Source organism: Mycobacterium kyogaense (genome assembly GCF_003254575.1).
Classification (GTDB): domain Bacteria; phylum Actinomycetota; class Actinomycetes; order Mycobacteriales; family Mycobacteriaceae; genus Mycobacterium; species Mycobacterium kyogaense.
The window spans coordinates 171,370-213,595 of record NZ_QJUA01000005.1 but is presented as its reverse complement, the minus strand read 5'-3'; the positions used below and the strand labels follow the sequence as shown (position 1 = coordinate 213,595).

At 69.7% G+C, this 42,226-nt stretch carries 42 protein-coding genes and 1 pseudogene (1 of these 43 cut by a window edge); 8 read left to right on the top strand and 35 right to left on the bottom strand.

All coding sequences use genetic code 11. The annotated features are described in order from the left end of the window. The 3 genes from DMB80_RS06315 to DMB80_RS06305 all read right to left on the bottom strand — a co-directional run. The coding region (locus DMB80_RS06315) for a DUF2207 domain-containing protein (RefSeq protein WP_111509070.1) at positions 1 to 1,803 on the bottom strand (1,803 nt) is incomplete at its 3' end. Between the two features lie 5 nt (positions 1,804 to 1,808). After that, complete coding sequence (locus DMB80_RS06310) at positions 1,809 to 3,755, bottom strand: primosomal protein N' (RefSeq protein WP_111509069.1); 1,947 nt, start codon at positions 3,753 to 3,755, stop codon at positions 1,809 to 1,811. Between the two features lie 50 nt (positions 3,756 to 3,805). After that, positions 3,806 to 4,513, bottom strand: coding sequence for a lysoplasmalogenase (locus DMB80_RS06305; RefSeq protein WP_111509038.1), 708 nt, complete (start codon positions 4,511 to 4,513; stop codon positions 3,806 to 3,808). A 42-nt stretch (positions 4,514 to 4,555) separates the two neighbouring features. On the opposite strand from DMB80_RS06305, the gene DMB80_RS06300 reads away from it, so the two are divergent. After that, a complete protein-coding gene (locus DMB80_RS06300; RefSeq protein ID WP_111509068.1) occupies positions 4,556 to 5,473 on the top strand; it encodes an alpha/beta hydrolase in 918 nt (305 codons plus the stop codon). 1 nt (position 5,474) lies between these two features. Here DMB80_RS06300 and metK read toward each other — a convergent pair whose 3' ends face one another. From metK to pyrR, 12 genes are all read right to left on the bottom strand, one after another. Next, a complete protein-coding gene (gene metK / locus DMB80_RS06295) occupies positions 5,475 to 6,683 on the bottom strand; it encodes a methionine adenosyltransferase (protein ID WP_111509037.1) in 1,209 nt (402 codons plus the stop codon). Positions 6,684 to 6,800: 117 nt separating this feature from the next. Further along, a complete protein-coding gene (gene coaBC, locus DMB80_RS06290) occupies positions 6,801 to 8,045 on the bottom strand; it encodes a bifunctional phosphopantothenoylcysteine decarboxylase/phosphopantothenate--cysteine ligase CoaBC (RefSeq protein ID WP_111509036.1) in 1,245 nt (414 codons plus the stop codon). Between the two features lie 18 nt (positions 8,046 to 8,063). After that, positions 8,064 to 8,378 (bottom strand): DNA-directed RNA polymerase subunit omega, encoded by a 315-nt coding sequence (gene rpoZ / locus DMB80_RS06285; protein WP_043408498.1) that lies wholly within the window; start codon positions 8,376 to 8,378, stop codon positions 8,064 to 8,066. Between the two features lie 44 nt (positions 8,379 to 8,422). Then, entirely contained in the window at positions 8,423 to 9,034 is a 612-nt protein-coding gene (gene gmk / locus DMB80_RS06280; RefSeq protein ID WP_046365760.1) for a guanylate kinase, read from the bottom strand. A 10-nt stretch (positions 9,035 to 9,044) separates the two neighbouring features. After that, positions 9,045 to 9,362 carry an integration host factor, actinobacterial type gene (gene mihF / locus DMB80_RS06275; protein ID WP_003932123.1) on the bottom strand — a complete coding sequence of 106 codons (318 nt, stop codon included), beginning with the start codon at positions 9,360 to 9,362 and terminating at the stop codon, positions 9,045 to 9,047. A 367-nt stretch (positions 9,363 to 9,729) separates the two neighbouring features. Continuing rightward, positions 9,730 to 10,545: an orotidine-5'-phosphate decarboxylase gene (pyrF, locus tag DMB80_RS06270; RefSeq protein ID WP_111509035.1), complete on the bottom strand. Its 816-nt coding sequence runs from the start codon at positions 10,543 to 10,545 to the stop codon at positions 9,730 to 9,732. A gap of 3 nt (positions 10,546 to 10,548) precedes the next feature. Next, positions 10,549 to 13,887, bottom strand: coding sequence for a carbamoyl-phosphate synthase large subunit (gene carB, locus DMB80_RS06265; protein WP_111509034.1), 3,339 nt, complete (start codon positions 13,885 to 13,887; stop codon positions 10,549 to 10,551). After that, positions 13,888 to 15,012: a glutamine-hydrolyzing carbamoyl-phosphate synthase small subunit gene (carA, locus tag DMB80_RS06260; protein WP_111509033.1), complete on the bottom strand. Its 1,125-nt coding sequence runs from the start codon at positions 15,010 to 15,012 to the stop codon at positions 13,888 to 13,890. It abuts the gene before it with no gap. Continuing rightward, positions 15,009 to 15,512: a PH-like domain-containing protein gene (locus tag DMB80_RS06255; RefSeq protein ID WP_046365764.1), complete on the bottom strand. Its 504-nt coding sequence runs from the start codon at positions 15,510 to 15,512 to the stop codon at positions 15,009 to 15,011. The genes carA and DMB80_RS06255 overlap by 4 nt, the downstream gene beginning before the upstream one ends. Next, positions 15,509 to 16,792: a dihydroorotase gene (locus tag DMB80_RS06250; protein ID WP_111509032.1), complete on the bottom strand. Its 1,284-nt coding sequence runs from the start codon at positions 16,790 to 16,792 to the stop codon at positions 15,509 to 15,511. The genes DMB80_RS06255 and DMB80_RS06250 overlap by 4 nt, the downstream gene beginning before the upstream one ends. Beyond that, positions 16,789 to 17,736 (bottom strand): aspartate carbamoyltransferase catalytic subunit, encoded by a 948-nt coding sequence (locus DMB80_RS06245; RefSeq protein WP_111509031.1) that lies wholly within the window; start codon positions 17,734 to 17,736, stop codon positions 16,789 to 16,791. The genes DMB80_RS06250 and DMB80_RS06245 overlap by 4 nt, the downstream gene beginning before the upstream one ends. Next, positions 17,733 to 18,302: a bifunctional pyr operon transcriptional regulator/uracil phosphoribosyltransferase PyrR gene (gene pyrR / locus DMB80_RS06240; RefSeq protein ID WP_111509030.1), complete on the bottom strand. Its 570-nt coding sequence runs from the start codon at positions 18,300 to 18,302 to the stop codon at positions 17,733 to 17,735. Before pyrR ends, DMB80_RS06245 begins: the two co-directional genes overlap by 4 nt. A 113-nt stretch (positions 18,303 to 18,415) precedes the next feature. Between pyrR and DMB80_RS06235 the strand changes: the two genes are divergently transcribed. Genes DMB80_RS06235 through DMB80_RS06225 form a run of 3 tightly spaced genes read left to right on the top strand, consistent with a single transcriptional unit; the run spans position 18,416 to position 22,214 of the window. Beyond that, positions 18,416 to 19,621, top strand: a complete 1,206-nt coding sequence (locus tag DMB80_RS06235) for a serine hydrolase domain-containing protein (RefSeq protein WP_111509067.1) — start codon at positions 18,416 to 18,418, stop codon at positions 19,619 to 19,621. Between the two features lie 37 nt (positions 19,622 to 19,658). Then, positions 19,659 to 20,972: an HNH endonuclease gene (locus DMB80_RS06230; protein WP_111509029.1), complete on the top strand. Its 1,314-nt coding sequence runs from the start codon at positions 19,659 to 19,661 to the stop codon at positions 20,970 to 20,972. Between the two features lie 36 nt (positions 20,973 to 21,008). Beyond that, positions 21,009 to 22,214 (top strand): FAD-dependent monooxygenase, encoded by a 1,206-nt coding sequence (locus DMB80_RS06225; protein ID WP_111509028.1) that lies wholly within the window; start codon positions 21,009 to 21,011, stop codon positions 22,212 to 22,214. On the opposite strand, the gene DMB80_RS06220 is transcribed toward DMB80_RS06225, so the two are convergent. From DMB80_RS06220 to DMB80_RS06205, 4 genes are all read right to left on the bottom strand, one after another. After that, positions 22,174 to 22,923, bottom strand: a complete 750-nt coding sequence (locus tag DMB80_RS06220; protein ID WP_338043856.1) for an HpcH/HpaI aldolase/citrate lyase family protein — start codon at positions 22,921 to 22,923, stop codon at positions 22,174 to 22,176. The two genes, DMB80_RS06225 and DMB80_RS06220, sit on opposite strands and share 41 nt — an antisense overlap. A 192-nt stretch (positions 22,924 to 23,115) precedes the next feature. Further along, positions 23,116 to 23,640, bottom strand: coding sequence for a transcription antitermination factor NusB (gene nusB / locus DMB80_RS06215; RefSeq protein ID WP_111509026.1), 525 nt, complete (start codon positions 23,638 to 23,640; stop codon positions 23,116 to 23,118). Beyond that, positions 23,633 to 24,196, bottom strand: a complete 564-nt coding sequence (gene efp / locus DMB80_RS06210; protein ID WP_111509025.1) for an elongation factor P — start codon at positions 24,194 to 24,196, stop codon at positions 23,633 to 23,635. The genes nusB and efp overlap by 8 nt, the downstream gene beginning before the upstream one ends. A gap of 21 nt (positions 24,197 to 24,217) precedes the next feature. Further along, positions 24,218 to 25,303, bottom strand: coding sequence for a M24 family metallopeptidase (locus tag DMB80_RS06205; protein WP_111509024.1), 1,086 nt, complete (start codon positions 25,301 to 25,303; stop codon positions 24,218 to 24,220). A 33-nt stretch (positions 25,304 to 25,336) separates the two neighbouring features. Here DMB80_RS06205 and DMB80_RS06200 point away from each other — a divergent pair, with 33 nt between their 5' ends. Then, positions 25,337 to 25,948: a B-4DMT family transporter gene (locus tag DMB80_RS06200; protein ID WP_111509023.1), complete on the top strand. Its 612-nt coding sequence runs from the start codon at positions 25,337 to 25,339 to the stop codon at positions 25,946 to 25,948. On the opposite strand, the gene aroB is transcribed toward DMB80_RS06200, so the two are convergent. The 9 genes and pseudogenes from aroB to DMB80_RS06155 form a co-directional block, all read right to left on the bottom strand. Further along, complete coding sequence (gene aroB / locus DMB80_RS06195) at positions 25,945 to 27,030, bottom strand: 3-dehydroquinate synthase (protein ID WP_111509022.1); 1,086 nt, start codon at positions 27,028 to 27,030, stop codon at positions 25,945 to 25,947. The two genes, DMB80_RS06200 and aroB, sit on opposite strands and share 4 nt — an antisense overlap. 134 nt (positions 27,031 to 27,164) lie before the next feature. Next, positions 27,165 to 27,686 (bottom strand): annotated as a pseudogene (locus tag DMB80_RS06190) (shikimate kinase); the annotation flags it as partial. Next, positions 27,686 to 28,900 (bottom strand): chorismate synthase, encoded by a 1,215-nt coding sequence (aroC, locus tag DMB80_RS06185; RefSeq protein WP_111509020.1) that lies wholly within the window; start codon positions 28,898 to 28,900, stop codon positions 27,686 to 27,688. The gene aroC and the pseudogene DMB80_RS06190, both read right to left, overlap by 1 nt. A gap of 45 nt (positions 28,901 to 28,945) precedes the next feature. Then, the gene (locus DMB80_RS06180) at positions 28,946 to 29,389 is read right to left on the bottom strand and encodes a prepilin peptidase (RefSeq protein ID WP_111509019.1); all 444 of its coding nucleotides are present in this window, start codon (positions 29,387 to 29,389) and stop codon (positions 28,946 to 28,948) included. 9 nt (positions 29,390 to 29,398) lie between these two features. Beyond that, positions 29,399 to 30,208 carry a shikimate dehydrogenase gene (locus DMB80_RS06175; protein ID WP_111509018.1) on the bottom strand — a complete coding sequence of 270 codons (810 nt, stop codon included), beginning with the start codon at positions 30,206 to 30,208 and terminating at the stop codon, positions 29,399 to 29,401. A gap of 4 nt (positions 30,209 to 30,212) precedes the next feature. Further along, on the bottom strand, positions 30,213 to 31,460 hold the full coding sequence (locus DMB80_RS06170) for an endolytic transglycosylase MltG (RefSeq protein ID WP_046366158.1): 1,248 nt from the start codon (positions 31,458 to 31,460) through the stop codon (positions 30,213 to 30,215). Continuing rightward, positions 31,453 to 32,004, bottom strand: coding sequence for a Holliday junction resolvase RuvX (gene ruvX, locus DMB80_RS06165; protein WP_046366159.1), 552 nt, complete (start codon positions 32,002 to 32,004; stop codon positions 31,453 to 31,455). Before ruvX ends, DMB80_RS06170 begins: the two co-directional genes overlap by 8 nt. Before the next feature lie 5 nt (positions 32,005 to 32,009). Beyond that, a complete protein-coding gene (alaS, locus tag DMB80_RS06160) occupies positions 32,010 to 34,706 on the bottom strand; it encodes an alanine--tRNA ligase (RefSeq protein ID WP_111509017.1) in 2,697 nt (898 codons plus the stop codon). A 97-nt stretch (positions 34,707 to 34,803) separates the two neighbouring features. Continuing rightward, positions 34,804 to 35,193, bottom strand: a complete 390-nt coding sequence (locus DMB80_RS06155; protein WP_111509066.1) for a secondary thiamine-phosphate synthase enzyme YjbQ — start codon at positions 35,191 to 35,193, stop codon at positions 34,804 to 34,806. A 110-nt stretch (positions 35,194 to 35,303) separates the two neighbouring features. On the opposite strand from DMB80_RS06155, the gene DMB80_RS06150 reads away from it, so the two are divergent. Then, positions 35,304 to 35,621 carry a GlsB/YeaQ/YmgE family stress response membrane protein gene (locus DMB80_RS06150; RefSeq protein WP_111509016.1) on the top strand — a complete coding sequence of 106 codons (318 nt, stop codon included), beginning with the start codon at positions 35,304 to 35,306 and terminating at the stop codon, positions 35,619 to 35,621. A 247-nt stretch (positions 35,622 to 35,868) separates the two neighbouring features. After that, the gene (locus DMB80_RS06145; protein ID WP_240431033.1) at positions 35,869 to 36,375 is read left to right on the top strand and encodes an FBP domain-containing protein; all 507 of its coding nucleotides are present in this window, start codon (positions 35,869 to 35,871) and stop codon (positions 36,373 to 36,375) included. On the opposite strand, the gene DMB80_RS06140 is transcribed toward DMB80_RS06145, so the two are convergent. The 4 genes from DMB80_RS06140 to DMB80_RS06125 form a co-directional block, all read right to left on the bottom strand. After that, a complete protein-coding gene (locus DMB80_RS06140) occupies positions 36,372 to 36,842 on the bottom strand; it encodes an SRPBCC family protein (protein WP_111509015.1) in 471 nt (156 codons plus the stop codon). The two genes, DMB80_RS06145 and DMB80_RS06140, sit on opposite strands and share 4 nt — an antisense overlap. Further along, on the bottom strand, positions 36,839 to 37,153 hold the full coding sequence (locus tag DMB80_RS06135; protein WP_236693861.1) for an ArsR/SmtB family transcription factor: 315 nt from the start codon (positions 37,151 to 37,153) through the stop codon (positions 36,839 to 36,841). Before DMB80_RS06135 ends, DMB80_RS06140 begins: the two co-directional genes overlap by 4 nt. Before the next feature lie 98 nt (positions 37,154 to 37,251). Beyond that, on the bottom strand, positions 37,252 to 38,580 hold the full coding sequence (locus DMB80_RS06130) for a replication-associated recombination protein A (protein WP_111509013.1): 1,329 nt from the start codon (positions 38,578 to 38,580) through the stop codon (positions 37,252 to 37,254). 9 nt (positions 38,581 to 38,589) lie between these two features. Next, positions 38,590 to 39,423: a DUF3097 domain-containing protein gene (locus DMB80_RS06125; RefSeq protein ID WP_111509012.1), complete on the bottom strand. Its 834-nt coding sequence runs from the start codon at positions 39,421 to 39,423 to the stop codon at positions 38,590 to 38,592. 49 nt (positions 39,424 to 39,472) lie between these two features. On the opposite strand from DMB80_RS06125, the gene DMB80_RS06120 reads away from it, so the two are divergent. Beyond that, positions 39,473 to 40,051: a hypothetical protein gene (locus tag DMB80_RS06120; RefSeq protein WP_111509011.1), complete on the top strand. Its 579-nt coding sequence runs from the start codon at positions 39,473 to 39,475 to the stop codon at positions 40,049 to 40,051. 10 nt (positions 40,052 to 40,061) lie between these two features. On the opposite strand, the gene DMB80_RS06115 is transcribed toward DMB80_RS06120, so the two are convergent. The 3 genes in view from DMB80_RS06115 to DMB80_RS06105 are tightly spaced (each overlapping or abutting the next) and all read right to left on the bottom strand, a layout consistent with a single transcriptional unit that may run on beyond the window. Next, positions 40,062 to 41,147, bottom strand: a complete 1,086-nt coding sequence (locus tag DMB80_RS06115; RefSeq protein ID WP_111509010.1) for a zinc-binding metallopeptidase family protein — start codon at positions 41,145 to 41,147, stop codon at positions 40,062 to 40,064. Further along, entirely contained in the window at positions 41,140 to 42,039 is a 900-nt protein-coding gene (locus DMB80_RS06110; protein ID WP_111509064.1) for a transglutaminase family protein, read from the bottom strand. Before DMB80_RS06110 ends, DMB80_RS06115 begins: the two co-directional genes overlap by 8 nt. Further along, a protein-coding gene (locus tag DMB80_RS06105) for a circularly permuted type 2 ATP-grasp protein (RefSeq protein ID WP_111509009.1) crosses the window boundary here: on the bottom strand, positions 42,036 to 42,226 show its final stretch. It continues 2,443 nt past the right edge of the window; the window shows 191 of its 2,634 coding nt (coding positions 2,444-2,634); its start codon lies off the right edge, out of view — the gene reads right to left on this strand; the stop codon is at positions 42,036 to 42,038. Before DMB80_RS06105 ends, DMB80_RS06110 begins: the two co-directional genes overlap by 4 nt.

Below are 42,226 nucleotides of genomic sequence, written 5' to 3'. Positions count from 1 at the left end.
GCCCCCGCCGCCGCCACCGCCGCTGAAGCCGCCACCACCACCCGAGGAGGATGACGAGGACGACGACTGCGAGGCGGTGTAGGCGCCGATCGACGACGACAACGCCGATTCGAAACTGTCGAAGTTCGCGCCACCCGAGCTGCCCGCCGCCGAGTACGACGTCGACGGACTCGAGGAGACGTACCAATCAGGTTGCGGTGCAGCGGTGTTCGTGTAGGCCTGGTACTTCTTGGCCCACGCGGCCGCGACTCCGCCCGCGACCGCGAACGGGACGTACGCCGTGTAGAGATCACGCCGGGCCGCGAAATCGAAGCGGGTCTCGGCCGAGTCCGTCGCGAGCACGCGATGGAAGCCACCGGCGCGCGACCACAGTTCGCGCCCTGCCGCGGTGCGCCGGAAACCCACTCCGTCGCGCCACGACGCCGCGGTCAGCACGAAGAACACCGCGAAGGGCAACGCCCACAGCGTGATCGGGAAGCCCCAACGGAAGAAGCCGCAGAGCATCAGCAGGAACGCGACCGCGTTGGCCGCGCGCAGCCACAGCTCCTTCCTGCGTGCCACCAGCAGACCCCCATCGCGAGCCCACGCCAGCACGGCCTTCGTCATGTCTTCCTTGGCCTTGCTGAGCTTCTGCCCCGACGTCGCGGTCTTCTTCGCCGTGAACTCGCTACCGGAGTTCATCAGCTTCAACCGGGAGGCGACGGCCAGGGTGACAGGGTCGAGCCCCGACCACTGACCGGGCTCGGCGATGCTGCGCAGCCTCCATTCTTTGTCACCCAGCTGCTGCAGCGTGATGAGTTTGCGCTCGGCGAGGTAGAACAACGTCGCCGTCAGGCCGTTCTCGGGCACGGCCTCGGTGCGGATGTACTCGACCTGTACCGGCCCCAGCCCCGGCGGGGGCGCGTACTGCAGCGGGAACCCCGGCGACGGCTCGGTCACGCTGCGCAACCACAGCACCGCCCCCGCCCCGGCGGCGAGGGTGAGCCCGAGCAGCCACAGCGCGCCGGTGACCGACTGCCCGAGAATGCGGTCCCACGTGTAGGGCCACGGCAGTGTCGAGCGGAGAGGTGTCTGCACGTCCACGCCCGCGCGCAGGGTGACCGGTGTGCGCGGCGGGAGCTGTGACGCCGTCGCCACCACGGTGTCGCCGGAAGCACGCAGGTCATCGCATGCACGTCCGACGCCGGCGCCGACCGAACACTGCACCGCGCCGACCGCACCCGGCAGCCTCACGGAGATCTCCGCCCGGTCGATGCGGTTGTTCCACGACGGGGCGATGACGTTCCAGAAGAACACCGACGGCGAGCTTTCTTGCGCGCCGACGGTCTGGGCGAACCGGTGATCGGCCCCGGTGGCGCCCGGATCCAGTACCCCGCGGATGCGGTAGGCGATCTCGAAGACATGGCCACCGTCGGACAGTGTCCGATCGGGGTCACCGATCTTCGCGACACGGAAGCGTCTGCCGTCCTCCCACAGCATCTGATAGGGCACCGGTGCGCCGTCCAACGCGATGGAGGTGATCTCCGGCGGCTGGCGAAGGTGAGAGTCGTTGCGGTTGGCCATATCCCAGTACCGGAAGATGCCGTGCCGATCCGTGGTGTAGACCTGCGCGGTGATGGTCTCGACCGCGGTCATGTCCCCGGCCGCATCCACCGTGGCGGTCATGCGGTAGTCGCTGATCACCACGGGATCCTCGAGCGCCGGACCGTCGCCGCTCCCGCCGGTGAACAGCAGTGGCCACAGCAGCCCGAATGCGATGAGCAACAGCGGGATCGACGCCTTGATCAGCCGCCGCACGGACATGCGCATCACCCTATGTGCAACGGATCGATCTGGATACGTACCGGCTCGTGGTCGTGGCGCGCGCTGTGCACCGCGGTGGCCTTGCGCAGGGCCGCGGCCAATGCCAGGCCGTCGGACCGTGCCGCGCGCACCAGCATGCGGATCACCGGGTGCTCGGGTGCGACGCCGGGCGGCCGGCGCACGCCCACCGGAAGATCCACAGGCCCGAGCAGATCCGCACCCGCCGGCAGGGCGGCGCCGTCGAGCAGCGCGTGGACCGCGTCGGCGGCGCCGTCGACGGCGGCCATGTGCACCGCGGGCGGCAGCCCCACCTCCGCACGCCCTTCGAGTTCGTCGTCGGCGTGGCCGACCGGGTCCCAGCGGATCAGCGCCTGCACGGTCGGGATCGCGGACTCGGCGACCACGACCACGACTCCCCCGTCTCCGCGGCGGCGGACCAGCGCCGCCGCCGACATCCACCGGCGCAGCGTGTCCTCGGCCGCGCGCAGGTCCTGCCGGCCCAGCAGCGCCCAGCTGTCGAGCAGCAGGGCCGCTCCGTACCCGCCGGTGGCGACGGGCTCGACGCCCGGGGTGGCGACGACCACCGCCGCGCGCTGCGGCACGGACTCCACCACGGCCTCACCGCCGGAGGTGACCACCGCGATGCCCGGGAACGCCCGACCCAGTTCCTCGGCGGTGCGCCGGGCCCCGACCACCACCGCACGCACCGCGTCCGAGCCACACCGTGCGCAGCGCAGCGCGAGCTCTTCACGTCCACACCACCGGCACACCGCCCCGGCCGCGTCACGACTGGCCAGCGACAGCGGGCCGGTGCAGTGCCGGCAGCGCGCGACGGTGCGGCAGCGCGCGCACGACAGCGCAGGCACGTATCCGCGCCGCGGCACCTGCACCAGCACCGGTGCGTCGACTTTCAGGGCGGCGCGGGCGGCGTCGAGTGCGACCGACGGCAGCCGCGCCGTACGGGCGGCTGCGTCGCGCTCCTGCGCGTAGGCGCTGTCCTCGAGCGCGATCACCCGCGGCGAGCACGTCCGGACCGTCTGCCGAGGCGCGGTCAGATCGTGGGCCCACCCGCTGCGAACCAGCGCCTGCGCCTCGGCGGTGCGCGCGTGGCCACCGATGACCGCAGCGCAGCGCACCTGGTGTGCGCGCAGCATCGCGACCTCGCGGGCATGCGGATACGGAGCGCGCGGTTCGGCCAGCGAATCATCGCCGTCGTCCCACATCAGCACCAGGCCGAGGTCGACCACCGGCGCGAACACGGCACTGCGCGTCCCGATGACCACCCGGGCGTCGCCGCGCAGCACCGCGAGCCACCGGCGATACCGCTCCGAGGGGCCCAACCCGGCTGACAGCGCCACCACCCGCCGGGCGTCGACGAGTTCACCGCACGCCGCTGCGAGCCGGTCGACGTCGCGCTGATCGGGGACCACGGCGAGCACCGACCGGCCCGCGTGCACCGTCACCGCCGCGGCCTCGGCCAGCCGCGCCGCCCACGCATCGCCCGGCAGCGCCTGCCACACCGCGCGAGCGGCGCGGCCGTCCCGCAGCGCTCCGATGAACTGCGCGCCGCCGCTGTAGGCCGACCACGCGGCGGCGTCGACCTCGGCCGCGACCAAGGGGTCCAGCGGCACCGGCGGCTTCTTCTCGACGGTCGCGTGCCGCGGCGGGATCGCCAGCCGCAGCACGTCGGCGCGAGTGCCGGCGTACCGCGCGGCGACGGCGTCGACGAGCCGGCGCACGTCGTGCGTCAGCACCGGCTGCGCGGACACCACCTTCTCCAACCAGCCGAGCCGGCCGGTGTGGTCGGTCTCCGACCGGCGTTCCAGCACGAACGCGTCGACGAGTCGACCGTTGAACCGCACCTTGACCCGAACCCCCGGCTGGGCGTCGTCGGACATCTCCGCGGCGACCAGGTAGTCGAACTCCCGATCCAGGTGCGGCACCGTGAGCATCGGCAGCACCCGCGCGATGGGCTCGTGCTCGGCTGCCTGCCGTCCGACGGTCACCCCGCAGGTCTAGCAGAGGGCTCGGACGACCGGCCGAACAGCACACCCGCGCTGATCAGCAGCAGTGACGCCGCGTAGACCCACCAGATCGGCACCGCCAGCGTCTCGTCGCCGAGAACGAACCGGCCGATGCCGATCATCGCGTCGGACACCGCGAAACACACCGCGCCCATGGCGGTCCACGGGGTCGGTAGGTCGGCGAGCAGCGCCGTGCACACCATCGCGCCCAGCACCGCGATGTACGCCGTCACCGGCACCGCCATCCCGTCGGCCACCAGCCGCGGCCAGAACCACACCAGCAGGCCCGCGCAGGCCAGCACGGTCACCCCGGCCGCGGCCCCGCGGACCGGCGTGGCCCTCACGAGCGGCCACAGCGTGACCAGGAAGCACACGTGCGCCACCAGGAACGCAGCGAGCCCCAGCACGAACGACGGCTCCCACCACGGCATCGCCAGCAGGAAGTCACCCGCGGCGGAGAACAGCAGCGCCCCCACCAGCCAGCGCCGCTCGCGCGCGATCGGGTGGGTGAGCGCCGCGGCGGCGAGCAGGACCGCGGCCAGCGCCTTGACCGCAGGCTGGGCGCCGAACCGTCCCGTGAGCTCGGTACCGGCGGGGACCTGCGTCGCCGTGACGATCAGGAACACCCCGTACGCAGCGGCCACCGCGGCTGCGGCTCCCCACAGGGCGGTACGGCGAGTCGTCACAGGTGCGAACCTACTAAAACCGCGGCGGCTACCGTGTGGGCCATGGCTGACCTCGATCCCGTGCTCGCGAAGGTGCTCGACGCGGTGCCGTTCCGACTGACCACCGACGGCGGGCCGGAGTCCGCGCGGCGCCGTTTCGCCGAGCTGCCGCGGGCGGAGGTGTTCCCGGAGGTCACGACGACCGAGCAGAGCATCACCGGACCCGCAGGCCCGGTGCCCGTCCGCATCTACCGGCCGGCGACCGACGCGGCGGTGCTGCCGGTGGTGATCTTCATCCACGGCGGAGGGTGGTCGGTGGGTGACCTCGACACCTACGACGCGGCGGCGCGCCTGCACGCCGTGCGTGCCGAGGCGCTGGTGGTGTCGGTCGACTACCGGCTCGCACCGGAACATCCGTACCCGGCGGCGGTCGAGGACGTCTGGGCGGCCGCTCAGTGGGTGGCCGACCGGGCGGGCGACTACGGCGGCGACCCGTCGCGCGTCGCGGTGGCCGGCGATTCCGCCGGCGGCAACCTGGCCGCGGTGGTCGCCCAGCAGGCCCGCGACAGCGGCATCCCGCTGCGGTTCCAGCTGCTGTGGTATCCGTCGACGACCTTCGACACGTCGTTGCCGTCGTTCACCGAGAACGCCGATGCCCCGATCCTCGGGCTGGCCGAATGCAAGGGGTTCACCCGCTGGTACGTCGGCGACACCGACCTGACGCAGCCGCCCGCCACGCTCGTCCCCGCCCGGGGCGACCTCACCGGTCTGGCGCCGGCACACATCGTCGTCGCAGGCCACGACCCGTTACGCGACGACGGCGCCCGCTACGCCGAGCTGCTCACCGCCGCAGGGGTCGACGCCGAGCTGTACACCGCCGACACGCTGGTGCACGGCTTCCTCGGCTACTACGGCGTCGTGCCTGCGGCGACGGAGGTCACCGATCGGGCGCTGGACGCATTGCGCACAGCGCTGCAGTAGGTCAGACGGCGCTCTTCAAGTCGTCGACCTTGTTCAGCTGCTCCCACGGCAGATCGATGTCGGTGCGGCCGAAGTGGCCGTAGGCCGCGGTCGGCGCGTAGATCGGCCGCAGCAGGTCGAGATCGCGGACGATCGCACCCGGACGCAGGTCGAACACCTCGAGGATGGCCTTCTCGATCTTCACCGGGTCGACGGTCTCGGAGCCGAACGTCTCCACGAACAGACCCACCGGGGCGGCCTTGCCGATCGCGTAGGCGATCTGGACCTCGACACGCTCGGCCAGGCCGGCGGCGACGACGTTCTTGGCGACCCAGCGCATCGCATAGGCGGCCGAGCGGTCCACCTTGGACGGGTCCTTGCCGGAGAAGGCGCCGCCACCGTGGCGGGCCCAGCCGCCGTACGTGTCGACGATGATCTTCCGGCCGGTCAGGCCCGCATCGCCCATCGGTCCGCCGAGGACGAACTTGCCGGTCGGGTTGACCAGGATGCGGGGATTCGAGGTGTCCAGCGTCTCGTGGCCGAGCTCGGTCAACACCGCGTCGATCACGTGCTGCTTGATCTCCGGCGCGAGCTGGCTGTCCAGCTCGATGCCGTCCGCGTGCTGGGTGGACAGCACCACGGTGTCCAGGCGCACCGGAGTCGTTCCGTCGTACTGCACGGTGACCTGCGTCTTGCCGTCGGGACGCAGGTAATCGAGCGTGCCGTTCTTGCGGACCTCGGTCAGCTTGCGAGACAGGCGGTGTGCCAGGGCGATCGGCAGCGGCATCAACTCGGGGGTGTCGGCGATCGCATAGCCGAACATCAGGCCCTGGTCGCCGGCGCCCTGGGAGTCCAGCGGGTCGGCCGCGCCCTCGACGCGGGTTTCGTGGGCGGTGTCCACGCCCTGGGCGATGTCGGGCGACTGCGCGCCGATCCCGATGTTCACACCGCAGGTGGCCCCGTCGAAGCCCTTGTCGGAGTGGTCGTAGCCGATGTCGAGGATGCGAGCGCGCACGGTGTTGGTGATGTCGGCGAAGGCCTCCTTGGCCGTGGTCGTCACCTCGCCCACCACGTGCACCTGGCCGGTCGTGACCAGGGTCTCGACCGCCACACGGGACTTCGGATCGCCGGCCAGCAGTGCGTCGAGCACCGAATCGCTGATCGCGTCACAGATCTTGTCCGGGTGCCCCTCGGTCACCGACTCACTGGTAAACAGCCGAGCATCACTCACGTGCGATCCCTTTCAGTTCCACTGTCTGTGCTGGCACACGGCGGCGCCTTAAGCACCCAAGCGTGTCCCCCGGTGGCGCGCAACCCTTATGCGCACGCCTTGCCTGTCGTTCGCCGCTCACCTGCTCTGCAGGAAGCCGGCGATCGCGTCCACAATACGGCTCGCCATCACCGTCTTCGAACCGTGCTCCAGCGCGGCCTCCGTGCCGTCGGCGGACAGTAGCCAGCCGTCGTTGTGGTCGACCTCGAAGGCCCGGTTCTCGCCGACGGCGTTGACGACGAGAAGATCGCACCCTTTGCGGGCGAGCTTGGCGCGCGCGTGGAACAGCACGTCTCCGTTGGCGTCGCCGGTTTCTGCGGCGAAGCCGACGATGGCACGCATGTTGGGTAGTTGCCCGTCGTCGCGGGCGCGCACCGCGCCGGCGAGCACGTCGTCGTTGCGGATCAGCTCGATGGTGGGCTCACCCTCGCCGGCCGGGCCCTTCTTGATCTTGGTGAGCACCGGGTTGGCGGGCCGGAAATCGGCGACCGCCGCCGCCATCACCAGCACGTTGGCCGCCGCGGCATGCTTGGACACCGCGTCGCGGAGCTGGGTGGCCGACCCGACGTGCTCGACGTGCACGCCGGCCGGATCGATCAGCCCGGCGGTGTGCCCGGCGATCAGCGTCACGTCCGCGCCGCGCTGGGCCATCACGCGGGCCAGTGCATAGCCCTGTTTGCCTGAACTGCGGTTACCGATGAACCGGACGGGATCGATCGGCTCGCGGGTGCCGCCGGCGGTCACCAGCACCTTCACCCCGGCCAGGTCGTAGGGCAGCGCGTCGCCGCGCGCCAGGAGCAGCTGGGCCAGGGTGCTGATCTCCTCGGCCTCCGGTAGTCGGCCGGGACCGGTGTCGGCGCCGGTGAGCCGGCCCGACGCGGGTTCCATCACCACCGCGCCGCGGCGCCGCAGGGTCGCGACGTTCTCGACCGTCGCCGGGTGGAACCACATCTCGGTGTGCATCGCGGGTGCGTACAGCACCGGACATCGCGCGGTCAGCAGCGTCGCGGTGAGCAGGTCGTCGGCGCGCCCGATCGTGGCGCGGGCCAGCAGGTCAGCGGTGGCCGGTGCCACGACGACGAGGTCGGCACCCTGCCCGATCCGAACATGCGGGACTTCGTGGACGTCGTCGAAGACGCCCGTGTGCACGGGATTACCGGACAGTGCCTCGAAGGTGGCCGCGCCGACGAACTTGAGTGCGGATTCAGTGGGCACCACCCGTACGGAGTGGCCGGCCTCGGTGAGCTGGCGGACCACGGTCGCCGCCTTGTAGGCGGCGATGCCGCCGGCGACGCCGACGATGATCCGCTTGCGATCGGCCATGGTGGGCCGCAGCCGCTTCTACTCGCCCTCGGTGTGCTCGAGCAGGTCCTCGTGGATCTCGCGCATCGCGATCGAGAGCGGCTTCTCCTGCAGTCCCGGCTCGACGAGCGGGCCGACGTACTCGAGGATCCCGTCACCGAGCTGGTTGTAGTAATCGTTGATCTGACGTGCACGTTTGGCTGCGTAGATCACCAGCGCGTACTTGCTCGACGCGCGGTCCAGCAACTCGTCGATGGGCGGGTTGGTGATGCCCAACGGCGTGTCGTAGGCGCTGGCGGCGGACGGATCGAGGTCCACGGCGGCCAGCCGCGTGTCGGCGTGCGGGGTGCTCACGAAAAAGATCTCCTGGCGATTCGAATCGAGAAATTCACTACTGATCAAGACTGATCGGGACGCACCGGTGTGCGGGCCACCAGCAAGGATACCAACGCAGCGCACGCCGATTCCACTTCCGTGTTGACGACGACCTCGTCGAAGTCGCCCTGAGCGGCCAATTCGGTGCGGGCGGTCGCCAGTCGGCGGGCCATCACCTCGGCAGTCTCGGTGCCGCGGCCGGTCAATCGGTGCTCCAGTGCCTCCCAGCTGGGTGGCGCGAGGAACACCGTCAACGCCTCCGGCATGGCGGCCTTCACCGCCCGCGCCCCGGCCAGATCGACCTCGATCAGTACGGGACGGCCCTCCGCCGTGGCGGCGCGGACCGGGGCGGCCGGCGTACCGGAACGGTGTAAGCCGCCGTGGATCTCCGCCCACTCCAGCAGCTCACCATCGTCGATGAGCTGCTGGAATCGCTCGGGCGAGACAAACGAATAGTCGATGCCGTCGATCTCGCCCGGCCGCGGCGCCCGGGTGGTCACCGACACGCTGAAGTGCAGGTCGGCGACGCGATCCCGCACGCATTTCACGACGGTCGATTTACCGACGGCAGATGGGCCGGACAGCACCAGGACCGGAGCCCGTGGGTGCGTATCCGGCCCCCCGCCTTCGCTCACTGACCTCCCTTTACGAGAAGTCGAACTTTTCCAGCAGGGCCTTGCGCTGGCGATCACCCAGGCCACGCAGCCTGCGGGTCGGGGCGATCTCGAGCTCGGTCATGATCTCCTGCGCCTTGACCTTGCCGACCTTGGGCAGAGCCTCCAGCAGAGCGGAGACCTTCATCTTGCCCAGGACCTCGTCGGTCTCGGCGTCCTTGAGGACCTGCTTGAGGTTGGTGCCGCCGCGCTTGAGCCGATCCTTGAGCTCGGCACGCGCTCGACGTGCGGCAGCAGCCTTCTCCAACGCTGCCGCGCGCTGTTCGTCGGTCAACTGGGGAAGGGCCACGGGTTCCTCCGTATCGTCACCATCTGTTTTTCTCTCGACTGGTCGTGGTGGATCGCGAACCAGCCAGCGTGGACGACCGTACCCACGCGGGCTGACGAAAGCTAACCCCACCCCCGGGTTCTGCGACCAAAAGCCCAGCGTGTAGGGCGCAACGGGGTGAGCGGCGGGCTCGGCGCGTCGGCGCGGCGAGCGCTTGCCGAAATCGACCGCTGCGACGGAAACCCCTGCTCATGAGCTGTTTTCTCGCGAACTCGGGATGACGGCCGTCGCTGACCATTTCGTCAACCGTTGTCACACCCGCCACAGGCGGGTGTGTCGAGAAATTTTCCCTGGTCAGTCGCCCTCGGGCGTGTCGCAGCAGCTCTGCTCAGCCCTGCAGATAGGCAACCGCGTCGCGCATGCGTTCGGCTGCCGCGCGCACCGCTGCCGGGTCCGGACCGGCCCGCAGGACCTCGCGGGAGACCGCGGGCAGCAGTTGTCCCGGCAGGGCCCCTCCCAGGCCCGCCAGCGCCTCGGGGCGGCCGCCCTGCGCCCCGACGCCGGGCACCAGCACGGGCCCACCCAGGGCGCTCACATCGGGCGGGTCGACCAACGTCGCGCCGACGACCACACCCACCGACCCGTTCCGTCCGCCGGCGTTGACCGCGGCGGCGGCGTCGACGATCGACTGGGCGATCGTGCGCCCGCCGGCGTCCGCCCGCTGCAGGGAGGCGCCCTCGGGATTGGAGGTGGCCGCGAGCACGAACACGCCCCGCCCGTGGGCCTCGGCGGTGTCGAGCAGCGGCTGCAGCGACCCGAAGCCCAGATACGGCGACGCCGTGACGGCGTCGGCGGCCAGCGGTGACTCCCCCGCCCAGGCGGCGGCATAGGCGGCCATCGTCGAGCCGATGTCGCCCCGTTTGGCGTCGGCGAGCACGAGCACGCCCTCGGCGCGCAGCGCGGCGATCGTGCGCTCCAACACCGCAAAGCCCGCCGACCCGTAGGCCTCGAAGAACGCCACCTGCGGCTTGACCACCGCGAAGCCCGCGAACGCCGCGACACAGATGTCGCTGAACCGGGCCAGCCCGTCGACGTCGGTGCTCAACCCCCAGTCCCGAAGCAGTTCGGGGTGCGGGTCGATGCCCGGGCACAGCGGGCCGCGACTGGCCATCGCGTCGGACAGCCGGTCACCGAACCCGCCCACCGGTCAGGACCCCAGCGCGCTGTGCAGCTCCTGCAGCGACATCACGCCGATGTCTCCGCGGATGCTGGCCTCGATCCCCTGCACGGCCGCGGACGCGCCCTGCACCGTGGTGACGCACGGGATGTTCATCGCCACGGCGGCCGAGCGGATCTCGTAGCCGTCGATGCGCGGGCCGGAGTTGCCGTACGGGGTGTTGATCACCATCTGCACGTCGCCGGCCTTGATCGCGTCGACGGCCGACACCGGGGGCCGGTCCGGGCTGGGCTCCTCGAAGTGCTTGCGCACCTCGTCACACGGAATCCCGTTGCGGCGCAACATCTCGGCGGTTCCTTCGGTGGCCAGGATGTGGAATCCGAGATCGGCGAGACGCTTCACCGGGAACACCAGGGACCGCTTGTCGCGGTTGGCGACCGACACGAACACGGTGCCCTGGGCGGGCAGCGAGCCGTAGGCGGCCGTCTGACTCTTGGCGAACGAACTCCCGAAGTCGTGGGCGATGCCCATCACCTCTCCGGTCGACTTCATCTCCGGGCCGAGCAGCGAATCGATCTGGCTGCCGTCGTGCTTGCGGAACCGGTGGAACGGCAGGACGGCTTCCTTGACCGCCACCGGGGCGTTGCGCGGCACCGTCGCTCCGTCGCCCTCGGCGACGAGCAGACCTTCGTCGCGCAACCCGGCGATCGTCGCGCCCAGCATGATCCGCGCGCAGGCCTTGGCCAGCGGTACCGCGGTCGCCTTCGAGACGAACGGCACGGTACGGCTGGCGCGGGGGTTGGCCTCCAGCACGTAGAGCACGTCGTCTTTGAGGGCGTACTGCACGTTGAGCAGGCCGACCACGCCGACGCCGAACGCGATCGCCTCGGTGGCGCGGCGCACGGCCTCGATGTCGCTGCGGCCCAACGTCACCGGCGGTAGCGCACAGGCAGAGTCGCCGGAGTGGATGCCGGCCTCCTCGATGTGCTCCATGATGCCGCCGATGTAGACCTCGGTGCCGTCGCACAGTGCGTCGACGTCGATCTCGATGGCGTCTTCGAGGAAACGGTCGACGAGCACGGGGTGCTCGGGTGAGAGTTGGGTGGCCCGGGTGATGTAGCCCTCGAGGGTGCCCTCGTCGTAGACGATCTCCATGCCGCGCCCGCCGAGCACGTAGGACGGCCGCACCAGCACCGGGTAGCCGATCTCGGCCGCGATGCGGCGGGCCTGCTCGAAGCTGGTCGCCATGCCGAAGCGGGGTGCGGGCAGACCGGCGTTGGTGAGCACCTCGCCGAAGCGACCGCGGTCCTCGGCCAGGTCGATCGCCTCGGGCAGCGTGCCCACGATCGGCACGCCGGCCTTCTCCAGGCGCGCCGCCAGCCCCAGCGGGGTCTGGCCGCCGAGCTGGACGATGACACCGACGACGCCGGGGCCGCCGCGTCCGGAGTACTGCTCGGCGAAGTAGACCTCGAGGACGTCTTCGAAGGTCAGCGGCTCGAAGTAGAGCCGGTCGGCGGTGTCGTAGTCGGTGGAGACCGTCTCCGGATTGCAGTTGACCATCACCGTCTCGAACCCGGCCTGGCTCAGCGTGGTCGCCGCATGCACACAGCTGTAGTCGAACTCGATGCCCTGCCCGATGCGGTTGGGGCCGGAGCCGAGGATCAGCACCTTGGGCTTCTCTGCCTGCGGCGCCACCTCGCTCTCGGCGGCGGGATCGAGTTCGTAGCTGCTGTAGTGGTACGGCGTCTTGGCCTCGAACTCCGCGGCGCAGGTGTCGACGGTCTTGTACACCGGATGGATGCCGAGGCGGCGGCGCAGTGCACGCACCCCCTCCTCACCCGCCAACTCCGGTCGCAGCGCCGCGATCTGACGATCCGAGAGCCCGTTGTGCTTGCTCCGCCGCAGCAGATCCTCACCGAGCACCGGCGCATCGATGATCTCGGCGCGCAGCTCGACCAGACCGCTGATCTGGTCGACGAACCACGGGTCGACGCCAGAGGCCTCGGCGACCTCTTCGACGCCGGCGCCGAGCCGCAGCGCGTATTCGATGTCGTAGAGCCTGCCGTCGGTGGGGGTGCGCAGGCGCTCGAGCACCTCGTCCACGTTTGCGTCGTCGTCGGCACCGGTCCAGAACCCGAGTTTCGTGGTCTCCAGGGACCGCATCACCTTCCCGAGCGCCTCGATGAAGTTGCGGCCCAACGACATCGCCTCGCCGACCGACTTCATCGTGGTGGTCAACGTGGCGTCGGCGCCGGGGAACTTCTCGAACGCGAACCGGGGCGCCTTGACCACGACGTAGTCCAGCGTCGGCTCGAAACAGGCCGGCGTCTCCTTGGTGATGTCGTTGACGATCTCGTCGAGCGTGTAGCCGATGGCCAGCTTCGCGGCGATCTTGGCGATCGGGAAACCGGTCGCCTTCGATGCCAGCGCACTCGAGCGGGACACGCGCGGATTCATCTCGATGACGATGAGCCGGCCGTCTTTCGGGTTGACCGCGAACTGGATGTTGCAGCCGCCGGTGTCGACCCCGACCTCACGCAGGATCTCGATGCCCAGGGTCCGCATGGTCTGATACTCGCGGTCGGTCAGCGTCATCGCCGGCGCGACGGTCACCGAGTCCCCGGTATGCACACCCATCGGGTCGAAGTTCTCGATCGAGCACACCACCACGACGTTGTCGTGATGGTCGCGCATCAGCTCGAGCTCGTATTCCTTCCACCCGAAGATGGATTCCTCGATCAGCACATTGGCCGACGGGGATGCGGCCAGGCCGTCGCCGGCCATCCGCTCGACGTCCTCGGCGGAGTACGCCATACCCGAGCCCAGGCCGCCCATCGTGAAGCTGGGCCGCACGACCACGGGCAGGCCGAGGTCGGCGACGGTGTCACGCACCTCGTCCATCGTGAAACACACACGGCTGCGCGCGGATTCACCACCCACCTTGGCCACGATGTCCTTGAACTTCTGCCGGTCCTCGCCGCGCTGGATGGCGTCGAAGTCGGCACCGATCATCTCCACGCCGTAGCGCTCCAGGGCACCGTTCTCGTAGAGCGAGACCGCGGTGTTGAGCGCGGTCTGCCCGCCGAGGGTGGCCAGGACGGCATCGATCTTGTTGCCGCGCTCGGCCTGCTGGGCGATGACCTTCTCGACGAACGCGGGCGTGATCGGCTCGACGTAGGTGTTGTCGGCGTACTCGGGGTCGGTCATGATCGTCGCCGGGTTGGAGTTGATCAGCGTGACCTGCAGGCCCTCGGCGCGCAGCACACGGCACGCCTGGGTGCCCGAGTAGTCGAACTCGGCGGCCTGACCGATCAGGATCGGCCCGGACCCGATGACCAGGATGTGCTTCAGATCGGTACGGCGCGGCATCTATTTCTCTCCCGCCATCAGGTCGATGAATTGGTCGAACAGGTAGTTGGCATCGCGGGGGCCGGCTGCGGCCTCCGGGTGGTACTGCACGGAGAACGCCCGCCCGTTGGCCAGCGCCACGCCTTCGACGACCCCGTCGTTGGCGCACGTGTGGGTGACCACCGCTGTGCCGAACGGCGTGTCGAACTCTTCGCCGGCCTCCCCCTCGAGGGCGAAGCCGTGGTTCTGCGCGGTGATCGACACGCGCCCGGTGGCGTGGTCCATCACCGGGATGTTGATGCCGCGGTGCCCGAACGTCATCTTGTAGGTGCCCCGGCCCAGCGCCCGGCCCAGGATCTGATTGCCGAAGCAGATCCCGAACAACGGTGTGCCGGCGTCGATCACCTGTTTGGTGACTTCCACCAGGTGATCGGCGGTGGCGGGGTCGCCCGGTCCGTTCGACAGGAAGACGCCATCGGGATGCAGGTCGGCGATCTCCGCGAAGTCGGCCGACGACGGCAGCACGTGGGTGCGGATGCCGCGCTCGGAGAAGTTGCGGGGGGTGTTGGTCTTGATGCCCAGATCGAGTGCCACCACGGTGAACCGTTGCGTGCCTGCAGGTTCCACGACGTAGCGGTCGGCGGTGCTGACCTCCCCGGCCAGGTCGGCACCGAGCATCGAGGCCTGGTCGCGTACCCGGGCCAGCAGCTCCTCGGTGTCGGCGAGGGCTTCCCCGGAGAACACGCCGGCCTTCATCGACCCACGGCTGCGCAGATGACGCACCACCGCACGGGTGTCGATGCCCGCGATACCGACCACACCCTGGCGGCGCAGTTCGTCGTCGAGGGTCCCGGTGGCGCGCCAGTTCGACGCACGCGGCGAGGGGTCGCGCACGGCGTACCCGGCGACCCAGATCTTGTCGCCGCGGCTCTCGCTGTCCTCGTCGTTCCAGCCCGTGTTGCCGATCTGCGGCGCCGTGGCCACCACGATCTGGCGGTGATAGCTGGGGTCGGTCAGGGTCTCCTGATAGCCAGACATGCCGGTGGAGAACACCGCCTCGCCCAGCGTCTCGCCTTCTGCACCGAATGGTGTGCCGGTGAAGACCCTGCCGTCTTCGAGCACGAGCACGGCCACGTTCGCCGTCATGCCACCTCCTCGGGGAGCCATTTCGAATAGTCGCGCCGGTTGTCGGCGCGGAAGCCGGTGTCGATCTCCACCCCGGTGGGCAGCCGCCAGCGGATCGCCAGGATGCCGTCGTGGGTCAGGGCTTTGCCTGCGAGGCTCTTCTCCGCTCGGATGTCGGTGATCATCTCGTCGGGAATCCAGATCGGCCCGGCGCCGGTGCGCTGCATCATGATTCCCTCGGGGTACCGCGTCAGCACGGCTTTGGCGCGGAAGCCGAGGTCCGCGGCGGCGACCCGGTCGTTCCAGTTGGGAACGAGGGTGGACCCCACGTAGAGGCCTCGGGTCGGCGAGATGATCGCCGAGCCGACGGTGTCGGGGAGCTGCGGCAGCGCACCCAGCAGTTGTGCCTGCCGCTCCGCGCGCCGCCGCCAGCCGCGCAGCATCGCGCCGATCAGCACCGCGATCAGCAGGGCCAGGACCGCGGCCATGATCAGCGAGGCCACCAGGGTTGCGGTGTTCATGCGCCCGCCTTCCCGTCGCGGGCGGTGATCCTGCCGCGCAGCAGAGTCGCGGTGACGACGGCGGGCAACTCCATCTCCTCGTACGGGGTGTTGTCGGAGCGGCTGGCCAACGCCGAGCCGGTGACCGTCCATCGCGCATCCGGGTCGACGACGGTCAGGTTCGCGGGCTCCCCCACCTCCAGCGGGCGGCCCTGATCGGGCAGGCCGACGATGCGCGCGGGCGCCTCGCTCATCACCCTGGCGACGTCGCGCCAGGTCAGCAGGCCGGGCCGCACCATCGTCTCGACGACCACCGACAGCGCGGTCTGCAACCCGAGCATGCCGGGGCGGGCATGGGCGAATTCACACATCTTCTCGTGCTCAGCATGGGGCGCGTGATCGGTTGCGACACAGTCGATCACACCGTCAGCCAAGGCTTGGCGCAGCGCGACGGCATCGGCAGCCTCGCGCAGCGGCGGGTTGACCCGGTTGCGGCCGTCGTAGTCGGCGAGTCGGCTGTCGTCGAGCAGGAGGTGGTGCGGGGTGACCTCCGCGGTGATCGCGATGCCCTGTTCCTTGGCCCACCGGATCAACTCGACGGTGCCTGCCGTGGAGGCGTGGCAGATGTGCACCCGGGCGCCCGCGTCGCGGGCCAGCAGCGCATCGCGGGCCACGATGGATTCCTCGGCGGCCCGCGGCCACCCGGCCAGGCCGAGCAGCGCGGCGGTGGGACCTTCGTGCGCGACCGCGCCCACGGTCAACCGCGGCTCCTCGGCGTGCTGGGCGATCAGCACGCCCAACCCGGAGGCGTACTCCAGCGCACGGCGCATCACCAGCGGATCGTCGACGCACACCCCGTCGTCGGAGAACATCCGGACCTTGCCCACCCCGGCGGCCATCAGCCCCATCTCGGTGAGCTGCTTGCCCTTCAGCCCGACGGTGACCGCGCCGACCGGGTGCACGTCGACCAGGCCGACCTGCTGACCGCGGTGCCACACATGGTCGGTCACGACCACGGAGTCGGCCACCGGGTCGGTGTTCGCCATCGCGAACACGGCGGTGTATCCGCCCAGTGCCGCTGCCGCCGAACCGGTTTCGATGTCCTCCGCGTACTCGCGACCGGGTTCGCGCAGATGGGTGTGCAGGTCAACGAAGCCGGGCAGCAGGATCTGACCGGCCGCGTCGATGATGTCGTCACCGGTGAGTCCCGAGCCGATCTCGGCGATCTGGCCGTCGTTGACGAGCACGTCGACGGGATCGCCCTCGCCGTAGAGGAGCACGCCCTTCAGTACGACCTTCATGCGCTGATCGCCTCCACTTCGGTACCGACGAGCAGGTGGAACAGCACCGCCATCCGGACGTGCACACCGTTGGAAACCTGTTGCAGCACTGCAGATTGCGACGAGTCGGCGACCGAGTGCGCGATCTCCATGCCGCGCAGCATCGGGCCGGGATGCAGGACCACCGCGTGCTCGGCCAGTTGCGCCTGACGCTTCTCCGAGAGGCCGTAGCGCACCGAGTACTCCCGCGACGACGGGAAGAAGCCGCCGTTCATCCGCTCGGCCTGTACCCGCAGCATCAGCACCGCATCGGCGAGCGGCAGTTCGGCGTCGAGGTCATGGGAGACGGTGACCGGCCAGCCCGCGACGCCGACGGGCAGCAATGTCGGCGGCGCGACGAGCACGACTTCGGCACCGAGGGTGCGCAGCAGCGCCACATTGGAACGGGCGACGCGGCTGTGCAGGACGTCCCCGACGATCACCACGCGCTTACCGTCCACGGAGCCGAGCCGCTGCCGGATGGTCAACGCGTCGAGCAGCGCCTGGGTGGGGTGCTCATGGGTACCGTCGCCGGCGTTGATCACGCTGGGTCCGCCGGTCTCGTCGAGGGTCCAGGCGGCGAGCTGCTGCGCGGCGCCCGAGGCGGGATGGCGCACGATCAGGGCATCGGCCCCGGCAGCGCGCAGCGTCAGGGCGGTGTCGCGCAGCGACTCCCCCTTGGCCACCGACGATCCCGACGAACTGACGTTGATCACGTCGGCGCTCATCCACTTGCCCGCCACCTCGAACGACACCCGCGTGCGGGTGGAGTTCTCGTAGAACATCGTGATGATCGTGCGGCCGCGCAGCGTCGGCAGCTTCTTGACCTCGCGGCCGAGCAGCGCCTCGCGGAATCGGTCGGCATCGTCGAGGATCGCGGTCGCGTCGTCACGGCTCAGATCGGCCGCCGTCAAAAGGTGCTTCACCGTTGCGGACCTCCATGCGGTGCGATGCGGACGCCGTCGTGGCCGTCGTCTTCGGTGAGCCGCACCTTGACGTTCTCACTGCGCGACGTCGGCACGTTCTTGCCGACGTAGTCGGCGCGGATCGGCAGTTCGCGGTGACCGCGGTCGACCAACACCGCGAGTTGCACCGCGCGGGGTCGGCCGAGGTCGCGCAGCGCGTCGAGGGCCGATCGCACCGACCGGCCGGTGTAGAGCACGTCGTCGACGAGGATCACCAGCGCGCCGTCGATGCCACCCTGCGGGATCGAGGTCGGCGCGAGCGCACGGGGCGGCTTCGACATCAGGTCGTCGCGGTAGAGGGTGGTGTCCAAGGCGCCGTGGGCGACATCGGTACCGCTGAATTCGACGATGTTGGCGGCCAGTCGAGTGGCCAGTGTCACTCCGCGAGTGGGGATTCCGAGGAGGATGACCCGCGGCGCCTCGGGCGCGTCCAGAGCGGTCTTCTCGATGATCTGGTGGGCGATGCGGGCGATCGTTCGGCTCACGTCCGCCGCGGACATCAGTTCCCGGTCAGTGGTGGCAGCCACGTGTAACCCGGACCTCCTTCTCCGCCTCACGGGACGGTCGTTAAAGGACGGTCAAATCGCGGCAAGGCTATCACTGCGCGCAGATGTCGGCACCGCTGACCTACTCTGACGCGATGAACCTCGACCGCAATCAGACCTCCATCGTCGAGGCGATCGACGCAGGGCTGCTGGCCGGAGCCGTCACACTCGTGTGGCGCGGCGGCGAGGTGCTGCAGGTCAACGAACTGGGATACCGCGACGTCGACGCCACACTGCCCATGCAGCGCGACACCCTGTTCCGTATCGCGTCGATGACCAAGCCGGTGACGGTGGCCGCGGCGATGACGCTGATCGAGGAGGGCGCACTCGCGCTGACTGACCGGCTGGCGACGTGGTTGCCGGAGATGGCCGACATGCGGGTGCTCGCCGATCCCGCCGGCCCGCTCGACCGGACCGTGCCGGCCCAGCGGCCGATCACGATCGAGGACCTGATGACCCATCGCAGCGGGTTGGCCTACATGTTCTCGATCCGCGGTCCGTTGTCCGACGCCTACCGCAAGCTGCCCGCCCGCCAGGATCAGGACCGCTGGCTGAGCGAGCTGGCGGCGCTTCCGTTGGTGCACCAACCCGGTCTGCGGATGACCTACAGCCACGCGACCGATGTTCTCGGGATCGTATTGTCGCGCCTGGCGGGCAAACCGCTCACAGAGGTCCTGACCGAACGCATCCTCGAGCCACTGGGCATGTCGGACACCGGTTTTCACGTCGGTCCGACGGGGCGGCGACGCGCGGCGACGATGTATCAACTGACCGCGGACAACACGCTGCACCACGACGTGATGGGGCCCGCCCCCATCGTGGACCCACCGTTCTGTCAGGGTGGCGCGGGTCTGTGGTCGACGGTCGACGACTACCTGGCCTTCGCCCGGATGCTGCTGGCGGGCGGCACGGTGAACGGGGTGCGGGTGCTGTCCGAGGAATCGGTGCGGTCGATGCGGACCGATCGCCTGACCGATGAGCAGAAGCGCCACGACTTCCTGGGAGCGCCGTTCTGGATCGGCCGCGGGTTCGGCCTGAACCTGTCGGTGGTCACGGACCCGGCCAAGTCGCGGCAGCTGTTCGGGCCGGGCGGCGTGGGCACGTTCTCGTGGCCCGGGGCGTACGGCACGTGGTGGCAGGCCGACCCGACGGCCGACGCCATCCTGATCTACCTCATCCAGAACATGCCGAGCCTGTCGACAGACGCTGCGGCGGCTGTCGCGGGAAACACCTCGCTGGCCAAGCTCGCGAGTGCGCAGCCGAAGTTCGTGCGACGAACGTACGAGGCGCTCGAGTTGTAGGCGCTTGTTGTCGGAGGGGCCTTGTACCGTCTGAGGCATGCTCGCACAGGTGTTCGATTTCGACGGGTCGGCCTCGGAGGCTGAGCTGCGCGAGGTCGTGGCCCGCTGCGAACGACTGAAGGCGCAAGCTGCGGCGGCGCAGGCTCGCGCCACCGCATTGTGGGCCGAGAAACGCCGCGCCGCCGAAGCGGCTTCCGGGATGCCGGCGCGGAAACGCGGGCGGGGGTTGGCCTCGGAAGTCGCGCTGGCACGGGCGGATTCGCCGGCCCGCGGCAATCAGCACCTCGGCTTCGCGCAGGCGCTGGTGCACGAGATGCCCCACACCCTGGCCGCCCTGGAAGCCGGGGTGTTGACCGAGTGGCGGGCCACGCTGATCGTCAAACAATCCGCCTGCCTCACCGTCGAAGACCGCCGGACCCTCGATGAGGAGCTGTGCGCCGACCGGCAGGCCCTGGTCGGGTTGGGCAATGCCCGGATCGAGGCCGCCGCGACCGCGATCGCCGCCCGCCTGGATGCCGCCGCGGTGGTGCAGCGCAACGAAAAAGCCGCCCAGAGCGCCTCGGTGTCGACGCGTCCCGCACCGAACGGGATGGTCTACCTGACCGCGCTCATGCCGCTGACCCAGGGCATCGGGGTGTACGCCGCGCTCAAGCGCGAGGCCGACCTGTGCGGCGATGGCCGCCCCCGCGGGCAGATCATGACCGAGACCCTCTACCACCGAGTCACCGCCCGCCCGGCCGAGGCGCCGGTGCCGATCGCAGTCAACCTGGTGATGGCCGACACCACGCTCTTCGGTGACGACGACAGCCCCGGCTGGGTCGAGGGTTACGGCCCGGTACCGGCGGCGGTGGTACGCGACCTGGTATCCGATGTGGTGACCGACGAGGCAGCAAAAGCCACGTTGCGGCGGCTCTACCGCCACCCTTCGAGCGGGCAACTCGTCGCCATGGAGTCACGGGCCCGCATCTTCCCGGCCGGGTTGGCCATGTTCATCGGGCTGCGCGATCAGACGTGTCGCACCCCCTACTGCGACGCCCCGATCCGCCACCGCGACCACGCCACCCCCGCACGCCACGGCGGCAAAACCTCAGCACTCAACGGGCTCGGCGCCTGCGCGGCCTGCAACTACGCCAAAGAAGCGCCCGGCTGGCACGTGACCACAACCGACTCCGACGGCCAACACAGCGCCGACTACACCACCCCCACCGGCGCGGTCTACCACTCCACCGCACCACCGCTGCCCGGACCGTCGATACGACGGCAGCGCTACAGCGTCATCGAAGGCGGGCTCAGCATCGACATCGTGGAACTGGGCGTCGAACTGAGTGCTCGCTCGAAACGCTCCGCCTGACGCTGACAGCTGCTGGCGCGCAGTACCTTACGGGGTATGCAGAACCCCACCGTGCTGATCAACGGTGCCGGTATCGCCGGTCCGTCGCTGGCCTTCTGGCTGAACCGTGCGGGCTATCGGGTCATCGTGCTCGAATTGGCGTCCGACATCCGGCCCGGCGGCCAAACCGTGGATCTGCGCGGCACCGGCCGCGACGTCGTGGAGCGGATGGGACTGCTCGACCAGATGCGCGCGCGGGCGCTCGAACAGAGCGGCGCGGCGTGGGTGAAGTCGGATGGCAGCAGACGGGCGGAGATGCCGGTCACCGCGTTCGGCGGCAACGGCCTGGTGTCGTCGCTGGAGATTCTGCGCGGCGATCTCGCGGCAGTGCTCTACGAGGCCACCCGCCACGACGTCGATTACCGGTTCGGCGCCACGATCACCGGCCTCGAGCAGGACGAGAGCAGGGTCGTCGCGACCTTGGCCGACGGCACCCGCCTACCCGTCGACCTCGTCGTCGGCGCAGACGGGCCGCACTCGGCCGTGCGCCGCGTCGCATTCGGCCCCGAAGAGAAGTTCGCCCGCCCCCTCGGCGGCTACCACGCGTGGTTCACCGCCCCGGACACCGTCGGTCTCGACGGCTGGTTCCTGCTCTTCCAGGCGCCCGGCGGCCTGAACGCGTCGATGCGTCCGTCGCACGACCCGGCAATAGCCAAGGCGGGCCTGGCTTTTCAGTCCGAGCCACTGGACTACGACCGCCACGACATCGACGAGCAGCGGCAGATGCTGGTCGAGCGTTTCGCCGGAGCGGGGTGGCACTGCGATGCACTGCTCGCCGCCGCAGCAGACGCCGACGACTTCTACTTCGACGCCTTCGCGCAAGTGCACATGCCGACGTGGTCAGCGGGGCGGGTGACGTTGGTCGGCGACGCCGGCTACTGCGCGTCTCCGCTGTCGGGCATGGGCACCAGCCTGGCGCTCGTCGGTGCCTACGTGCTGGCCGGGGAACTCGGGCCCGCGGAGCACCTCGACACCCATCGACTCTCGTCGGCATTGGCGCGCTACGAAGAGGTGATGCGTCCCTACGTCGACCGGTGTCAGGACCTTCCGCGTGGCGTCGAGGGTTATGCGCCGATGAAGGAGTCCGACATCGTCATTACCGCGGCGGTGATGAAGTGGTGCCAGCGTTGGCCGTTCCGGTCGGTCGCCGAGAAGAAGTGGTTCACCACTGCGGATTCGATGGCGCTGCCGGACTATCGCTGAGCACTCCGAGTTTCGCGGCCAGGTCCAGGATCGCTTCGGCGCGGGCCCGGGTGGGGCCGGCGCTGCCGTCGTACTGGCTGGTGGGGGCGTCGAGACGCGCCAACGTCGCACGCGCGCTGTCGATCTCATCGGATGACGGACTCATCAACGCGTTGATCGTGCCAGCGTGTTCGCCGTCCAGACACAGCCGGCCGGTCATACCTGCCGCCTTGGCCACCTCGGTGTCGCGCGGCAGATCGGCGGCGTTGACGCGCAACGTCGGACCGTCGATCGGCGCAGGCAGACCCGCCGCCCTGCTCGCGATCACCAGGCGGGCACGCGGGTAGGCCAGCACCATCGGATCGGCGCACATGCCGGTATCACGACGAAAGTCTCCGATTCCGAACGCAATTCGGGCGCACGAGCGCGCGATCTCCAGAGCGGACTCGATCCCGAGCGCGGACTCGATCAACGCGACCACCGGCGTCCCGGTCGGCAATCGCTGGGCGGTCGCGACCACATCGTGCGCGGATTCGACCTTCGCGAGCATGATTCCGCGCAGACCCGGCGCCGCAGCCACCACATCCAGGTCGGCGTGCCAGTCCGGCGTGCCCGCGCTGCTGATCCGGACCCAGGCAGAGCCATCGCCGTACAGCCACTCGGCGACAGCCCGTCTCCCGGCGGGTTTTTCCGCAGCGGGAAGCCCGTCCTCGATGTCGAGAACCACCACGTCGGCATCCGACGGCAAAGAGCGGAAGAAACCCGGGCGTCCCGGCTGCAACAACCAGGTCCTCGCCAGCGACCAGTGCGGCCGGCGAACACAGTGTGTTTCAGGAAAGACCGTCACCCTTGTGATGGTCGCCGACCCACCCGGTCAGGTCCAGGTTGCGCACATTTAGTTCATCGCGGGCAACACGAGAGTTCACCCGTTGGCGCCGGTCGCGCCCTCAGTGCCGTTGCTCACCGCACGCACCGCCTCCGCGGCGGCCCGGATCTGCGGTGTCACCAGCATCACCTGGCCGAGCACCCCGTTGACGAAACCCGGCGAGTCGTCCGTCGACAACCGCTTCGCCAGCTCGACCGCCTCGTCGACGGCCACCGGCTCGGGCACGTCCTCGGCGTGCAGCAACTCCCACACCGCGACCCGCAGGATCGCGCGGTCCACGGCGGGCAGCCGATCCAGCGTCCAGCCCTGCAGATGCGAGGAGATGAGATCGTCGATGTGCGCCCGATGCTCCGTGACGCCCCGCGCCACCGTCACCGTGTACGGATTCAGCGGCGCAAGCCCCTCATCGTCAGACCAATCGCCGGTCTGCTTCTGCGCCAACGCATTTCGCGCCTCAGCGACCTCAGCCGGGGTGATGTCGCGGGCTTCTGCCTCGAACAGCAGATCGACCGCGCGTTTGCGGGCCTGATGCCGGCCCCGGTCACCACGCCGGTCAGCCATTGACCCTTCCCAAGTAATTCCCGTCCCGCGAGTCCACCTTCAGCTTGTCGCCGGTGTTGATGAACAGCGGCACCTGGATCTCGGCGCCCGTCTCCATCGTCGCGGGCTTGGTGCCCGCACTCGACCGGTCGCCCTGCAGCCCCGGCTCGGTGTGGCTGACCAACAGCTCGACCGTCACCGGCAGCTCCAGGTACAGCGCGGTGCCGTCATGGAACGCGATCTGCACGGGCATGCCCTCGAGCAGGAACCCGGCCAGCCGGCCGACCAGAGCTTCGGACAGCGGGTGCTGCTCGTAGTCCTCGGAATCCATGAACACGAAGTCCGCGCCGTCGCGGTACAGGTAGGTGGCGTCGCGCCGGTCGACGGTCGCGGTCTCCACCTTCACCCCGGCGTTGTAGGTCTTGTCGACGACCTTGCCCGACACCACGTTCTTGAGCTTGGTGCGCACGAAGGCAGGGCCCTTGCCGGGCTTGACGTGCTGGAATTCGACGATCTGCCACAGCTGGCCGTCGATCTGCAGGACGAGCCCATTCTTGAAGTCGGCGGTCGATGCCACGGTGGGGTGTACTCCTAGCGTCTAGAGGATCATCAGGTCCTTGCCGAACCTGGTCAGTAGTTCGGGCCCCTCCGGGGTGACCGCCAGCGTGTCCTCGATGCGGACGCCGCCGCGGTCGGGCAGGTAGACACCGGGCTCGACGGTCACTGCGGAGCCAGCAAGCAGTGTACCGGCGGCGGCGGTGTTGATTCCCGGCGCTTCGTGGATCTGCAGGCCGACCCCGTGCCCGAGGCCGTGGCCGAAGTTCTCGGCGTAGCCGGCATCGGCGATGACCTGCCGCGATGCGGCGTCGACGTCGCGCAGCACCACCCCGGGCGCCAGCGCCTCCCGGCCCGCCCGCTGCGCATCGGCGACCAGGCCGTAGATGTCGTGCTGCCACTGCGCCGCGGGCGCCAGAACGAACGTGCGCGTCATGTCCGAGTGGTAGCCGCCGACGAGCGCGCCGAAGTCGATCTTGACGAAGTCGCCGGCGGCGAGCACCGCCTCGGTCGGCCGGTGATGCGGGATGGCCGAGTTCGCCCCGGTCGCGACGATCGTCTCGAACGACGCGCCATCGGCGCCGTGCTCGAGCATCAGCGCCTCCAGCTCGTTGCGCACCTGCTTCTCGGTGCGCCCCGCGCGCAGGCCGCCACGCTGCACCAGATCCTCCAGCGCCGCATCCGCGGCGTCGCACGCCCGGCGCAGCAGCTCCAGCTCAGCCGAGTCTTTGACCTCCCGCAGCGCCTCGACCATGCCGGCGGCACGCGTGAACTCGACCTGCTCCCCTGCGGCCTCGGTCAGCCCCGTGAATGCGTCGACGGTGACCACGTGACTCTCGAAGCCCAGCCTGCGTACCCCGTCCGCGGCAGCCCGCGCCGCCAGGTGCGGTCCGCACGCCCGCTCGATGACGACCTCCGCGTCAGGCGCCTGGGCGGCCGCCTGCGTGCGGTAGCGCCCGTCGGTGGCCAGCACCGGCGTGTCGCGCTCTGCGAGGACCAGCAGAGCCGCGTTGGAGCCGGTGAAACCAGACAGATAGCGAACGTTGACCAGGTCTGTCACCAGCACAGCGTCGAGTCCGGCGTCAGCCAGACGCTGGCGCAGCCGGTCGCGGCGGGCGGAAATCGTCACGGCCGCTGACGCTACTCGCTAAGGTGAGGCCCCATGAGCAAGTGGCTGCTGCGCGGACTGGTGTTCGCTGCCCTGATGGTGATCGTCCGATTGCTGCAGGGAGCGCTGATCAACACCTGGGAAACCAAGGCCGGTCTGATCAGCGTCGTCCTGGTCGTTCTGTATGCGATCGCCGTCTTCGTGTGGGGCTACATCGACGGGCGCGCCGACGCCCGCGCCAACCCCGATCCGGACCGACGTTCCGATCTGGCGATGACGTGGCTGCTGGCCGGGCTGTTCGCCGGGGTGGTCAGCGGTGCGGTCGCCTGGTTCATCGGGGTGTTCTACAAGAACCTCTACGTCGAAGGCCTGCTCAACGAGCTGACCACGTTCGCGGCGTTCACCGCGCTGCTGGTGTTCCTGTTTGCGATCATCGGCGTCGGCCTGGGCCGCTGGCTGGTCGACCGTAAGACGCCGAACACGCCGCGTCGCCGCGACGGTGACGACGACCGGGCCGACACCGACGTGTTCGCCGCCGTGCGCGACGACAGGGACGTGCAGGACTACGACCGCCACCACGAGGACGCCGAGACCGAGAGGCACACCTCCCCCGTCGCCGTCGCCGAGCACGACGACGACACCGAGAAGACGCGGCGCGAGAACTAGCTGCTCTCGCGCGCCACCTCGGCGTAGGCCGCCGCCAGCAGCGACGGGTCGGGCCCCTCCAGGCGACCCGGTTTGGCCAGCCCGTCGAGGACCACGAACCGCAGCACACCGGCCCGGGTCTTCTTGTCGCCCAGCATCGATTCCATCAGCGCGGGCAGCGCGTCGGCGTCGTAGCTGACCGGCAGCCCCAGCGAGGTCAGGACCGAGCGGTGGCGCTCGGCGGTCGTGTCGTCCAGACGTCCCGCGAGCCGGCCCAACTCGGCGGCGAACACGAGCCCGACGGACACCGCGGCGCCGTGGCGCCACTGGTAGCGCTCCCGCCGCTCGATCGCGTGCGCCAGGGTGTGGCCGTAGTTGAGGATCTCCCGAAGCGCGGATTCCTTCTCGTCGGCGGCCACCACCTCCGCCTTCACGGCGACCGCGCGCCGGATCAGCTCGGGCAGCACATCGTCGCTCGGGTCCAGGGCCCGCTGCGGGTCGGCCTCGATCATGTCGAGGATCACCGGATCGGCGATGAAGCCGGCCTTCACGATCTCGGCCATGCCGGCGATGATCTCGTTGCGCGGCAAGCTGTCCAGCGTCGCGAGGTCGATCAGCACGGCCGCCGGCTGGTGGAACGCGCCGACGAGATTCTTGCCGGCGTCGGTGTTGATGCCGGTCTTGCCACCCACGGCGGCGTCAACCATGCCGAGCAGCGTGGTCGGCACGTGCACGATGTCGATTCCGCGCAGCCAGGTCGCCGCGGCGAAGCCCGCCACGTCGGTGGCGGCGCCGCCGCCCAGGCTGACTATCGCATCCTTGCGGCCGATCCCGATGCGGCCCAACACTTCCCAGATGAAGCCGACCACCGGCAGCTCCTTGCCACCCTCGGCATCCGGGATCTCGATGCGGTGCGCATCGATTCCCTTGTCGGACAGGTGAGCTCGGATCGCTTCGGCGGTCTGGGCGAGGGTCGGCTGATGCAGGATCGCGACCTTGTGTCGGCCGTCCAGGACGCGGCCGAGATCACCGAGCAGACCGGTGCCGATGATGACGGGATACGGCGGGTCGGTACGGACCTCGACGGTCACCGGTTCGGTCACGGCACGTCCTTGCGTCGACACGGGGATCCTTTCCTGGCCGCCACCGCGGCGGGACTGGGTGGCGCCTCCGTCGACGGCGCCGCGGTCAATGACAGTGGGGCACGGCGCCACGACGGGCGGCGCCGCCGCCGGTCGGCCCGCGCTGCGGCCGGGTTGTCCAGCCGCGCGACGATGTGGCGCACCACCGCCGCGGGGTTGCGGCGGTTGGTGTTGACGCGCACGGTCGCCACCTGCCGATACAGCGGAACACGTTGTGACATCAGCGCTTTGAACTTCTCGGCCCGGTCGGGGCCGGCCAACAGCGGCCGCACGGTGGAGCCACCGGTGCGGCGCACACCTTCTGCCGCGCTGATCTCCAGGTAGATGACGGTCTGCCCGGCCAGCGCATCCCGCACGCCGGCCGTCGTGATCGCGCCACCGCCGAGGGACAGCACACCGTCGTGGGACGCCAGCGCCTCGCGGATGACGGCTTCTTCGATACGCCGGAATTCCGCTTCGCCGTCGGTGGCGAAGATGTCGGCGATCGTACGGCCGGTGCTCTTCTCGATCGCGGCGTCGGTGTCGAGCATCTCCACCCCGAGCGCCTTGGCCAACCGTCGGCCGATCGTGGACTTGCCCGAGCCGGGCAGCCCCACGAGCACGGCCTTGGGCGCCATCAGCCCGACGCCCTGACCCCGTCAGTGGCGGGTTCGCGCGCCGCGACGGCACGCAGGTAGGTCTCGATATTGGCCCGTGTCTCGGTCAGCGAGTCTCCGCCGAACTTCTCCAGGGCCGCCCGGGCGAGCACCAGCGCCACCATCGTCTCGACGACGACGCCCGCGGCGGGTACAGCGCACACGTCGGAGCGCTGGTGGATCGCGACGGCTTCCTGCCCCGTCGCCATGTCGATGGTCGCCAGCGCGCGCGGCACCGTCGAGATCGGCTTCATCGCCGCACGCACCCGGACCGGCAGTCCGTTGGTCATGCCGCCCTCCAGGCCGCCGGCACGATTGGTCGAGCGCATGACGCCGTCGGGGCCGGGATACATCTCGTCGTGCGCGACGCTGCCGCGCCGGCGTGCGGTCTCGAACCCGTCGCCGACCTCCACGCCCTTGATGGCCTGGATGCCCATCACGGCGGCGGCCAGCTGGCTGTCGAGCCGGTTCTCGCCGCTGGTGAACGAGCCCAGGCCGACGGGAAGGTTGTGGGCCACCACCTCGACGACACCGCCGAGGGTGTCCCCGTCCTTCTTGGCGGCTTCGATCTCGGCGATCATCGACGCCTCGGCAGCCGCGTCGAAGGCACGGACCGGGCTGTCGTCGATCGCCGCGAGGTCGCCGGGCTGCGGCGGGGGCCCGTCGTACGGCGTCGAGGCGCCGATGGAGATGACGTGCGAGACGACCTCCACTCCGAGCGCCTGCCGCAGGAAGGCCCGGGCGACGGTACCCGCCGCGACGCGGGCCGCGGTCTCACGCGCGCTGGCCCGCTCGAGCACGGGGCGGGCGTCGTCGAAGCCGTACTTGAGCATGCCGGCGTAGTCGGCGTGACCGGGGCGGGGCCGGGTCAGCGGGGCGTTGCGGGCGGCACTGTCGGCCAGCACGGCCGCATCGACCGGATCGGCGGCCATCACGGTTTCCCACTTCGGCCATTCGGTGTTGCCGATCTCGATCGCCAGCGGCCCACCCAGCGTCACACCGTGGCGCAGACCGGCGAGCACCGTCACCTGGTCTTGCTCGAACTTCATCCGGGCACCCCGGCCGTAGCCGAGCCGGCGACGCGCGAGCTGATCGGCGATGTCGGAGGTGGTCACCTCGACGCCGGCGACCATGCCCTCGACCATCGCGACCAACGCTCGACCGTGGGATTCCCCTGCTGTGGTCCATCGCAACACGTGTCCCAGTTTCGCATGAGGCGGCCGGGGTCCGGAAAACGGCGACTACCGCAGCGTGGGGTCAGTCAGCGCCATCACCACTGCCGCGGCCGCGGTCAGGCACATCGCCGGTCCGTGCGGCACCGGCGTAGGCACTCCGCGCAGCACGCGCATCCCACCCCACAGTCCCGTGAGCAGCGACGCACCGATGGCACACAGTGCCCACGCCTGCATGCCGAAGGCCCCGGTCAAGCCACCCACCCCCACTGCGAGCTTGACGTCGCCGGCACCGAGAGCGCCGGCCGCGCCCAGGTGCACGACGGCGTAGATCCCGGTCAGCGCCAGCGCGCCGAGCAGCGCTTGCTGGCCGTGCCCGGTCAGCGCGGCCACCACCAGGATCACCACCGCGCCGGGCAGCGTGAGCAGATTCGGCAGGCGGCGATATCGCAGATCGTGGACGCTCAACGCGATCAACCAGCCGGCCACCGCGGCGAACGCGAACTCCCCCACCCGTCGAGGCTAAGCGCCGGGCAGCACCGCTCTCATCGCCTCTTTGGGCGCTGGTAGTCCAGTGAACAGCTCCACCTGGGTGAACGCCTGATTGAGCAGCATCTGCAGGCCGCTGATGACGTGGCCGCCCCGCGCGGCAACAGCCGCGGCCAACGGCGTCGGCCACGGTTCGTAGATCGCGTCCAGCAGCACGGGCGTGCCGGCGAAGACTTCCGCGAACGGAGCGACGGCGTCGGCGGGGATCGTGTTCACCACCACCTGCGCGGCAGCGACGACATCGGCCACACCGGCTCCCTGCAGATCGCAGAACTCGGCGTCGACCCCACTGCGCCGCGCCACCTCGAGCGCGCCGGCGGCCTTCTCGGCGCTGCGTGCGACGACGGTGACGGTGCGTGTGCCGCGCGCCGCCAAGCCGGCCACGGCAGCCGGTGCGGTACCCCCGGAGCCGATCACGATGGCCCGCTCGGCGGGCGGCGCCTCGGCCAGCGCACCGGCCACGCCGTCGACGTCGGTGTTGTCCGCATGCCAGCCGGCCGGGGAGCGCACCAGGGTGTTGGCCGAACCCAGGAGCCGGGCCCGCTCGGTCGCCTCGTCGGCGAACTCGAGCGCCGCGAACTTGCCGGGCATCGTCACCGACACACCGACCCATTCCGGCCCGAACGCCGACACCAGCGCCGGCAGCTGCTCACCGGTGCACTCGATGCGGTCGTAGGTCCAGCCGTCGAGGCCCAGCGCCCGGTAGGCCGCCAGGTGCAGCTGCGGGGAGCGCGAGTGGGCGATCGGCGAACCCAGCACGGCCGCCCGGCGAGCGGCGCTCACCGCGTCAGCGGGCCGAGTCGAGCACACCGTTGCGGCGCGCCAACTCGATGTTGGCCAGATGCTGCTCGTACTCGCGGGTGAACAACGTGGTGCCCTGCATGTCGATCGTGACGAAGTACAGCCAGTCCCCCGGCGCCGGCTGTTCGGCCGCAGCCAGCGCGGGGCCACCGGGGGAACAGATCGGGGTGGCGGGCAGACCGGGCCGCACGTAGGTGTTCCACGGGGTGGCCTGCGCGCGGTCCCCGTCAGTGGTGGCGACCTCGATGCGGTCCAGCGCGTAGTTGACCGTCGAGTCGAATTCCAGGGTGCGGTTCTCGGCGAGCCGGTTGTAGATGACGCGCGCCACCTTGGCGAAGTCCTGCGGCTTGGCTTCCCGCTGCACCAGTGAGGCGACGGTCAGGATCTGGTACGGCGACATGTTGAGGTTCGTCGCGGTCGTGAGCAGCCCGCTCTGCTCGTACTGTCCGGCGCTGCTGGTGATCAGCGTGGACAGGATCTCCTGCGGGGTGGCCGAGGGGTCGATGTTCCAGGTTCCCGGCGCGATCAGACCTTCCAGTCGTCGATGATCGGCGCCCATCGCGGTCACCGGCTCGACCGCCCACTGCGGCACCCCGAGCGCCGCCGGGGTGGCGGTGCCGGCGATGGCTTTCAGATCCGCGGCCGACACGCACCGCTGGTTGTCGTCGAGGTCGACGCAGCTGGCCTTGGAGATCAGCGTGAAGATGCCGTCCGTGACGGCCTTGGTCTTGACGTCGGACACGTCGTCGAGCTGACGCCCCTCCGGGATCACCAGCTTGCCGACCCGGTTGGCCGGATCCGCCAGCCGCGACACCGCACTCGACGCCGGGATCTCGGTGCGCACCTTGTAGAAGCCCGGCTGGATCGCGGCGATCGAGTCGTTGCCGTCGGCGGCGTCGACGAAGGACTTGACGGTGGCGACCACCTTGTTGTCGAGCAGCGTCTTGCCGATCGCGGTCGTCGAGTCGCCGTCGTGGATCTGGATGACGACGTCGTTGACGCCGCTACCGGTGTAGTCGTTGTCGCCGCCGCCGAAGAGGGAGTTCCACATCCGCGAGCCGAGGAGCACCGCGACGACTGCGACGACCACGACGACGGACACCGCGGTCACCGCGGCCACTCTCCGCCGGCGGCGAAGCCGGTTCTCCCGCGCGCGCTGCCTGCGGGTCATCCGCTGCCGCGGAGGCCCCACCGCCAGCGGCTCTGCTCGGTCACCGTGCCAGTCGTCAGCCATCCCTGGCCTCTCCCTGTGGGGACAGCGCCGCCCGCCGCTGATCCAGCCAGTTCTGCAGAATCCCCACCGCTGCAGCTTGGTCGATCACCGCCCGTTGACCGCGGGCGCGCACGCCCGCTTCGCGTAGCGCACGCTGCGCGGTCAGGGTGGTGAAACGTTCGTCGACGTAGCGGATCGGCACCGGGGCGATCCGGCCGGCCAGCGCGTCCGCGACCTCGACCGCGTCGCGCGCCGACGAACCCGCCCGGTCGGCGAGTGTGCGCGGCAGACCGACCACGACCTCGACGGCCTGGTATTCGTCGACCAGCCCTGCCAACCGCTTGATGTGCCGGTTGCCTCGGCGGTCCCGGGGCACCGTCTCCACCGGGGTGGCCAGCATGGCGTCGGGATCGCTGACCGCCACGCCGATCCGCACGGATCCGACGTCCACCCCGAGCCGACGGCCCCGTCCCGGATCCGGCGTCGTGGCGGGGTCACCGGGACGGTCCGGTCCCCGGTCGGCGTCGTCGGTGCCACCGGGGGCGTCCTGGGGGGCGTCGGGCACGCTGCTCAGCTCCGGCCGATCTCCGCGCGCAGCGCCTCGAGCGCGGCGTCGATGCCCGCGGCGCCCCGACCGGATCCCTGCGCCAGATCGGCTTTCCCGCCACCGCGGCCGTTGACCGCACCGCCCAGAACCTTGATCAGGTCATTGGCGCGCAGTCCGCGGTCCTGGGCGGCCGGATTCACCGACACCACGAAGGGCACGGCGTCGTCGTCAGCCTCGGCGATCAGCGCGACCACAGCCGGGTCGCTACCCAGCTTGCCGCGGATGTCGCCGACGAGGGAACGCAGGTCACCCGCCGAGATCCCGCCGGCCATGCGCTGCGCCACGAGCCGCACTCCACCGATCTGCTCGGCGCCCGCGGCGGCGTTGGCCGCCGCGGCGCGCGCCGTCGCCAGCCGCATCCGGTCGAGTTCCTTCTCGGCGGCCCGCAGGCGCTCCACCAAAGTCGCGACGCGGGCGGGCACCTCGTCCGAAGGCACCTTCAGCGACGAGGCCAGCCCCGCCATCAGCGCCCGTTCCTTGGCGAGGTGGCGGAACGAATCGAGACCGACGTACGCCTCGACGCGGCGCACACCGGAGCCGACCGACGATTCGCCGAGGATCGTCACCGGGCCGATCTGCGCGGAGCGTCCGACGTGCGTGCCGCCGCAGAGCTCCAGCGAGAACGGCCCACCGATCTCGACCACGCGGACTTCATCCGGGTACGACTCGCCGAACATCGCCATGGCGCCCATCGCCTTGGCCTTCTCCAGCTTCTCGTGGAAGGTGTGCACCTCGAAGTCGGCTTGCACCGCTTCGTTGGTGACCTCCTCGACCTGCGCGCGCTGCTCGTCACTCAGCGCGCCCTGGAAGTTGAAGTCGAACCGCAGATAGCCGGGTCGGTTCAGCGAGCCGGCCTGAACGGCGTTGGGTCCCAACACCTGTCGCAGCGCGGCATGCACCATGTGGGTTCCGGAGTGGCCCTGGGTCGCGCCGCGACGCCACTGCGGGTCGACCGCGGCGGTCACGGTGTCGCCCTCGACGAACTCGCCCGATTCGACGTTGACCCGATGCGCCCACAGCGTTTTCGCGATCTTCTGCACGTCGGTGACCGCCGCCTTGGCCGCCTCCGACGAGCCGGTTCCGCTGATGTGGCCCTCGTCGGCGATCTGTCCGCCCGATTCGGCGTAGAACGGGCTGCGATCGAGGATCAGTTCGACCCGCTCGTGCGCGCCCTCGCGGCCGGCGTGCGATACCACCGGCACCCGCTTGCCGTCCACGAAGATGCCGAGAATCCGTGCCTCGGTGGTCAATTCGTCGAAACCGGTGAACTCGGTCGGGCCGGCGTCGACGAGCTCGCGATACGCGCTCAGATCGGTGTGGGCCTGCTTGCGTGCGGCCGCATCAGCCTTGGCGCGCTGCCGCTGCTCGGCCATCAGCGCGCGGAACCCCTCTTCGTCGACGCCCAGGTCGGCCTCGGCGGCCATCTCCAGCGTCAGCTCCAGCGGGAACCCGTAGGTGTCGTGCAGCGTGAAGGCATCCGATCCCGACAGCCGCGAGGAGCCCGTCGCCTTGGTCGCCCGCGCCGCGTCCTCGAAGAGCCGCGACCCTGAGGCCAGCGTGCGATTGAACGCCGCCTCCTCGGCGACGGCGATGCGGGAGATCCGGTCGAAGTCGTTGACCAACTCCGGGTACGACGGTCCCGTGGCGTCGCGGACCGTGGCCATCAGGTCGGCCATGAACGCATCCTCGATGCCGAGCAGCTTGGCGGCCCGGATGATCCGGCGCAGCAGCCGGCGCAGCACATAGCCACGCCCCTCGTTGCCGGGGCTGATCCCGTCGCCGATGATGATCGCCGCGGTGCGGCTGTGGTCGGCGATGATGCGGTAGCGGACATCGTCAGCGTGGTTGCCCTGGCCGTATCCGCGCGGGGCGCGAGCGGCCATCAGGTCGATGGCCGGGCGCAGCAGGTCGGTTTCGTAGACGTTGTCCACACCCTGCAGCAGGCACGCCACGCGTTCGATGCCCATGCCGGTGTCGATGTTCTTGCGTGGCAGCGGGCCGAGGATCTCGAAGTTCTCCTTCGAGGTGCCCTCGCCGCGCTCGTTCTGCATGAACACGAGATTCCAGATCTCGATGTAGCGGTCTTCGTTGGCCTCCGGGCCGCCCTCGATGCCGTACTCCGGGCCCCGGTCGTAGTAGATCTCCGACGACGGTCCGCACGGCCCGGGGATTCCCATCGACCAGTAGTTGTCGGCCATGCCGCGCCGCTGGATGCGCTCGAGCGGCAGGCCGGCCACCTCCTGCCAGTAGCCGATAGCCTCGTCATCGTCGAGATAGACGGTGGCCCAGAGCTTTTCCGGATCGAAGCCGTAGCCGCCCTGCTCGACCGGGTTGGTCAGCAGCGACCAGGCGAACTCGATGGCGCCCTTCTTGAAGTAGTCGCCGAAGCTGAAGTTGCCGGCCATCTGGAAGAACGTGTTGTGCCGGGTGGTGATGCCCACCTCGTCGATGTCCGGGGTGCGGATGCACTTCTGGATGCTCACGGCGCGGTCCCACGGCGGGGTCCTGGCGCCGAGGAAGTAAGGGACGAACTGCACCATGCCGGCGTTGACGAACAGCAGGTTCGGGTCATCGAGGATCACCGACGCGCTGGGCACCTCGGTGTGTCCGGCGTTCACGAAGTGATCAAGGAACCGCTTCCTGATCTCGTGTGTCTGCACTCCTGCTGCCCTTCGGGTCTGGTCAGCGGGGCCGATCGGCCGCCACCTGCGAATACTCGACCGCACCACAGTACCGGGCCACTACCGCGGCAGACGTTCACCCCGACACGAAGCTGAGCCGGACGCTACGCCGGGCGTTGTCCCTGTTCAGATCGACCAGCACGACGCTCTGCCACGTGCCGAGCAGAGGTTCTCCACCGCTCACCGGCACCGTGATGGACGGCGCGACCAGGCCGGGCAGCACGTGATCGGCGCCGTGGCCGGGCGAGCCGTGCGCGTGCCGGTACCGGTCGTCGCGGGGCAGTAACCGCTCCAGCGTGTCCACCAGGTCGTCGTCGGAGCCGGCGCCGGTCTCGAGGATCGCCACCCCTGCGGTGGCGTGCGGCACGAAGACATTGCACAGTCCATCGCCGCGGGAGGCGCAGAAGTCGCGAACCTCGTCGGTCAGGTCGACGGTCTGTCGACGGCGGGTGTCGACCTCGAGCACGTGCGTGTCCACCCGATCGAGCCTACGGACCCGGCGCGGGATTGACGCGAGCGTTTATTGCCGTCCGGGCTCGGGTATCTCAGCGCTCAGCCGAACTTCCTGGAGGAATCATGACCGTCACCGGCATCTTCACCGCAATTCTCATCGGCATCGTGGTCGGCGCACTCGGCAGGCTCGTTCTGCCGGGTAGGCAGCCCATCGGCATGTTGCTCACCATTCTGGTGGGCATCGTGTCCGCGTTCGTGGGTACTGCCATCGCACGTGCGATCGGTATTCCGACCGCCACCAACGGGATCGACTGGATGGAGCTTCTCGTTCAGGTCGTGGTCGCCGCGCTGGGCGTGGCGCTGGTGGCTTCGCTCATGGGCCGGCGGCGCGGCCGCACCGGCCTGATGGGTGGGGGCCGCCGATCCGGAATCCTGCGCTGAGACGCGAGACTCCGTTCGTGGTGATCCCGGCTGGGCCCCCGACCAGTCGGGATCACCCCCGTCTGACAGATAATTCGTTGGCTCCCAAAGGGGTCACCCACTAACGTCTCTCCGGTGAACATCCGAGTCGAGGAGGTCGTCGGCGCTCCCGCCGACATCAGATGACCGCGCCCCGTCGCCGACCTGCGGGTCGGCGACATCGTCGTGTCCTCACTCACCCGTGCGCCACGTGCGCACCCCTCACCGGATGGTTTCGTTCATGCACGCCTACACCCCTGACCAGATCCTGGGCGCCTTCCGTGGCGCGACCCGCAGCGAAGTCAAGAAGATCACTTTCGCCGCCGATTTCGACACCGTCGAGTTCGACGCCCTGGAGTACTACGGCTGGACCGATCCTAAGATCCCGCGCCGCTCCTACCTCGTGCTCGAACGTCCCGACGGGCCCGTCGCGCTGCTGCTGAACCGCGCACCGACCACGCCCCGGGGACGGACGATGTGCACCTGGTGCAACGACGTCACCCTCCCCGAGGACGTGGTGTTCTACAGCGTGCGCCGCGCCGGGGCCCCGGGCCGCAGAGGCGGAACCCTCGGCACCTTGATCTGTGCGGATTTCGGATGCTCGAGGAACGTGCGACGGCTCCCGCCCGCCTTCCACAGGGGCACCGACCTCGAACGCATCCGCGCCGAGCGGGTCGAGGACCTGCGCCGCAAGGTGCACGGGTTCGTCGACAGGGTGCTCGCCACTGACGGTTAGAGAGTCGGCAGCAGCTCGTCGAGCTTGTCGTACCCCTCGGTCATGCCGCCCTCCATACCCGAGGACAGCAGCGCATCCCGCGCCTCGGTCGTCGGACAGATCGAGCGTCCGCGCAGTCGCGAGCGGCCGTCGCCGAGGTCGTCGAACCACAGGTACTCGAGGTTCACCATGTCGGGCGCGCCGTCGAATTCGAAGGTCTGCAAAATGAATTCGCCCGTGCGCACGGTGTGGAAGGTGCCGTTGAACGAGAAGGCGCCGCGCTCGTTGCGGTGGGTGTAGCGGTAGCCGCCGTGATCGCGGAAATCCCATTCGGCGATCTCCATCTCCAGGTCGCGCGGCCCGAGCCACTGCCTGACCAGGTCCGGGTCCGCGTGCGCGGCGAACAGTGCGGCGACCGAGGCGTCGAAGTCTCGGGTGAACTCCATGGCGAGGGTGTCCACGGGTGCGGTCAACTGCAGTGTCTTCATCGTGGGTGTCCTTTCTCCGTGAGCAGCTGGTCCAGCTGCCGGTAATTGCGTTCGGCGTCGAGCCGGTAGCGGTCGATCCACGCCGTCATGGCCTCCAGCGCACCCGCATCCAGGTGCACGGGACGCCGCTGGGCGTCACGGGTGCGTGTCACCAGCCCGGCCTCCTCCAGCACCCGAATGTGCTTGGAGACAGCCTGTTTGGTGATGGCGAACGGTTCCGCCAGCTCGTTTACCGTGGCCGCGCCACGGGACAGCCGTGCGACCAATGCGCGCCGCACCGGATCGGAGAGCGCCAGAAAGGCGCGGTCCAAGCGGTCCTTGTCGTCGGCCAGTGATCAACCTCCCCTTTGATCAACCAATTGGTTGATCACACGACGATAAGCGGTGCCGATATCCAGGTCAAGGGGTCTCAGCGTTTCCGGCGGATGATGGCGCGCAGCTTCTCCACCCGCGTCGCGATCTCACGCTCCGCGCCGTGGGTGGTCGGGCGGTAGTAGTCGACGCCGACCACCTCGTCCGGCGGATACTGTTGCGAGGCAACACCACCCGGTTCGTCATGGGCGTATTTGTAGCCGACCGCGTTGCCCAGCTTCTGCGCCCCGGCGTAGTGCCCGTCGCGCAGGTGCGGCGGGACCAGACCTGCTTTGCCGGCCCGGATGTCGGCCATCGCCGCCCCGATCGCGGTCGTGACCGCGTTCGACTTCGGCGCCGTCGCCAGGTGCACCGTGGCGTGGGCCAGCGTCAACTGCGCCTCGGGCATGCCGATCAGCGCGACGGTCTGGGCGGCCGCGACCGCCGTGGGAAGGGACATCGGGTCGGCCATGCCGATGTCCTCGCTGGCCAGGATCATCAGCCGGCGCGCGATGAACCGCGGGTCCTCCCCCGCGACCAGCATGCGCGCCAGGTAGTGCAGCGCCGCGTCGACATCGGAGCCGCGCACCGACTTGATGAACGCGCTCACCACGTCGTAGTGCTGGTCGCCGTCGCGGTCGTAGCGCACCGCCGCCTTGTCCAGAGACTGTTCGATCACCTCGACGGTGATCTCCCCCGACTCCGCGGCGACCTCGAGCGCGGTCAGCGCCCGCCGGGCGTCCCCGGCCGACAGCTGCACCAGCAGATCGAGCGCCTCGTCGGTGATCGGCACCTTGCCGGCCAGACCGCGCTCGTCGTCGAGGGCGCGGCGCAGCACCGCGGTGATGTCCTCAGGGGTCAGTGGCTGCAGTTGCAGGATCAGCGAGCGGCTCAGCAGCGGCGCCACGACCGAGAACGACGGGTTCTCGGTGGTGGCCGCGACCAGCAGCACCACCCTGTTCTCGACTGCCGCGAGCAGGGCGTCCTGCTGGGTCTTGGAGAACCGATGTACCTCGTCGATGAACAGCACCGTCTGTTCGCTGCGCCGTAGCAGGGCCACCCGCGCCTCTTCGATGACGGCACGCACCTCTTTGACCCCGGCCGACAGGGCCGAGAGCGCCTCGAATCTTCGGCCGGTGGCCTGCGAGATCAGCGACGCCAGCGTGGTCTTGCCGGTGCCGGGCGGGCCGTAAAGGATCACCGACGCCGCCCCCGACCCCTCGACCAGCCGGCGCAGGGGCGAGTTGCCGGTCAGCAGATGCTGCTGACCCACGACCTCGTCGAGTGACGCGGGCCGCATCCGCACGGCCAGCGGGACCGCCGCCCCGACCAGCTGCGCGTCTGAGGGCGCACGCTCGCCGGGAACGTCGAACAGGCTGTCGGACACGCTCCCTGCTTACACGGGTGCGGTGACGAAGTCGATCAGCTCCTCGACGCGGCCGATCAGCTCGGGCTCCAGGTCGGTCCAGTCCCTGACCCGGCCGCGGATCCTCTGCCACGCGGCCGCGATGTCGGCCTGGTCGCGATGCCGCCATCCCAGGGCCTCGCACACGCCGTGCTTCCAGTCCTGCCCCTTGGGCACCACCGGCCACTGCGCGATTCCGAGCCGTGCGGGCTTGACGGCCTCCCAGATGTCGATGAACGGATGGCCGACGACGAGCGTGTGCTCACCGCCGGGGCCGCGGCGGACCTGCTCGGCGATGCGCGCCTCTTTCGAACCGGCCACCAGGTGGTCGACCAGAACCCCGAGGCGTTGGCCGGGGCCGGGCCGGAAGTCGGCGACGATCGCCGCGAGATCGTCGACGCCGCCGAGGTATTCGACGACGACGCCCTCGATGCGCAGGTCCTCACCCCACACCTGCTCGACGAGCTCCGCGTCGTGCCGGCCCTCGACGTAGATGCGGCTCGCGAGGGCGACTTTCGCACGCGCGCCTGCGACGGCGACCGAGCCCGACGCGGTGCGCGTCGGCGCCGCGGCCGCAGCCTTCTTGGGCGCGGTCAGGATCACGGGCTTGCCGTCGATCAGGTAGCCGGGCCCCACCGGGAACGGTTTGGTACGGCCGTGCCGGTCTTCGAGGGTCATGCGGCCGTACTCGACCCGCACCACCGCCCCGACGAAGCCAGTGGCCGCATCCTCGACGACCATCCCGATCTCGATCGGCCGCTCGGTCGAGCGGGGCTTGCGGTGCGGGTTCTGCGCCAGGATGTCGGCGCCGTAACGATCGGCCACCCGGTGATCGTAGGGAGAACAGCGGCCGTCTCCGACTACCATCGCCCGTGTGTTGCTCGATCGGGCCACGGCCGAGGGCATCGCCGACGGTCGCATCACATGCGTGCTGCGGCGATGGAACGCACCACGCGCCAAGCGCGGTGGCACCCAGCGCACCCAGGCCGGCACGATCCGCATCGACGGCGTCACTGAGCTCCCCGGTGGCCACCGAGTGACCGCCGCGCAGGCTCGCGCAGCAGGATATCCGGACGCCAAGACCGCCAACGCCGACCTGGATCGCCGCCCCGCCGCGCACACCTACGTGATCGCGGTGTCGTTCCTGGCACCCGACGAGCGCCCTGAATTGGCCGCCGACGACGACCTGTCGGCTGATGACGTCGCGGCCATAGCAGTCCGCCTGGACCGCTGGGACGACGCCGCAGAGCGGCCGTGGACACGGGAGTATCTGGCCGCGATTCACGCCAACGAAGCCGTGCGAGCACCGGTTCTGGCGGCCCGTCTCGAGATCGACTTGCCACGGTTCAAGCGGCGGGTGCGCAAGCTGAAGGGGCTCGGGCTGACGATGAGTCTGGCCGTCGGTTACCGACTGTCGCCCCGAGGCACAGCGTTTCTCAGCTCAGGCCGGTAGACCGCGGCCATCAGCTCAGCTGCTGGCTCTGGCCCTCCATCGGCGCCCCTACCTCGGCGAGTTTGGCTGGGCTGGAGGTGATCTCGTCGATCACGGTGTGGATGAACCGCATCTTCTCCAACACCGGCGCCGGGAGCACGAACGGATAGATGTCCTCTTTGCCCATCGACCGGTTGACCATGTTCAGAGACCAGGCCAGGGGCAGCCACATCTCGATCATCGTGTCGAACCCGCTGGGGCCGAGCGCCCTGCGGTCGAACGTGGCCGCCGCGGGCGCCATCCCGAAAGCTGCGGCGGTGTCCAAGGTGTCGCGGATGTGCAGATAGTGGGCGAAGGTCTCCGCCCAGTCCTCGGCCGGGTGCATGGTCGCGTACGACGACACGTAGTCGGCCTCCCAGCCGACGGGAGCGCCCTGGCTGTAGTGGCGGTCCAACGCCTCCTGGTAGTCGGCATCGGGATCGCCGAACAGTTCGCGGTACCGCTGCAGATAGGCCTCCGACGTTCCGATCAGCCGGTACTGGTAGTAGTGACCGATCTCATGACGGAAGTGCCCGAGGAGGGTTCGATACGGCTCGTCCATCGAGATGCGCAACTGCTCGCGGTGCACATCGTCGCCCTCGGCCAGATCCAGCGTGATGATCCCGTTGTCGTGTCCGGTGAACACCTTCTCGAACTGGCTCGATAGCAGGTCGAAAGCCAGCCCGAACTGCGGGTCCATGTCACGCCCGACGATCGGGAGTTTCAGCTCGTGCAGTTCGGCGATCAGTCGGCGCTTGGCCTTCTCCGCGGCGGCGAACGCGGCCAGCGCGATCGTGTCGGCGTCGTTGGGGCGCGTGCGCGTCAGCGCGCACGACACGCACAACTTGGCGATCGGCCCTTTCTCGACGAGCCAGTTGCACTCGGCCAGATGCAGGTTGGCGCAGAGCTGGAAGCGGGTCTCGTCCACCGCGCCGGCATGTTCGCTCTCAGCCGGCGGGGCGATCACCAGCAGCGCCATGTCGTCGAGCGAAAAGCCCAGAGCACTACCGCAATTGAGGCAGACCGAGTTTTCGAACGCCAATCGCTGGCCGCAGTTGGGGCAGGTGAAATCACGCACGGGGCGCTCCTTCTTCGTAGGGCGCCACATCGACGGAGACGTCGATGGTGCTGCTCTCGGAATCGGTGTAGATGATGCCGCGCAACGGAGGAACGTCAGCGTAATCACGCCCGAATCCGACGGTGACGTACCGCTCGTCGACCATCTGATCGTTGGTCGGATCCATGCCGAGCCACACATTCTGTGGCGTCCACACCGACGCCCAGGCGTGCGTCGCGTCGATCCCGACCATGCGTTCCTTCCCGGGCGGCGGATCGGTGGCCAGGTAGCCCGATACATAGCTCGCCGCCAGTCCATTGGCGCGCAGGCAGGCGATCGCCAGCCGTGCGAAGTCCTGACATACCCCTTCTCGCGCGGCCAAAACCTCGCTCACCTGGGTGGACACGGTGGTCGACCCGGACCGGTAAGTGAAATCGGTGTAGATGCGCGAGGTGAGGTCGGCCAGCACGTCGATCAGTGGTCGGCCCGGGGTGAAGGTCGGTGCGGCGTACTCGCGCAGCGCGTCGGTGATCTCCGGGGGCGTCAGGTCAAGGGTGAACTCGCTGGCGAGCGCCCCCTCGGGGCCGACCGGCCGCGCGATCTCCCACGGGGCGCGGGCCGACGGCCCCTGGTAGACGTCCGGCGGCGGCGGCGCCACCTCGACGATCGATCGGCTCGTCACACTCAGGCGTTGATGCGGCCGGGTGACGTGGAAGTAGGAGCTCACGTTGCCCCATCCGTCGCGGCTGGTCGAACTGTCGGCCGCCTCCGGATCGAGGACGAGTTCGTGGGACAGACACCGTTGCCGTGCCGAGTCGCGCGGGGTGAGGAAACCGCGACCGTAGGAGCTGGTGACGACGTCGGAGTACGTGTACACGGTGCGGTGGGTGATCGCGTACTGGCGGACACTCATGCCGGCACCACGCGGCGCTCGTGCGGGCCCCACAGCGGCTGCATGTCACCCGGCAGCGCGAGATGTGTCGCGGTGATGACGTCGGAGAGGTCCCTCAGGGCGGTGTGCAGGCCGGTCAGCAACTCGTCGAGCTCCTCCCGGGACCCGTCGGCGGCCACGTCGTCGAGGTCGTCGGGCTCGACGCGAC

Coding starts and splice junctions, on each gene's coding strand:
- DMB80_RS06310 (WP_111509069.1), bottom strand. CDS start 3,755: ATGCTCACGGTGCCGCACCTGGATCGGGAGTTCGACTACCTGGTCGCC.
- DMB80_RS06300 (WP_111509068.1), top strand. CDS start 4,556: ATGGCTGACCTCGATCCCGTGCTCGCGAAGGTGCTCGACGCGGTGCCG.
- coaBC (WP_111509036.1), bottom strand. CDS start 8,045: ATGGCCGATCGCAAGCGGATCATCGTCGGCGTCGCCGGCGGCATCGCC.
- carB (WP_111509034.1), bottom strand. CDS start 13,887: ATGCCGCGCCGTACCGATCTGAAGCACATCCTGGTCATCGGGTCCGGG.
- carA (WP_111509033.1), bottom strand. CDS start 15,012: ATGACGGCGAACGTGGCCGTGCTCGTGCTCGAAGACGGCAGGGTCTTC.
- DMB80_RS06255 (WP_046365764.1), bottom strand. CDS start 15,512: ATGAACACCGCAACCCTGGTGGCCTCGCTGATCATGGCCGCGGTCCTG.
- DMB80_RS06250 (WP_111509032.1), bottom strand. CDS start 16,792: ATGAAGGTCGTACTGAAGGGCGTGCTCCTCTACGGCGAGGGCGATCCC.
- DMB80_RS06235 (WP_111509067.1), top strand. CDS start 18,416: ATGAACCTCGACCGCAATCAGACCTCCATCGTCGAGGCGATCGACGCA.
- DMB80_RS06230 (WP_111509029.1), top strand. CDS start 19,659: ATGCTCGCACAGGTGTTCGATTTCGACGGGTCGGCCTCGGAGGCTGAG.
- DMB80_RS06225 (WP_111509028.1), top strand. CDS start 21,009: ATGCAGAACCCCACCGTGCTGATCAACGGTGCCGGTATCGCCGGTCCG.
- nusB (WP_111509026.1), bottom strand. CDS start 23,640: ATGGCTGACCGGCGTGGTGACCGGGGCCGGCATCAGGCCCGCAAACGC.
- DMB80_RS06200 (WP_111509023.1), top strand. CDS start 25,337: ATGAGCAAGTGGCTGCTGCGCGGACTGGTGTTCGCTGCCCTGATGGTG.
- DMB80_RS06170 (WP_046366158.1), bottom strand. CDS start 31,460: ATGGCTGACGACTGGCACGGTGACCGAGCAGAGCCGCTGGCGGTGGGG.
- DMB80_RS06150 (WP_111509016.1), top strand. CDS start 35,304: ATGACCGTCACCGGCATCTTCACCGCAATTCTCATCGGCATCGTGGTC.
- DMB80_RS06145 (WP_240431033.1), top strand. CDS start 35,869: ATGGTTTCGTTCATGCACGCCTACACCCCTGACCAGATCCTGGGCGCC.
- DMB80_RS06140 (WP_111509015.1), bottom strand. CDS start 36,842: ATGAAGACACTGCAGTTGACCGCACCCGTGGACACCCTCGCCATGGAG.
- DMB80_RS06110 (WP_111509064.1), bottom strand. CDS start 42,039: ATGAGTGTCCGCCAGTACGCGATCACCCACCGCACCGTGTACACGTAC.